Annotated in this window: 50 protein-coding genes, 1 pseudogene and 1 other annotated feature (1 of these 52 running past the window's edge); of the genes and pseudogenes, 42 read left to right on the top strand and 9 right to left on the bottom strand. The window is 49.9% G+C overall.

All coding sequences use genetic code 11. The annotated features are described in order from the left end of the window. Positions 1-215 precede the first annotated feature (215 nt). Both ACTJKB_RS19235 and ACTJKB_RS19240 read left to right on the top strand, forming a co-directional pair. The gene (locus ACTJKB_RS19235) at positions 216-965 is read left to right on the top strand and encodes an ABC transporter ATP-binding protein (protein WP_440836012.1); all 750 of its coding nucleotides are present in this window, start codon (positions 216-218) and stop codon (positions 963-965) included. Positions 966-990: 25 nt separating this feature from the next. After that, the gene (locus ACTJKB_RS19240; RefSeq protein ID WP_440836013.1) at positions 991-2,967 is read left to right on the top strand and encodes an ABC transporter permease; all 1,977 of its coding nucleotides are present in this window, start codon (positions 991-993) and stop codon (positions 2,965-2,967) included. Between the two features lie 153 nt (positions 2,968-3,120). On the opposite strand, the gene ACTJKB_RS19245 is transcribed toward ACTJKB_RS19240, so the two are convergent. Next, on the bottom strand, positions 3,121-3,324 hold the full coding sequence (locus tag ACTJKB_RS19245; protein WP_440836014.1) for a hypothetical protein: 204 nt from the start codon (positions 3,322-3,324) through the stop codon (positions 3,121-3,123). A gap of 34 nt (positions 3,325-3,358) precedes the next feature. On the opposite strand from ACTJKB_RS19245, the gene ACTJKB_RS19250 reads away from it, so the two are divergent. The 9 genes and pseudogenes from ACTJKB_RS19250 (at position 3,359) to ACTJKB_RS19290 (ending at position 12,450) form a co-directional block, all read left to right on the top strand. Further along, positions 3,359-4,630: a sensor histidine kinase gene (locus tag ACTJKB_RS19250; protein ID WP_440836015.1), complete on the top strand. Its 1,272-nt coding sequence runs from the start codon at positions 3,359-3,361 to the stop codon at positions 4,628-4,630. Further along, positions 4,608-5,216 (top strand): response regulator, encoded by a 609-nt coding sequence (locus ACTJKB_RS19255; RefSeq protein WP_440836016.1) that lies wholly within the window; start codon positions 4,608-4,610, stop codon positions 5,214-5,216. The genes ACTJKB_RS19250 and ACTJKB_RS19255 overlap by 23 nt, the downstream gene beginning before the upstream one ends. A gap of 178 nt (positions 5,217-5,394) precedes the next feature. Next, positions 5,395-5,829 (top strand): CoA-binding protein, encoded by a 435-nt coding sequence (locus tag ACTJKB_RS19260; RefSeq protein ID WP_440836017.1) that lies wholly within the window; start codon positions 5,395-5,397, stop codon positions 5,827-5,829. 98 nt (positions 5,830-5,927) lie between these two features. Then, a pseudogene (locus ACTJKB_RS19265) lies at positions 5,928-6,326 on the top strand (hypothetical protein); the annotation flags it as partial. Between the two features lie 315 nt (positions 6,327-6,641). Beyond that, positions 6,642-8,528: a glucose PTS transporter subunit IIA gene (locus ACTJKB_RS19270; RefSeq protein ID WP_440836018.1), complete on the top strand. Its 1,887-nt coding sequence runs from the start codon at positions 6,642-6,644 to the stop codon at positions 8,526-8,528. Next, positions 8,525-10,291, top strand: coding sequence for a phosphoenolpyruvate--protein phosphotransferase (gene ptsP, locus ACTJKB_RS19275; RefSeq protein ID WP_440836019.1), 1,767 nt, complete (start codon positions 8,525-8,527; stop codon positions 10,289-10,291). The genes ACTJKB_RS19270 and ptsP overlap by 4 nt, the downstream gene beginning before the upstream one ends. A 194-nt stretch (positions 10,292-10,485) precedes the next feature. Beyond that, positions 10,486-10,719, top strand: coding sequence for a hypothetical protein (locus ACTJKB_RS19280; protein WP_440836020.1), 234 nt, complete (start codon positions 10,486-10,488; stop codon positions 10,717-10,719). After that, positions 10,671-11,039 carry a sigma-70 family RNA polymerase sigma factor gene (locus ACTJKB_RS19285; RefSeq protein WP_440836338.1) on the top strand — a complete coding sequence of 123 codons (369 nt, stop codon included), beginning with the start codon at positions 10,671-10,673 and terminating at the stop codon, positions 11,037-11,039. The genes ACTJKB_RS19280 and ACTJKB_RS19285 overlap by 49 nt, the downstream gene beginning before the upstream one ends. Further along, the gene (locus ACTJKB_RS19290) at positions 11,026-12,450 is read left to right on the top strand and encodes a hypothetical protein (RefSeq protein ID WP_440836021.1); all 1,425 of its coding nucleotides are present in this window, start codon (positions 11,026-11,028) and stop codon (positions 12,448-12,450) included. The genes ACTJKB_RS19285 and ACTJKB_RS19290 overlap by 14 nt, the downstream gene beginning before the upstream one ends. 58 nt (positions 12,451-12,508) lie before the next feature. Here the strand turns inward: ACTJKB_RS19290 and ACTJKB_RS19295 are convergent, their stop codons facing one another. Next, positions 12,509-13,033, bottom strand: a complete 525-nt coding sequence (locus tag ACTJKB_RS19295; RefSeq protein WP_074112913.1) for a type 1 glutamine amidotransferase domain-containing protein — start codon at positions 13,031-13,033, stop codon at positions 12,509-12,511. 281 nt (positions 13,034-13,314) lie between these two features. On the opposite strand from ACTJKB_RS19295, the gene ACTJKB_RS19300 reads away from it, so the two are divergent. The 3 genes from ACTJKB_RS19300 to ACTJKB_RS19310 all read left to right on the top strand — a co-directional run bounded on the left by ACTJKB_RS19300 (position 13,315) and on the right by ACTJKB_RS19310 (position 15,838). Further along, a complete protein-coding gene (locus ACTJKB_RS19300) occupies positions 13,315-13,719 on the top strand; it encodes a hypothetical protein (RefSeq protein WP_440836022.1) in 405 nt (134 codons plus the stop codon). Positions 13,720-14,038: 319 nt separating this feature from the next. Further along, on the top strand, positions 14,039-15,049 hold the full coding sequence (ccpA, locus tag ACTJKB_RS19305; RefSeq protein ID WP_036695017.1) for a catabolite control protein A: 1,011 nt from the start codon (positions 14,039-14,041) through the stop codon (positions 15,047-15,049). A 93-nt stretch (positions 15,050-15,142) separates the two neighbouring features. Further along, positions 15,143-15,838 carry a 5'-methylthioadenosine/adenosylhomocysteine nucleosidase gene (locus ACTJKB_RS19310; protein WP_440836023.1) on the top strand — a complete coding sequence of 232 codons (696 nt, stop codon included), beginning with the start codon at positions 15,143-15,145 and terminating at the stop codon, positions 15,836-15,838. A gap of 30 nt (positions 15,839-15,868) precedes the next feature. Here the strand turns inward: ACTJKB_RS19310 and ACTJKB_RS19315 are convergent, their stop codons facing one another. After that, positions 15,869-16,501, bottom strand: coding sequence for a GNAT family N-acetyltransferase (locus ACTJKB_RS19315; protein WP_440836339.1), 633 nt, complete (start codon positions 16,499-16,501; stop codon positions 15,869-15,871). A 160-nt stretch (positions 16,502-16,661) separates the two neighbouring features. Here ACTJKB_RS19315 and acsA point away from each other — a divergent pair, with 160 nt between their 5' ends. Next, positions 16,662-18,386 carry an acetate--CoA ligase gene (gene acsA, locus ACTJKB_RS19320; protein ID WP_440836024.1) on the top strand — a complete coding sequence of 575 codons (1,725 nt, stop codon included), beginning with the start codon at positions 16,662-16,664 and terminating at the stop codon, positions 18,384-18,386. A gap of 99 nt (positions 18,387-18,485) precedes the next feature. Here the strand turns inward: acsA and ACTJKB_RS19325 are convergent, their stop codons facing one another. Then, positions 18,486-21,431, bottom strand: coding sequence for a transglycosylase domain-containing protein (locus ACTJKB_RS19325; protein WP_440836025.1), 2,946 nt, complete (start codon positions 21,429-21,431; stop codon positions 18,486-18,488). 137 nt (positions 21,432-21,568) lie between these two features. Continuing rightward, positions 21,569-21,826: a binding site (T-box leader), on the top strand. Positions 21,827-21,906: 80 nt separating this feature from the next. On the opposite strand from ACTJKB_RS19325, the gene tyrS reads away from it, so the two are divergent. Continuing rightward, complete coding sequence (gene tyrS / locus ACTJKB_RS19330; RefSeq protein ID WP_440836026.1) at positions 21,907-23,160, top strand: tyrosine--tRNA ligase; 1,254 nt, start codon at positions 21,907-21,909, stop codon at positions 23,158-23,160. A gap of 117 nt (positions 23,161-23,277) precedes the next feature. On the opposite strand, the gene rpsD is transcribed toward tyrS, so the two are convergent. Then, complete coding sequence (rpsD, locus tag ACTJKB_RS19335) at positions 23,278-23,877, bottom strand: 30S ribosomal protein S4 (RefSeq protein ID WP_025704015.1); 600 nt, start codon at positions 23,875-23,877, stop codon at positions 23,278-23,280. A gap of 462 nt (positions 23,878-24,339) precedes the next feature. Here rpsD and ACTJKB_RS19340 point away from each other — a divergent pair, with 462 nt between their 5' ends. From ACTJKB_RS19340 to ACTJKB_RS19360, 5 genes are all read left to right on the top strand, one after another. Further along, entirely contained in the window at positions 24,340-26,346 is a 2,007-nt protein-coding gene (locus tag ACTJKB_RS19340) for a sensor domain-containing diguanylate cyclase (protein ID WP_440836027.1), read from the top strand. Between the two features lie 112 nt (positions 26,347-26,458). Then, positions 26,459-27,322, top strand: coding sequence for a hypothetical protein (locus ACTJKB_RS19345; RefSeq protein WP_440836028.1), 864 nt, complete (start codon positions 26,459-26,461; stop codon positions 27,320-27,322). Between the two features lie 95 nt (positions 27,323-27,417). Further along, positions 27,418-28,533: an aminopeptidase gene (locus ACTJKB_RS19350; RefSeq protein WP_440836029.1), complete on the top strand. Its 1,116-nt coding sequence runs from the start codon at positions 27,418-27,420 to the stop codon at positions 28,531-28,533. A gap of 136 nt (positions 28,534-28,669) precedes the next feature. Beyond that, positions 28,670-28,915 carry an HPr family phosphocarrier protein gene (locus ACTJKB_RS19355; protein ID WP_074088570.1) on the top strand — a complete coding sequence of 82 codons (246 nt, stop codon included), beginning with the start codon at positions 28,670-28,672 and terminating at the stop codon, positions 28,913-28,915. A gap of 180 nt (positions 28,916-29,095) precedes the next feature. Next, positions 29,096-29,401, top strand: coding sequence for a YlaN family protein (locus ACTJKB_RS19360; protein WP_440836030.1), 306 nt, complete (start codon positions 29,096-29,098; stop codon positions 29,399-29,401). Between the two features lie 93 nt (positions 29,402-29,494). On the opposite strand, the gene cax is transcribed toward ACTJKB_RS19360, so the two are convergent. Then, entirely contained in the window at positions 29,495-30,565 is a 1,071-nt protein-coding gene (gene cax, locus ACTJKB_RS19365) for a calcium/proton exchanger (protein WP_440836031.1), read from the bottom strand. Positions 30,566-30,718: 153 nt separating this feature from the next. On the opposite strand from cax, the gene ACTJKB_RS19370 reads away from it, so the two are divergent. Continuing rightward, on the top strand, positions 30,719-31,084 hold the full coding sequence (locus ACTJKB_RS19370) for an Asp23/Gls24 family envelope stress response protein (protein ID WP_019911482.1): 366 nt from the start codon (positions 30,719-30,721) through the stop codon (positions 31,082-31,084). Positions 31,085-31,222: 138 nt separating this feature from the next. Here ACTJKB_RS19370 and ftsW read toward each other — a convergent pair whose 3' ends face one another. Both ftsW and ACTJKB_RS19380 read right to left on the bottom strand, forming a co-directional pair. Continuing rightward, entirely contained in the window at positions 31,223-32,467 is a 1,245-nt protein-coding gene (gene ftsW, locus ACTJKB_RS19375) for a putative lipid II flippase FtsW (protein WP_440836032.1), read from the bottom strand. Further along, entirely contained in the window at positions 32,464-32,811 is a 348-nt protein-coding gene (locus ACTJKB_RS19380; RefSeq protein ID WP_440836033.1) for a YugN family protein, read from the bottom strand. The genes ftsW and ACTJKB_RS19380 overlap by 4 nt, the downstream gene beginning before the upstream one ends. A 238-nt stretch (positions 32,812-33,049) precedes the next feature. Between ACTJKB_RS19380 and ACTJKB_RS19385 the strand changes: the two genes are divergently transcribed. From ACTJKB_RS19385 to ACTJKB_RS19460, 16 genes are all read left to right on the top strand, one after another. Beyond that, positions 33,050-34,219, top strand: a complete 1,170-nt coding sequence (locus ACTJKB_RS19385; RefSeq protein ID WP_440836034.1) for a M20 family metallopeptidase — start codon at positions 33,050-33,052, stop codon at positions 34,217-34,219. Positions 34,220-34,296: 77 nt separating this feature from the next. Then, complete coding sequence (locus ACTJKB_RS19390; protein WP_440836035.1) at positions 34,297-34,728, top strand: CBS domain-containing protein; 432 nt, start codon at positions 34,297-34,299, stop codon at positions 34,726-34,728. 124 nt (positions 34,729-34,852) lie between these two features. Continuing rightward, on the top strand, positions 34,853-36,553 hold the full coding sequence (locus ACTJKB_RS19395) for a DNA repair helicase XPB (RefSeq protein ID WP_440836036.1): 1,701 nt from the start codon (positions 34,853-34,855) through the stop codon (positions 36,551-36,553). Next, positions 36,550-38,508 carry a helicase-associated domain-containing protein gene (locus ACTJKB_RS19400; RefSeq protein ID WP_440836037.1) on the top strand — a complete coding sequence of 653 codons (1,959 nt, stop codon included), beginning with the start codon at positions 36,550-36,552 and terminating at the stop codon, positions 38,506-38,508. Before ACTJKB_RS19395 ends, ACTJKB_RS19400 begins: the two co-directional genes overlap by 4 nt. Positions 38,509-38,581: 73 nt before the next feature. Further along, positions 38,582-39,022 carry a YlbF family regulator gene (locus tag ACTJKB_RS19405; protein WP_440836038.1) on the top strand — a complete coding sequence of 147 codons (441 nt, stop codon included), beginning with the start codon at positions 38,582-38,584 and terminating at the stop codon, positions 39,020-39,022. Positions 39,023-39,061: 39 nt separating this feature from the next. Further along, entirely contained in the window at positions 39,062-39,325 is a 264-nt protein-coding gene (locus ACTJKB_RS19410; RefSeq protein WP_074088579.1) for a YlbG family protein, read from the top strand. 120 nt (positions 39,326-39,445) lie between these two features. Then, entirely contained in the window at positions 39,446-40,912 is a 1,467-nt protein-coding gene (locus ACTJKB_RS19415) for an ethanolamine ammonia-lyase reactivating factor EutA (protein ID WP_440836039.1), read from the top strand. Between the two features lie 30 nt (positions 40,913-40,942). Next, positions 40,943-42,298, top strand: coding sequence for an ethanolamine ammonia-lyase subunit EutB (gene eutB, locus ACTJKB_RS19420; protein WP_440836040.1), 1,356 nt, complete (start codon positions 40,943-40,945; stop codon positions 42,296-42,298). Positions 42,299-42,352: 54 nt separating this feature from the next. Further along, the gene (eutC, locus tag ACTJKB_RS19425; RefSeq protein ID WP_440836041.1) at positions 42,353-43,063 is read left to right on the top strand and encodes an ethanolamine ammonia-lyase subunit EutC; all 711 of its coding nucleotides are present in this window, start codon (positions 42,353-42,355) and stop codon (positions 43,061-43,063) included. Between the two features lie 195 nt (positions 43,064-43,258). After that, positions 43,259-44,155 (top strand): EAL domain-containing protein, encoded by an 897-nt coding sequence (locus ACTJKB_RS19430; protein WP_440836042.1) that lies wholly within the window; start codon positions 43,259-43,261, stop codon positions 44,153-44,155. Then, a complete protein-coding gene (locus ACTJKB_RS19435; RefSeq protein WP_440836043.1) occupies positions 44,136-45,101 on the top strand; it encodes a GGDEF domain-containing protein in 966 nt (321 codons plus the stop codon). The genes ACTJKB_RS19430 and ACTJKB_RS19435 overlap by 20 nt, the downstream gene beginning before the upstream one ends. An 80-nt stretch (positions 45,102-45,181) precedes the next feature. Then, positions 45,182-45,652, top strand: a complete 471-nt coding sequence (locus ACTJKB_RS19440) for a hypothetical protein (protein ID WP_440836044.1) — start codon at positions 45,182-45,184, stop codon at positions 45,650-45,652. A 183-nt stretch (positions 45,653-45,835) separates the two neighbouring features. After that, complete coding sequence (locus ACTJKB_RS19445) at positions 45,836-46,735, top strand: LysR family transcriptional regulator (protein ID WP_440836045.1); 900 nt, start codon at positions 45,836-45,838, stop codon at positions 46,733-46,735. 89 nt (positions 46,736-46,824) lie between these two features. Beyond that, positions 46,825-47,394, top strand: a complete 570-nt coding sequence (locus ACTJKB_RS19450; RefSeq protein WP_440836046.1) for a GNAT family N-acetyltransferase — start codon at positions 46,825-46,827, stop codon at positions 47,392-47,394. A 21-nt stretch (positions 47,395-47,415) separates the two neighbouring features. After that, the gene (locus tag ACTJKB_RS19455) at positions 47,416-48,318 is read left to right on the top strand and encodes a PHP domain-containing protein (protein ID WP_440836047.1); all 903 of its coding nucleotides are present in this window, start codon (positions 47,416-47,418) and stop codon (positions 48,316-48,318) included. Between the two features lie 49 nt (positions 48,319-48,367). After that, the gene (locus ACTJKB_RS19460; protein ID WP_440836048.1) at positions 48,368-48,697 is read left to right on the top strand and encodes a hypothetical protein; all 330 of its coding nucleotides are present in this window, start codon (positions 48,368-48,370) and stop codon (positions 48,695-48,697) included. Here ACTJKB_RS19460 and ACTJKB_RS19465 read toward each other — a convergent pair. Continuing rightward, on the bottom strand, positions 48,694-50,619 hold the full coding sequence (locus ACTJKB_RS19465) for an Rqc2 family fibronectin-binding protein (RefSeq protein WP_440836049.1): 1,926 nt from the start codon (positions 50,617-50,619) through the stop codon (positions 48,694-48,696). The genes ACTJKB_RS19460 and ACTJKB_RS19465 overlap by 4 nt on opposite strands. 192 nt (positions 50,620-50,811) lie before the next feature. Here ACTJKB_RS19465 and ACTJKB_RS19470 point away from each other — a divergent pair, with 192 nt between their 5' ends. The 4 genes from ACTJKB_RS19470 to ACTJKB_RS19485 all read left to right on the top strand — a co-directional run. Next, positions 50,812-53,643 (top strand): calcium-translocating P-type ATPase, SERCA-type, encoded by a 2,832-nt coding sequence (locus ACTJKB_RS19470; protein ID WP_440836050.1) that lies wholly within the window; start codon positions 50,812-50,814, stop codon positions 53,641-53,643. A 72-nt stretch (positions 53,644-53,715) separates the two neighbouring features. Further along, positions 53,716-54,552 (top strand): diaminopimelate epimerase, encoded by an 837-nt coding sequence (dapF, locus tag ACTJKB_RS19475; protein ID WP_440836051.1) that lies wholly within the window; start codon positions 53,716-53,718, stop codon positions 54,550-54,552. A gap of 252 nt (positions 54,553-54,804) precedes the next feature. Beyond that, positions 54,805-56,112 (top strand): ABC transporter substrate-binding protein, encoded by a 1,308-nt coding sequence (locus ACTJKB_RS19480; RefSeq protein WP_440836052.1) that lies wholly within the window; start codon positions 54,805-54,807, stop codon positions 56,110-56,112. Between the two features lie 5 nt (positions 56,113-56,117). Further along, positions 56,118-57,671, top strand: partial view of a methyl-accepting chemotaxis protein gene (locus ACTJKB_RS19485; protein WP_440836340.1) — the 5' portion only. 153 nt of this gene lie beyond the right edge of the window; only the first 1,554 of its 1,707 coding nucleotides appear in the window; the start codon lies at positions 56,118-56,120; its stop codon lies beyond the right edge, outside the window.

Below are 57,671 nucleotides of genomic sequence, written 5' to 3' on the forward strand. Positions count from 1 at the left end.
TTTTCCGATTGTACTTCTGCCTGAACGTAAAAAGAAACCCAAGGTCGTAAAAATGACCTGGGTTTCTCGACAATCTGGACACTAACAACATGGTTAGTGTTTTTTTTGTCTTAAAGATCCCTTCCAGCAAAAGCTGCGTGTTTTACTCATGCTGAATTCCCTTATAAACGTTAAATTGAGATTAAATCAGATTTAAGAGTTGGAGGGAGATTATTGTGCAAGTACTTTTAAGCGCTCAAGAAGTGAGCAAAACCTATGCGTCGAATCCCAAAAAGGCGTTGGATAATGTATCTATGGAAGTAAGAGCAGGTGAATTTATCGGAATTATGGGGGCTTCCGGCTCCGGTAAAACGACATTGCTGAATGTTCTCTCCACTATTGATACGTCAAGCTCCGGAGAGATTATGATCAATGGCGTGCATCTGAATCAATTGGACGATACCCGCGCCGCAGACTTCCGGCGGGATAATCTCGGCTTTATTTTTCAGGATTATTTTCTGCTCGACAGCCTGACCGTTCACCAGAATATCGCTGTACCCCTCGCGCTCCAAGGGGTGCCCTCCGAGACAGTAGATCAAACTGTTCAGGCGCTGGCCGAACGGTTTCTAATCTCTTCGCAATTATCCAAATATCCCGGCGAATTGTCAGGCGGACAACGGCAGAGGGTTGCGGCAGCCAGGGCCATTGTCAAGCGGCCTGCGATCCTCTTTGCGGACGAACCCACGGGTGCGCTGGATTCCAGCTCGGCAACGGAGCTGCTTCATACGCTCAGCGAAGCGAACAGGGAGCTGGGGACAACCATTCTGATGGTGACACATGATGCCTATGCCGCCAGTTTCGCCGAGCGGATTCTGATTTTTAAAGACGGAAGGATTCTAAGTGAACTTCGTCAAGCGGGAAGAACGCGCCAGAACTTTTATACGGCGATCATGGATCAAATTTCAGTGCTGGATGATAACCGGTAATTCTATTAGCCAAAGGAGAAGCAACATGAAGTTATACACGATTGCCTTTAATAATGTGAAGCGAAATCTTTCATTTTACGCTCTTTATCTGTTTTCCGTCGCCTTTATTCTTACGGTGTTCTTCAGCTTCGTTTCTTTCTCTCTAAATGAAGTGATGATGGCAAAAATATCCGAGGATGGCCGAGTGGGAACAATGACCCGGACGATTGCCGTTTTCCTGATGGCCTTTGTAATGTTTTATATGGCTTATTCCAATAAATTTTTTATGAACAGAAGGATGCGGGAATTAGGGATTTATGCCTTGCTGGGATACCGCAAATCTGCGATGCTGAAGCTATTGGCCATCGAAAATATAGTCATATGCTCATGGGCGCTTGGCATGGGAATTGTGCTTGGAGCCGTGGTTCATAAAGGGATTATCGCGGGCATCGTTCGGCTGTTGGATTTGAGCGTGGACACCTCGCTTATTCCACTGTTTAACGGAAGGGCGATCGCATACAGCGCGGTGTTCGTTCTGGCGGTAGTTCTGTCCTTGGGTTTTTCCAATTGGCGGCTGCTTCGCAGAACTTCATTGCTGAATCTGGTGCGGCTTGAAAAGTCTGTAGAGAAAATGATGACAATCCGCCTGCTTCCGGCAGCTTTTGGGCTTACTCTAATGGGTTCGGGCGATCTGCTCCTATTGAATGGGGGACGCCGCAGAGATTCGATTTGGGTCAAGGTTGGAGCTGCACCCATGGGCTTGTTGATGATCGGTCTGATTACCTTGGGAACCGTACTCTTCATTTATTCATTCCTGCCGTATATCATTCAGAAGCTGGAACAAAGAAAAGAGCTGCTATACCGCGACACCGAGATTGTTACTATTCCTAAGTTCATCCACCGCATTCGAACAAATGCCAAAACATTAATTGTGCTGTCGCTGCTGTCCGCAGGAACGCTTGGCGTGTTCGGTGCTACGACACTATCGATCTATTATCCACTTGTGGCCGTCGAACGGATCATTCCATCAGCAGTAGAATTTCGGGTGGAGAATGCCGATCAGGCTGCAGCGGCCTTGAAGGTACTGGATGCAGCAGTAGGTACAGGCCATTTCAAGGCCCATGAAACAGCGGTTATCAAGGCGTCTTCACTCTCCAGGGATCTGCCCATGGAATACTCCATCTCTGAGGATAAAGGTAGAGAGCCCGGGTTCGAATTGATCGCGCTTGCGGATTATACCGCGCTGCTTGAGCAGCAGGGAAAGAAGAGCGGGCTCAAGGCTCTTAACGGTAACGAAGCCATTCTTGTAAAGTACCGGCCCGATTCCGCCAATAGGGAGCTTGGCAAGACGTATCAGCTCAGTCTTGGTGCTGATCAAACATTGGACCTTAAAGTAACGGACACTACACTTATGAACCCGATTGGCTTCGCGAACAGCGTTGGAACCTTAATTGTATCCGATCAGGTTTATCATCAATTGGGGGCTGTGAAGCTGCCCGTTACCCGTGTAATGAGTATCGATGGACCGGGAATGCGGGACAGCAAAAAAGTCTATGATGCGCTGCTGCCGCTTTTGAAGGATAATGATTATTTTGCAAGCGCCTATGCCCGCAGTTATGATATCACGTATTCCAACAGTTCAACGTTTTTACTGCTGGGGTTCCTGACGGTACTTTTTTTCATAGCTTCCGGCAGTATACTCTATTTCCACAACATCTCATCGGTGGCGTACGATCGGAGTGAATACGAAATCCTTAGCAAGCTGGGATACAGCCGTAAGAAGATCAAGCGTATTATTCACAGACAAATATTAATTCTATATACGATCCCGTTTGCCTTGGGATTAATTCACAGCGTATGCGGCCTGGTCTGCTATCAATCGCTGCTGATAGACGATGTAATGGGGCAAAGCAGCCTGCTGCTGCTCCCTGTACTGCTGGCACTTGCCGTTTCAGGTCTGGTGTATGGGGTCTATTACTTCATTACAAGAAGATCCTGCGACCGGATTGCACTGCAATTTTAATGAGCCCATAATAAGAGGGCGGATATTCTGAAACAGTCACAGCAACCGCCCTGAAAGGAGGCCGCAACCGATAGAGAGCCAGTATCAACGAAACCAGTTCTTGCTGATGCTTAATCAACTGCTGATTATTACTTATTTGGGATATGAGATTTTTTATGGAGCACTGCTGAGTACGGCCGATATCTTTTCGCTGTCACTCATTTCGGTCATTGCTTTGGAAGCCTTGTATATCGGATGCATGAACTTGAAGAACAGCAGACTGCTGTCCAGATTTTGCCGCCTGCTTCTGTTGATATCCTGGTACTTATTATGGATGCTGGACGGAACCGGCTTTTTTGTGATCTTGATTTCGTTCATGGGACCGATGGTTTTGTACTTGACCCTTTCGTTTGTGCTGAGCTTCTTTTTTCAGGATTCTGCCTATACCTATCAAAGACAAACAGACCTTTTGTTAAAAGGCTCCTGTCTGGTTACGCTGCTTGCAAAGTGTGTAAATGACAGAGGGTTTGCCTTGTTCTACCTGATTCAACTGGTAATTGGAGCAGCTGTTTGCCTGTATCTTCTGATCATTCACCATAAGCGTATCCTCTTTGTTATTAAAAGTGAATGGAAGCATATGCTGGGTGCAGCTTCGGTGGCAGGCGCCGTGTTCATCTGCTATGTTGTGTATTTTGGAAGAAATTCTGAATATGTTGAGGGATTAGGTATATTTCCTTTACTGATTTTGCCTCTTTTCAGCATTCACAGCGTCGCCTTCAAGAACCAAACTGAATTATGGCCCGTGCGGTTATTTAGCGGAAAGCAGATGTGGGTACTGCTGATTACTTTTTTAGGCCAGCTTCTTGTTACCTCGTTCCTATTTAAATATGACGTAGGCGAATTCTTTTTTATGATACATATGATGTTGGGGTACCTGCTGCTGTATTATATACTGCGATACCACCGGGCCAAGCGGCATGTTCTTTCGAGTGCAATAAATGCTTCGGAGAGCGGAGACAGCTTTTATGATTATTCCCTTATGCGCATCAAAAGAGAGGAAGAATTAAGAAGAGATTTCTCCGACTATCTGCATGATGAAGTTCTGCAGGACTTGCTGTCTGTTAAAAATATGATAAACAAATCGGATCGCCCGGAGGTTAGGAAAATGATCACCGATGCGTTGGAACGATTAAATTTCTCGATCCGGGAACAAATGCAGGAAAACCATCCGACGCTTTTAAAAACCTTGACATTGAAGGAAAATCTTCAAAACCTGCTGACTCTGGTCGAGCAGACCTTTCCAGCTAAGCATTTCAGTATTTCTTTCGAATGCGATGACCAACTATTTTTGGTGCAGCCCTATAATGTTATAGTGTATCGAATGTTAAAAGAGCTTATAACCAATGCGATGAAGCATTCCGGCGGCTCACGAGTGGAAGTAATGCTGCGGCACACAAGCGGGGAGGTTCAACTGACCGTGCAGGACAACGGGGCAGGAATAACAAATGCAAATGCCTCGTACCGAGGCCAGGATGGGCATGAAGGCTTACGTTCCATTCAAAAACGACTGGTTCTTATTCACGGAACGATGGAGATGGAAGAGGCTGTTCCGAGCGGTCTGCGTGTGCTCATTCGCTTTCCCATGAGAGGAGAAGGTTCATATGCGCATTTTATTGATCGATGACCATGCACTTTTCGCCAAAAGTCTGGAAATCGCGTTGGAAGGCTTACCAGAGATTGAGCGATTCCAGACTCTTTCAGATGTTTCGGAGGCCGTAGATAGGATCGAAGCGGATATTCCGGATATTTTGTTGATTGATATCAACCTTAACAATATCAGCAGTGAAGACGGTCTTGTTCTTGCAAAAAAGATTTTATGGAGGCTCCCTGATGCGGTAATCGTAATCTTGACAGGCTATGACTTGCCGGTATATCGCTATGAGGCGCGAAAAATAGGGGCAAAAGGTTTTATCAACAAAAATACGGAGCCTCAAAAACTGGTCGAGATCCTGCTGCGGATTCATGGCGGGGAGCTCTATTTCCCTTCCACGGCCTCGTTTATCGAAGAACTGACGGACAGTGAAAAGCAGATTCTGCAAATGCTGAGTACCGGCTGCAAGCGTAAGGATATTGCTGATACCTTGTATATTAGTGAGCGAACGGTGTCAAACCATCTCCAGCACATTTTTGATAAACTGGGTGTGTCCTCTTCATTGGAGGCTGTCACAAGAGGGATTCAGCTCGGGTACATTCAACCTGTTTTTGGGTGAACCTGTCATTGGTAAGATGTTTGCGTAAAAGTTAATTAAAGAACCCGAACGCCTTCCCTGGCTCAGGCTAGCCTCATGAATTTGTGCGTCCCTTAACGTTGGTGCTGTACGGAAATTTGGAACTTCTTACGCTGCACTGTATGATGTAATAGTAAATAAACGGAAAGGGGGAATATACATGAGTTTTGAGAATCCAAGTCGGGAGCAGATTGGAGACATCCTTGCTGCCGCGGGCAATATAGCTGTGGTAGGACTCTCTGACAAAACGGACCGCACCTCTTATATGGTTGCAGGTGCCATGCAGAGCCGGGGCTACCGCATTATTCCGGTTAACCCTTCGGTGGACGGTGAGATTCTGGGCGAGAAATGCTACCACACACTCGCTGAAATTCCTGAGCCGGTGGATATTGTTAATGTGTTCCGCCGCAGTGAATACTGCGCTGCCGTTGCCCAGGAAGCCGCCGATATCGGTGCACGCGTCCTCTGGCTCCAGCAGGGAATCATCAGCCAGGAGGCTGCTGATATCGCCGCCGAGCACGGCATGATCCCAATTATGGACCGCTGCATCAAGGTCGAAGAAGCGATCACAATGAAGGGCCGCAGCCGGGTGTAAAGGGGCATTGTTACACGTAACACATACGAAGAACGTCCTGTACTCCATTTCACTCTGGAGCAGGGCGTTCTTTTTTATTTACCGGGGAGGGAACAAACATGGAATTTGAGGAAGTGCACAGTGTATTCGTTGATCAGCATTTGAATGAGAGGGGGGAAACGGCTGGGAAGACTGCTGAGGGGGCATAATTATGCCGAGAAGCTGTTTTTGCAGAATGTGTGGTGGCCGCTGCTTGAATCGCTGGAACAATTGCATCTGGAGTACGAAATATTCGATTGGAACCGGAGGTCACAATTCATGGATTTTGCGTTCCTGCCCGCAAGCGGCGGCCGTTTTGGATCGAATGTGATGGCTTCCAGAGCCATATTAAGGACATGGACCGTGAGAAATTCAGCTATGCCCTGAACCGTGATACCTTTCTCACCGGAATGGGGTGGAAGATGCTCCACTTTTCCTTTGATGATATTCAGCAGCGGCCTAAGGTATGCCGGATACTTTGGTACAGTTAAAAACTGCCACATTCCACAATATCACTAAATACGTTATTTATAGATGTACGAAGTGCAGTTAAACTAATATTATTGTCTTTAAGGCCAGTTTTAGTTGTACGAAGTACACTTAGGCGCAAGTGAGCTAGATGAAGAGGGACTTGAGAGCGAATGAACGCACACGGAGCCACATCATATGAATGAGTAGTGCTCCAGAATTCTAAGTAACCTGAGCCGTGATGCCCAAAATTATTGCCGTAATCCTTTTGACAAAAGCTGCTGTAGCGCTTACCATTCAATATAGAATGAAAGGAGAGGGTCACCTTGAATTGGCTCGGATCTTTGCAGCAGTTGGGCAGAGCCATTATGCTTCCTACCATGGTGCTTCCGGCGGCGGCTATTCTGCTGAGTCTGGGCAGCTTGCCATGGTCTGCATGGGGACTTTCTTCGGTATCCGAAGTGACTACTTACGCGGGGCAGGGGATATTTTATTTCATGCCTTATTTGTTTGCTGTCGGTGTGGCGTGGGGGTTGTCCAATCAGGCCGGACCGGCAGGGATGGCGGCACTCGCGGGGATGTTCACTTATGACCGGATTGTTTCCAACATGGGGGACGGGGCTGTACAGCCTGCAACACTAATCGGAATTATCCTCGGAATTGTCGCCGGTGTGGCGCATAACCGGTTCAAAAATATCAAGCTGCCGGAGGCGATCCAGTTTTTTGGAGGATCGCGTTTTGTTTTGCTGTTCATGGGACTGTTCTCCGCGCTGTTCGCCTGGGTGATGCTTGGACTGTCACCGGTGCTGCAGCATGGCCTGGATATTATGTTCCGGGATATTCAGATGACCGGCGGATACGGAGTCTTCGTCTACGGGGTTCTTTACAGGGTGCTTACGGCGTTTGGACTGCATCATATTTTGAATAATCTGTTCTGGTTTCAGCTGGGAACCTTTGCTACACCTGACGGCAGCGCGGTCGTGCAGGGGGATTTGCCGCGTTTTTTTGCCGGAGATCCTACAGCGGGTATTTTTATGGCCGGTCTGTTTCCAATCATGATGTTCGCGCTGCCGGCAATTGCGTTTGCGATTATTCAGGAAGCGCGTGAGGATTTGAAGCCCAAGATCAAGAAAACGTTTTTGCGCGCCGCTTTGGTCTGCTTTTTGACCGGAGTTTCGGAGCAGATCGAGTTTGCCTTCTTGTTTGCTTCTCCCTATTTGTTCGCACTTCATGTGGTCATGTCCGGCTTGGCGATGGCGTTGACCTATGCGCTCGGCATTCATCACGGCTTCTCCTATTCTGCAGGGGCTATAGATTTCTTCCTTAATCTGCATTTATCACAGCGAGCCTGGCTGCTCATTCCGATTGGGATCGGTTACGGCATTGTTTATTATAATGTGTTCCGCTGGGCAATCCGGCGCTTCCAGATTCCGACTCCGGGACGCGAGGAAGGCTCGGAGCTTGGCGACTGGGCAGGCAACATCCCTTATCAGGCACCATTGATCCTTGAAGCGCTGGGCGGGAAGGAAAACATCGTACAGGTGCAAGCCTGTATCACAAGGCTAAGATTAACGGTGCACAATGACAGAAATGTAGATACGGGGGCGCTGAAGGGCCTGGGTTCGGCAGGGATTATCAAGCTGGGCGGCGGAAATGTTCAGGTCGTATTCGGGACCTATTCGGAGCTGATCCGTGAAGAGATCAACAAGCTTCTGCTCCGCGATCTGCCTCAGGTGCTGTTCAGTTCGCCGATTCAGGGCCGGATGATGCCGATTGAAGAAGTTCCGGACCATATTTTTGCCGCGAAGCTGGTTGGCGACGGAGTGGCCTTTTTCCCGGAAAAGGGAGAGCTCGTTTCGCCGGTCTTCGGCAAGGTCATGCACGTATACCCAACCATGCACGCAGTAGGCATTTCTACGCCTGAGGGGCTGGAGGTGCTTATGCATATAGGAATTGATACTTCACAGTTAAAAGGGCCGTTTGAGGCGCTCGTGAAGGAAGGGGACAGTGTGGAGCCTGGGCAGCTGCTGGTCAAATTTGATCTGGCCTTTTTGCGTGACCATGCAGCCTCATTAGCTACCCCGATGGTCATCACTAACCCGGACCGTGTAAAATCCTGGAGCTATGCTCCATTTAAAAATGTTAAAAAAGGACAGTCTTCCGTGATGTCCGTAGTTTTACATGAAAGTAATGTTGGAGGGATTGAAGCATGATACAAGGCATAGGCGCCGCAGCAGGTGTAGCCATCGGGAAGGCCTTTGTCTTGCCGAACTGGGAATGGAGCCTGCCTGACACACAGGTGAACCCTGTAGATCTGGCGAAGGAATTTGAACGTCTGTACGAAGGCATCCGTACCTCTAAGGATGAGATTGAGTTTATCAAAAAAGAATTCCGGGAGGTTGTCGGGCCTGAGGAATCGAGCATTTTTGACGCCCATCTGGCCATTCTGGATGATCCGGTATTCATGAGCGAAATCCGCGGTATTATCGAGCGCCAGTACAAGGCGGCCGAGGTGGCGGTCAAGGAAGCAATTGACCACTTTGTCGCCATGTTTGATCTGCTGGACGATGAATATATGAAGGAACGGGCCGTCGACATCAAGGATGTCGGCAACCGTCTGCTGAAGCATCTCCTGGGAGCGCCGGAGGTCACACTGCCGTCCGATACGCAGCCTTATATTCTGGTTGCCAAGGAGCTCTCACCTTCGCAGCTAGCCCATTTGAATCCTACCTATGTGCTTGGCATCGTAACCATGATGGGGGGCAAAACCTCACACTCGTCCATTATGGCGCGGGCACTCGGTATTCCGCTGGTAGCAGGGCTGGAGAACAAGATCCTGACTCCGATTCAGACCGGCGATATGCTGGTCATGGACGGTGAAGCCGGAGTCGTTCAGCTCTACCCGGATGAACAGACCGTGGAGGATTATGCATCCAGACGTGCGAAGCAGCAGCGCAAAAAAGAACAGCTGGAACTGCTCGCCACCGTGGAGGCCGTGACCAAAGATGGCGTTCCGCTGCGCCTGGCCGGCAATATCAGCTCCGTGAAGGAGCTGGATATGGCGCTCAAATACGGGGCGCAGGGTGTCGGACTGTTCCGGACCGAATTTTTGTATATGGACCGTACTTCGTTCCCTACGGAAGAGGAGCAGTTCGAAGTCTATAAGCTGGTTGCGGAAAAAGTAGGAAGCGAAACGGTGGTCATCCGGACACTGGATATTGGGGGAGACAAGCATCTGGATTATTTCCAGCTTCCCGAGGAGCAGAATCCATTTCTGGGCTACCGGGCAATCCGCATCAGTCTGGACCGTAAGGACATGTTCAAAACCCAGATTACCGCTATATTGCGGGCCAGTCATTACGGGAATATGAAAATGATGTTCCCGATGATTTCTTCCATTGAAGAAGTACAGGCTGCCAAAGCGGTCTTGAACGAGGTCAAGGAAGAGCTCGATCAACTTGGCGTTCCGTATAACCGCAATATGCCTGTAGGGATTATGATTGAGGTTCCGGCAGCGGTGATGATTGCAGATCTTCTGGCAGAAGAGGTTGACTTCTTCAGTATAGGTACGAACGATCTGGTGCAGTATGTACTGGCGGTGGATCGGATGAATGAACAGATTGCCCATATGTATCATCCATACCATCCCGCAGTACTGCGGATGATCCGGATGACCGTTGAAGCAGCGCAGAGAGTGGGCATCGAAATTAGTGTGTGCGGCGAAATGGCTGCGGATGAGCGGTCTTTGCCACTCTGGCTGGAGCTGGGAATCAGTAACCTCAGCATGTCGCCTCAAGCTCTGCTGAAGGTGAAGCACCGTGCCTTGAATACCTTGGCTTCCGAAGCCAGAGAAACGGCCAAGTTCTGTTTCAAGCACCGGACCAGTACACAGACAGAAGAGCTGTTGACAACCTTTGCTGGGCGGAGTGGGGTTCCGCTTGGGTCAGGTGCCGATTCGAAAGAAAAAACCTCTTGAGTGTTCAAGGGAATCCATAGTGACAGTGAGCAGAATCCGGCGGACCCGCCGGATTTTTTGCAAGTATTAGCCCCGGTATTGAAGCCAGCGCCCCACTTTGTGGGGTTATTTTTGCTGTGCTTTCAAAAAAAGTAAAACCGTTTCCCTGCTAATGTAGTCAGTATATATAGAAATTCCAATAAAGAGCAGAGAGGGTGAGAAGTCAGAGCATGGAGAATCTTTTGGAGGGGGAGCGGGTGCTTGCTGTGGAAGAGGAGGAACAACAGTTTATCCGCCAAGTCGCGGAGCAGAGAAAAATCCTCTACGGGATCGCCTACAGTTATTTGAGAATGAACCCGATGCACTTGAAGTACTGCAGGAAAGTACATACCGGGCCTGGATCAGACGCAACAGCCTTAAGGACCCCGGGCGGTTTGCCCCCTGGTTGACCCGCATCCTGATCAATTGCTGCAAGGATGAGCTGAAGCGCAGGAAACGGCTTACCCCGGTTGAACCTGTAAACCCCGGCGGCAAGGTTATGGAAATGACCAGTGACCGCAAGCTGGATATGGAGCAGGCGCTGGACGGCGTGAAGCTAAAATACCGCCAGGTGCTGGTGCTGAAGTATTACCAGGATATGACTGTATCCGAAATCGCCGAGGTGCTGAACCGGCCGGAAGGAACCATCAAGACCTGGCTGAACAAAGGATTGCAGCAACTGCGCGATAAGTTGAAACGGAAGGGGGCATGGGAGCATGATTCAGAATGAGGAAAAGCTGCTGAAGGATTATTTTGACGAGCTGTCTCTGGAGGCAGCGGAGGTACCCGAGGTTAAGCTACTTACGGCTATCCGCAGCGGGGTCCATGGTTCAAGAGGCGGGCGGATTCCGGGCAGAAGGAGTTACTTCCTGGGTGGATTAGCTGTGCTGGCCATTGTACTGATGTTTGCGGTTCCGTGGATTGGCGGGCGTGAGGGGCTGCCTAACAGGACTATTCAAAGTCAGCTTGGTTCCGTGCACGACTGGGGGGAGTTTGAGGTATTCCGCACGGCTGTCGGGAGTGATCTTACGGTGTCATCAGCCCTTGATGCAGGCTTGGTGCAGCGGGTTAACGGCACTTCAGCGGAACGGAGCGGATACAGACTGACTGTAGACGGCATCGCAGCCGATCAGAAGGGGATTATTATTCTATACTCTCTGCAGAACTATACACTGGAGAAGACACGAAAGTTTAGAATATCCATGGTCAACGAAGAGGATGCAATGGTAGACCGGTATGGGCCCAGGAGTGCGCAAAATGCGAAGCCGGGTATCACGCGCGGATATCAGCACATTTTGTGGGATGAAGAATATACGGAATTGCCGGATCAATTGTTCGTAAAAGCAGGGCTCTATGACGAGAACGAACAGGATGTAGCGCGTTTCACATCAGAAGACTATGCAGCAGAACTGTCCGTGCCGATAGCTCTGAATCAAGAAGCTTTAGCCAAAGCCGGACAAACACTCCAAATAGATCGAAATATGACTCTCTCAGGCCAGAACATTAACATAAACAGCGTGTATATTGCGGCATCCGGCATTTATGTGGAAGCAGAATATGATGAGCGGAACTCCAAAGAAATCTTCGGATTGATCTCGCCCCAGCTAATGCTGGGCAGGAGCAGTGACCTTACGGAGTTACATACAAAACGCTCGATTTCCCAAGGCAGGATTCGAACGCTCGTTTTTGACAACGTTAATACCTCCAAGGAGCCGCTGGAGATGAGAATCAATGGAATCCAGGCTCTGGACAAAAATGCAATGGAGCTTGTGATTGATACGGACAAGAAGCAGGTAATCAAAGGGCCGGATGAACGAATAAAGGTTTCTGTTAAAACCGATGCTTCGGGTAAACGGACCATGCTGCTGGAAGTCTATCCGTCTATGCAAAAAGTCAGGGCAATTGACGATGTAAACATGATTTTGGATGAGGACTTTACAGATGGCTCGGGGGCTCAGCATACTACAAGGTTTGAAGACGTCAGTGTGCCTATGCGCAAGGAGAGCACTCTTCAGGAAGCCATTCCTGTTTTGTATTATTACAATATAGGCAATGAAGCACTGCCAGAGCCCCTAACGTTCAAGATTAACAGCTACCCCAATCCGATAAAAGAACAAGTTTCCCTCTCTATCCGCAAATAGCCGCATATTCGCAATAAAAGCCCTGACCTTCTAGCTGAAGGTGCAGGGCTTCCTAATTTTATTCTCCCGCCAGCGCATCGCAAAAGGCTTTGCCATAAGGCGGCAGATCCGGTGGGCGGCGGGCTGAGATGATATGCCCGTCAGTGACGACAGCTTCATCTTTCCAGATCGCTCCGGCATTTTCCATGTCATCACGGATGCCGGGGGTGGATGTAACAGTCACACCGTCCAGTATTTTGGCAGAGATCAGCACCCAGCCGGCATGGCAGATTTGGCCGATTGGTTTCTTGGCTGCGTTGAAATCCTGCACCAGCTTCAGCACTGCGCTATATCGGCGGATTTTATCGGGAGCCCAGCCTCCCGGTACCAGAATGCCGTCATAATCAGAGGCGTTCAGTTCATCCCAGGAATATTCGGCTTTGGCGGGTACGCCATATTTCCCAACGTAAGTTTTGTCTTTTTCCAGTCCGGCCAGATGCACTTCTGCACCTTCCTCCCTGACACGGTACACCGGGTACCACAGCTCTAAATCTTCGAACTCATCGTCAACGAGCGCTATGACCTTTTTTCCGGTTAGTCTCATGCTTTGCAGCTCCCTTCATCAATCTTGGCTTCAGTACATTCTAGCAAATTTGAAATATGAAGTCATCCCGGACATAGGAATACTTTGCTTAATTGCCAAATAAATCATTTTATGCAAATCAGAAGGGATTGAGGGGGAGCAGGTCGAATATAGCAAATAAACAGGAGGGTCTTCGCGTTTTTTCTTAAGGATAGCCTTCCAGGGAATTTATTAATAAATCTGAGGTGTGGGAGATGTATAAAGAACAATTAATGAAGAAGCCGTGTAGCTGCGGCGGTATCATGACCATACATATGCATACGTTGATCTATAGTGCAAAGATAAAAATTTCACATGTTCCAGTCTACACCTGTACAGAATGCGGCCGTTACGAGCCTCTGCCATTTATCAGAAGCGACCTGGGCAAGCTGATCCACGAACTCGGGGAATCACCGCCTAAGCGGCATATTTCGTTTGCGGACAAGAATGAATGGGCAAGTGTACTTAAAGAAACTTTTGCTGCGGGATTGTTCGCGGGTGGAATCTCCGAGGTAGAGGAAGCAATTCGGAGTGGCATACAGGGGCGTATAGACTTACTGCTGGATGTTTACCGGGTGGCAGCGGATCTTTTTGATCGTGAGTGGATGGATGAAACTGGAAATAGAATATCTCAATTGACAACTCAGTCGGCAGAAAGAGCGAAATAAATGCAGAATAAAGCGGATTCTGAAATTTTTTCTGCAAAATCAATGAAAATATTTCACGAATGTTGGATTTTTCACGCGCTTTTTGATACGATAGAATTATATCAGACAAACCTATGAATGCGACAAGTTCATTAGAAGCAATCATTCGGAGAAAATGATGCAACAGTAGGCCTTTATTCCGTATAACGATAGCGTTCTCGGCCTTTTGAAAGAAATTTTGAAAGGAAAATGAAGCGTTATCATTGCACAATTGTACAAAGTGTCGTATCATAATTTTAATTAGTCGAACGATAAAATTTATCGCAATGGAGAGAGTAATTTGACGGTAACCATTTACGATGTAGCTCGAGAAGCAGGCGTATCTATGGCTACGGTATCACGGGTTGTGAACAATAACCCGAACGTGAAACCGCAGACCCGGAAGAAAGTTTTTGAAGCGATTGAGCGTTTGGGCTATCGTCCAAATGCCGTGGCGAGAGGTCTCGCCAGTAAGAAAACGACAACCGTTGGGGTTGTTATCCCCGATATCTCGAACTCGATTTTTGCAGAAATTGCGCGTGGGATCGAAGATATTGCCAACATGTATCATTACAACATTATTTTGTGTAACGCGGATAAACGCAAAGAGAAGGAAATTCGTGTAATCAATACGCTTTTGGAGAAGCAAGTGGACGGTCTGCTCTTCATGGGTGGGACTGTTACCGAAGAGCACATTCAAGCGTTCCAAACGTCTGCTGTGCCAATCGTACTTTGCGCTACGCGTGATGAAAAGGGTACCTATCCTTCAGTTGACATCGACCATGAGACCGCGGCATTTGATGCTGTGAACACACTGATCCGTCATGGTCACCGCGAAATTGCGATGATCAGCGGTACACTGCAGGACCCTGCCAACGGCTATGCCCGTTTCCATGGCTATAAGAAAGCGCTGGAAGCGGCAGGCATCGAGTACCAGGAGGACCTGGTGCGCATCGGGAACTATCGTTACGAATCCGGTGTCGAAGCCATGAAGTATTTCCTGGGGCTTAAGAAGAAGCCGACGGCTATATTTGCTGCAACCGATGAAATGGCGATCGGAGCAATCCACAGTATTCAAGATGAAGGTCTTAAGGTTCCAGATGACTTCTCAATCATTAGTGTCGATAACATCCGTATGGCTTCAATGGTTCGTCCATTGCTGACCACAGTAGCACAGCCAATGTACGATCTGGGCGCTGTAGCAATGAGACTGCTGACGAAGCTGATGAAGAAGGAGACCGTTGAGAACCCGCGGGTTATTTTACCGCATGAGACGATTCTCCGTTTGTCTGTCAATCATGTGAACAAGTAAGCATTCGAATTGGTTTGAATATCAGTGCGTAGAAAGCTCCTTTTGGGGCTTTTTATGTTTTATATCGTTGATTTTGACCGTAGGAGGATACATATGAATAAAGTCATTGGATTAATTGGAGCGATGGACGAGGAGATCAAGCTGCTGCTCGACAGCATGGATGACAAAGTGAGCACTCTTAAGGCGGGTATTGTTTATTATACTGGTACGATCTCCGGCAAACAGATCGTTCTCTGTAAATCGGGAGTCGGCAAGGTAAATGCTGCGGTAACGACACAAATTCTGATCGATACCTTTGGCGTGGCACAAGTGTTGTTCACAGGCGTTGCGGGAGCGGTACATCCGGATCTGGGCATTGGGGATATTGTGATCTCGGCGGACTGCATTCAGCATGATATGGACGTTACCGCTCTTGGCTACCCGCGGGGGGTGATCCCCTATCAGGCGGTATCCTCTTTCCCCGCAGATCCTGCTCTTGTTCAGTTGGCAGAAGAGGCCTGTATGAGTCTGAAGCAAAAGTCGATTACGGGAATAGTGTTGTCAGGGGATCAATTTATTGCCAGCGCAGCCGTTGTGGCTGGGCTCCGTGAGCAATTCAACGGGGCATGCGCGGAAATGGAAGGGGCCGCCGTTGCACAGGTTTGCTTCATGAACGATATTCCCTTTGTGATTATCCGCTCCATGTCTGATAAAGCAGATGGTTCGGCACATGCGAATTATCATGAATTTACGGTAACAGCCGCCGAATGCTCCCATGCTATCCTTGAATATATGCTGAAGGCGATGTAAAACGTTCCTTCCGGAGATGGATCTGCCGCGTTAATACATGAAACGCTGTCTGAAGCGCACCCGGTCAAAGGTTTCCTGCGAAGACATCGGCACTTCACGGCCGATACGGACCATGAGGCAATTGGCAGGGTGGGAGCAGATCTCCGGATCATCTGTGGCATACCACACCATGTCCACGGTTTGCATAAGCTTCTCCATCATCTGGCGGTAAGCCCATACATCAAGTCCACTGCCTTTAAGATCCCAATGCCAGTAATATTCGGTTGTAAATACGATGCAATTCTCCAGCTGTTCCTGCTCAAAAGCGCTGGTAATCAGCAACTTTGCAAGCCCCATCCCCCGATATCCATCCGCTACTTCAATAGCACCCAGCTCTATAAGATCTACCATACCGCCCTGAGACCACAGCTCCAGTTCATCAGGATAGTGAAAAGTAACATATCCCGCGATCATATTGTCTGCAACAGCGGCTACTACACGGCCCTCAGGCAATCCAGCAATCTCTATAAGCGCTTCCAACTGTTCCCGCGGTTTACGGAAGGCATCCAGATCAGGATGCATCTGCAGGCCTTTCAGCGTGTCTGGTGACAGAGGTCCACTAACGGTAAGTACACTTTCTTGTTGATGAAGGATATGGGATACAGGGATTTTGCGGTGCTCCATGGCCAGGCTCCCTTCAGTCACTATAATCTAGAATGTAACCGCTTCCTGTGATATACTAAGTCCGACATAAAATATTCACAATTAATCCATTGACAGCATTGCTTAAGAGAAGAGTCTCGCCCTTAAAGCTTAAATCAAACGAGTGAGGGAGGCAAGAGTAATGGGGCAAGTCCACAGCGAAATTTTACCGGGCCGCGTGAAGCAAGCCAATATGGCGGATTATTCCCGGGCAGTAAGCGAATTCCGGTGGGAGGATGTGGAGAAAAACTTTTCCTGGCATGAGAGCGGCAAGGTGAATATGGCCCATGAAGCGATTGACCGGCATGTGCTCGAAGGCCGCGGAGCGGCAACGGCTTTGATCTACAGTGATGCCACAAGGGAAGAGATGTACACGTTCTCAGATCTGCGGGAAAGATCCAATCGCTTCGGAAACGTGTTGCGTGCGCACGGTATTGGCCGGGGAGACAGAGTATTTATTTTTATGCCCCGCAAGCCGGAGCTGTATTTCAGTCTGTTGGGTATTCTCAAGGTAGGTGCTGTAGCGGGACCGTTGTTTGAGGCGTTTATGGAAACGGCTGTTAAAGACCGTCTGGAGGATAGCGGCGCCATAGCTCTCGTAACCACACCGGAGTTACTGCATCGGGTCAAACGTGAAGAGCTACCAGCGCTGAAGCATATTTTTGTGGTAGGAGGCACTGCAGATATTGAACAAGGGCTAATAAGTTATGAAAAAGAAACCGCTGCAGCGTCAGTGGAGCTTGATCCCGAATGGCTTAGTCTGGAGGATGGGCTGATTATGCATTATACCTCCGGCTCAACCGGCAAGCCCAAAGGTGTATACCATGTGCAAAGAGCAATGATTCAGCATTATTATACAGGGAAGGTTGTACTTGACTTGCGTCCTGACGATATCTATTGGTGCACAGCCGATCCAGGATGGGTCACGGGAACCTCTTATGGGATTTTTGCCCCTTGGCTGAACGGTGTGACCAATGTTGTGCGTGGTGGCCGTTTCAGTCCGCAGGATTGGTATAAGACCATTGAACGTTTTGCGGTTACTGTATGGTACAGTGCACCTACTGCATTCCGCATGCTCATGGGGGCAGGAGAGGCGAGCCTGCAGGGAATTGATCTTAGCAGTCTGCGTCATGTCCTGTCTGTAGGGGAACCGTTGAATCCCGAAGTGGTGCGCTGGGGTGACAAATTCTATCAGCAGCGCATTCATGATACGTGGTGGATGACGGAAACCGGAGCACAGCTGATCTGTAATTACCCGGGAATGGATATCAAGCCCGGCTCCATGGGGCGGCCACTGCCCGGTATCGAAGCTGCTATACTGGATGACCGGGGTAATCTGTTGCCGCCTTATTCCATGGGAAACCTAGCCATTCGGACCCCTTGGCCCTCCATGATGGGTAAGATCTGGAATAACCAAGCGAAATTCGAGGAGTACTTCCGCATTCCCGGCTGGTACATCTCCGGAGATTCTGCTTACATGGACGAGGAAGGCTATTTCTGGTTTCAGGGCCGTATCGATGATGTCATCAATTCCTCTGGTGAGCGGATTGGACCTTTTGAGGTGGAGAGCAAGCTGGTAGAGCATCCAGCGGTAGCTGAAGCTGGGGTTATCGGTAAACCGGATGTTATGCGGGGAGAGATTATTAAGGCGTTCATTTCTTTACGGGATGGTTATTTCCCCACGGCCGAGCTGAAGGAGGAAATTGCGGCTTTCGTCAAAACGGGATTATCCGCTCATGCAGCGCCGCGTGAAATCGAATTCAGGGAAAAGCTGCCCAAGACCCGATCCGGCAAAATTATGCGCCGCGTTCTGAAAGCCTGGGAGCTGCATCTCCCCGCAGGTGATCTGTCCACCATTGAGGATTAAAGAACGATATAGATAAGCCAAAAAACACCACTGCCGGCAATGATCCGGTAGCGGTGTTTTTTGGCTTTCCAGAGTCTGAGGGTTTCTGCAGACCCAATATTAAGGTGTTGTAGCTCCGGCATTCCCACCAGCAGCATTGCCTCCACCGGTGGCATTGCCTTCACCAGCGGCATTGGTGCCCGATCCGGCAGGAACGTCAGAGCCACCCGCTGGCGGGATAATAATCATTCCGGGATCCTCCGTGGTTACAGGATCAACTCCCGGGTCCGGGGTCGCTTCTGCATCCGGGTTATCAGCCGGTGGTGGAGTCGATTCCGGGGTAGGTGTAGCTCCTCCAGCTACGCTGCCTGAAGCCGACTCATGACCGGCAACATCTACGGCAGCCACATAGAAGGAGGCATTCACACTGGCCGGAGTACCCGGTGTGAAAGTAGTTCCTTCGCCAACAGACAGGATGGCCTGCTCCTTGAACGAACCGCCATTCAGCGAGCGGTACAAGCGGTAGCCGACTACATCCGGCGAACCGCTCGGATTAAAGGTGACGACGGCCTTACCCGTACTGTAGGATACATTGACTCCGCTAGGAGCCGTTGGTGCACTGCCGTCATCCACACGGGGGTCAACCTCGGTAGGAAAATCGGATTTGGCATCTTCGGGCATATAATATTCCAGCGGTTCATGCTCTTTCATCGACGGGAAGGCGGCAAGCAGTTCCTTTACCAGATCCTGAATCGGTTTTTCACGCTTGACGACAATTTTTTCTTTGAGGAAGTCCTCAGGTGTACCATCCAGAGGGATATAATTCACTCCATTATAACTAATATACTTGGCTTTGGAGATTCCGTCATCACTTGCGGTCGGTACATATTTTGCATTGAACACATCTGTCGTGAACCTGTCGGTCAAGTCAGTAGGGAGCTTACCGCTGTATGCAGACACTGTCTTTTTGACGATTCCTTCAGGTTTTGGGAATTCCTTCGTGACAAAAAGCTCAGGCTGCTTATCAATAACGGCGTTCATCACTTTCGTCCACAGGGTCTGTGCCTGACGTTTCTGGGTATCACCCTGGAGCGTATTGATTTGTTCCTTGTAGCCCACCCACATGCCAAGGGTCACATCCGGTGTATAGCCCATAAACCACACATCCCCATAGTTTTGGGTAGAACCGGTTTTGCCGACAATGGGTACATTTTTGAAGTGCTTATAGTTTTTCTTAACCGTACTTGCTGTTCCTTCAGTAATAACCGTGCGCAGCATATCCGTCATCAGATAAGCAGTTTGCTTAGAGTAGACCTGCTCCGGATTTACTTTATGCTGGTAGATAATTTTACCCTGGGAATCTACAATCTTCTCGATCATATAGGCGTCATTGAAAGCCCCTTGATTCCCAATGGATGAGTATGCATTTGTTAATTCCTCAACAGTAACCCCATAGCGTAACCCGCCGATAACCCCAGTCTGCGCGTTGTAATCATTATCCTGTATGGTGGTAATGCCCAGTTTCTTGGAAAAAGCCCATGCTTTCTCGATCCCAACCTTATCATTGAACAGCTTGAGGGCTGGCAAATTCAAGGATTTGTTAAGCGCATAACGGGCTGTAACCAGACCCTGATACCGGTTGTTGGCATTTTTCGGAATGTGGAACCCTTTGCCGCCGTCTTTGAGAATAATCGGCGCATCATCCAGAATACCTGCAGGCTGAATGAAGCCGGCGTCCAGTGCAGGGAGGTAGGCAGCTATCGGTTTCATGGTCGAACCCGGCTGGCGAACCATTTGCGTGGCATAGTTCATTTGCTCAATATTGAAGTCTCTGCCTTCAATCATGCCCAGGATAGCCCCGGTTTTGTTGTTGATCATCATGCCTGCCGTCTGTTCCTTGCCCCTGGACTTGCTGTCCTTTGTGAAGTTTTTGCTGTCCTCGGAGATGCTGTGCATAGCGCTGTATACCTTTTTATCAATCGTTGTATATACGCGGTAGCCTCCGGTCATAAGCTGCTGGCGTGCTTCCTCCAGCTGCACACTGTTATCTTCAGCGGAAGAGGTGTTCGGATCGACCACGCCGTTATTGCCTTCATTGATGGACAATAGGATTTGGGCCGCTTTGCGCTCCGTCTCTAGCATCAAATAAGGATATGTAGCGTAAGCCTTCTTCGTATGCGGCGCTAAAGAGCTCTTGATATCAAACTGGAGTGCTTCATTATACTGGGAGGTAGTGATTTTGTTCTCCTCCAGCATCCGGCGCAGTACAAGCTTTTGGCGCTCCATGGCACGTTTAAATGCGGTTTCATTAAATGCACCAACTCCATTAAACGCGGAATACTTGGAGGGGAGCTGGGGGAGTCCGGCTAAATAAGCAGCTTGGGCAGTATTCAGCTTTTCCAGATCATCCAATCCGAAAATTCCTTTAGCTGCTGCTTTGATACCGTACACATTGTAGCCGTTGGATCCGTTTCCGAAAGGAACCTTATTCAAATAGGCCGTCAAAATTTCCTGCTTGGATAAATAGCGTTCCAACCTTAGAGACAGCAGGATCTCCTTGATCTTGCGGTCCTCTGTCCGGTCCAGATTTAGGAACACGCGCCGTGCCAATTGCTGGGTCAGGGTGCTCCCGCCGGTCTGGACAGATTCGTTCAGCAGCTTTTGCTTTACGGCACGCAAGGTGCCGCTGAAATCGACCCCTTTATGATTGTAGAAATTATTGTCCTCTATAGCGAGGACGGCATCAATCACGAGCTGCGGAATATTGTTGAATTCTACAAGTCTACGGTCCTCATCAGTCCGGAGCTGGCCGATCGGTTGGCCATCGCGGAAATACACAAAGCCGGTAATGGCATTCTGGCTGACTTGCTGTTGGATCAATTCTTCGGAGCGGACAGGATCGCTCTTCACTATGGAAGTGACATAGCCTGCCACAGCACCACCGGCAAACAGTATGCCAAGTATGCCGAGTATAAACATCCACTTCACGACGGAGCCGAACCTGCGGAGCCAGGATCTACGGGGTGGACGCTGCTTTGCGTTTTTCTTTTTGTTCTCCTCAACCATCGACGTTAATCCTCCTTTTAACGGAACTATTATAGCACAATTTGGCGATTTTGAATGCGCCCATGCTTTAGGCGGTTTTCAGTCTTGTATTGACTTTTGAAAAGCGGCTATGATACAAATAGATTCAATTAGATATCATAAAGGCGTGGAAGGACATCAGTAGAAGGCAAGCCATGTGTTTCAGAGAGCCGGTGGGTGGTGCGAACCGGCAGCAGGCCCCTTTGAATTACAGTCTGGAGCTGACCGGAGGAAAGACAATCTGAATTCTGACTTGTCCAGTAGTCCGGTACCGGGTGTGATCCCGTTATCGAAATGAAGTGAAGGATTATGGCTGCGTCCCGGTGCAGCGGATCTTTAATTAGGGTGGTACCGCGAGTCTTTTGCTCGTCCCTTGTGGGATGAGTGAAAGGCTCTTTTTGCGTTATTTGAACATGAAAGGAAGTATGCACCGTCAGACTTTTTAGGAGGCGTAATTATGAAATGGGAAGAGTTAACCTGTGCGCAGCAGCAGGAGGTCGAGCGGCAGCTGGAAGTGGTCTCACGCGGAGCTGCAGAAATTGTGCCGGAGGAGGAATTGAGAGGCAAACTGATGAAGTCTGTGGTGACGGGGGTTCCACTTAACGTTAAGCTGGGGCTGGACCCGTCGGCTCCGGACATCCATATCGGGCATACTGTTGTGCTTCATAAGCTGCGTCAGTTTCAGGAGTTTGGGCATGTAGTTCAGCTGATTATCGGGGACTTCACTGGACGGATAGGTGACCCCACAGGTAAATCCGAGACACGCAAGCAGCTTAGTGAAGAAGATGTGCAGCGCAACGCGGCGACTTACAAACGGCAAATTTTCAAGATTCTTGATCCTGAGCAGACACAGTTACTTTGCAACTCAGACTGGCTGAGTCTGATGACTTTTGAGGAAGTAGTAAATCTGTCGTCAAAAGTAACCGTAGCGAGGATGATGGAGCGTGACGATTTCACAAAACGCTTCCAGGGCGGTCAGGCCATCAGTATTCATGAATTTTTCTACCCGCTGATGCAGGGAATGGATTCGGTTGAGAACAAGACTGATATCGAGCTGGGCGGTACGGATCAGAAGTTCAATATATTGATGGGCCGTACTCTGCAGAAGGAATACGGTGAAGAGCCACAGGTTGTCATGCTGATGCCTTTGCTCGAAGGACTCGACGGAGTTAAGAAAATGAGCAAGAGTCTCGGCAACTACATTGGTATCGATGAAGAGCCAAATGAGATGTACGGGAAGACCATGTCAGTTCCGGATGAGCTGATGCTGAGATACTATGAAATGGTTACGGACCTCAGCAATGAGGAGCTGGCTGCGCTGAGGGAAGCTCTGTCTTCAGGGAAGGCACATCCGAGAGATGTCAAAATGCAGCTGGCCTATACCTTTGTACGCATATACCACGGTTCAGCAGCAGCGGAGTCTGCACAGCAGCATTTCATCACTGTTTTTCAGCAGCGGTCGCTGCCAGAAAATATCGAGATCTATAATCTCGCAGCTGCTGAGCTTGAGAATGGCAAGATCCAATTGGCCGAGCTTCTGACTCTGATTGGTTTTGCAGGCTCAAAAGGTGAAGCTAAACGAAGCATAAAGCAAGGCTCAGTTAAATTGAACGAAGTGAAACAGGAAGACATAATCGGTGAACTCATCCCGAAAGACGGAGATATTATCCAGGTGGGCAAGCGGAAGTTCGTTAAGTTGAATTTGGTCTAGCAATGCTGAATAACCAGCAAAGGAATTTCTCTCAGCTGTACTCTTATTCAATAGAAATGAAAAAAGCCCCCAGATTGCTCTGGAGGCTTTGCTCGTTTTTTCGCAGTAGGCGAAATCTTAACGGTTGTAGAATTCGACGATTTGCTTTTCATCGATATCTTGGGACAGCTCGGCACGTTCTGGCAAACGAATGTATTTGCCTTCGAAAGAGCCATCAGCATATTCCAGATAGCCTGGAAGGTGGGAACGGTTTTCCAGAGCTTCTTTGATGGAAGCCATAGCGCGGCTTCTTTCACGAAGTCCGATAACGTCGCCCACGCTTACACGGTAAGAAGCGATGTCGACTTTTTTGCCGTTAACGGTAACATGTCCGTGGGATACCAGCTGACGCGCACCAGCGCGGGAGTTAGCAAAACCAAGACGGTATACCAGGTTGTCCAAGCGGCTTTCGAGCAGGAACATGAAGTTTTCGCCCGCAATACCCTGGAGCTTTTGTGCTTTAGTGAATAGAGTTTTAAACTGCTTTTCACCCAAACCGTACATGTGGCGCAGTTTTTGCTTTTCCAAAAGCTGCATTCCGTAGTTACTTACTTTTCTGCGTTGGTTAGCGCCGTGCTGTCCTGGTGGGAAAGGGCGTTTCAGGTCTTTGCCTGTACCGCTAAGGGAAATGCCCAGACGGCGGCTGAGTTTGAATTTAGGTCCGGTGTAACGTGCCATGTTATAGTAGACTCCTTTATAATTGAAATTTCATGTTAGGGCCTATTTGCGCCGCAAATCGTATCCGTGAAAGCGTTAGATGGTTTCACACTGCCGAGGAAGTTCAGCCGCTGCCCTGGCAGTAACGAGATGCGTGAGGGTGACACAACGTTACGCCCAATTAAGACTTGTTACAGTCTTGTTCAACAATAAATATTATATGAAAACGACAGCTAAAGTCAAGAGCAACTTTAAAGAGATTTTGTCTATCTTTGTCGTTAGTTCTTAGGTCCTAAAAAAAATCCCGGTTTTGAGGAAAATATAATGCAATACCTAAAGAAAGGGAGTAAAATATAACTAATTAGATGTTATCGGAAAGCTATTTTAAAATTATCCTTCTCACTCTTGTTGAAACGGTACAGGCCTATTGGAGGGCGACAAAGTCGTTTCTGCTTGTTTTGAGATGCAAAGGGGATCCTCTTTATGTCAGAGCGGGAAGCATACGAACGCAAGGATAATCGTGTGCTGTTACAGGATACCATGCAATCAAGCGGAGATAATCAAGATCCCGCCGCATGGCTCAGGGAAATGGATATTGTATCCTATGATTTCCCTTATGCAGCCAATTTGATTGTGGAAAGTTTCAGGGAATGGCGAAGTCTGGCTGGACCGGCATTCGCGAAGTCCTGGAATTGGGGTGTGCTTAATTTTGAAGGGAAATATATTGATAATATAGATCTTATAGGCCATTGGGAGCAAAGCTGGAAGGATGACTGGGAGGCTGCGGCAGCTTTTGCCCTAGATTCGAGAGAGCTATATACGGCACATCAAGAGGTTAATGGACATAAAATGTCCATTTTAATACTGCCGGTATTCTCGCGTGGTAATAGGGAAATCTTTGCTCTGCTCGGCTGTGCCATGCCGCAAGATCAATATGAACAAGGCGGACTGCATATTGCGGAAGCCATGGCCGCACATTATCAGACCTGCTTCTACCGCAGATTTGAGCATGTATTCGTGTCTGACTTGGCTGGGGTACATCTTCATGCGGAGCGTGAGAGCAGCAGGCGCTCACTGCTCTTTCAAATTGTGCAGCGGATGCATGACAATATAGATGTGAACGCTGTGCTTACCGAAGTTATTGACAGTATTTCGGCCATGTATCCTGGAGCCAGACTGGAGCTCTTCATGTCACAGGACCACCGGAGCACACATCCGCAGGTCAAGCCGCTCCCGCTGCGCTGGGGCAATGATGATGTGTGCGCAAAGGCATTTAAGGATGGGCGAGTTGCCTTGTATGCCGGACGCGATGACAGCCATTGTGTTGAGATTGGCCTTCCGCTCGGCGGGAAGCAGGGGGTATATGGCGTATTTCATATGGTGATGGACAAACCTTCTTTTCCGGAGGTCGATTTGCGGTTTCTAACCATGGTAGCCGATACTGCAGGGACTGCTTTTGAAAATGCTAAACTGTATGAGCGTTCCAATCAACTGATTCGTGAACTGCGCATGAGCAATGAGCTCACTCAGCGTCTGAATCAAAGCTTGCGGCTCGGGGAGATCTTTCAATATGCTTTTGAAGAGCTGCTTGAAATGTTTGATGCGGACTATTGCTGTATTTTGCATATGAATGAAGAAAAGGGCGGGCTGGAGGCGATCGCCTGCAACTATAATCCAATGCTGGGTGAAATTATTGAGAAGAGTGCAGGTCTTGGAGGCAAGGTATATGCCACAGGCGAGGCGCTTATTCTATCCGAATATCAGAATTCGGCGGGAACCTATTCGCGTCTGATGGATGCTACCGGGTCGAATTCTATCATCGCTACTCCACTTAGTGTCGGTGGAGAGGTTCGCGGCGCAATTATGCTTACGCATCGTGATCCGCATTTCTTCTCTTATGACAGCTACAGGCTGCTTCAGGCGATGGCTGGCCATATCGGACTTGCGGTAGGCAATGCACGTCTGCATGCCGAGGTTCGGCGTTTGGCAAACCGTGATACTCTGACTGGATTGTATGCGAGGCATTATCTGGACGAAGTGATTAAGGACAAGCAGGTTACTGATTTTTGCGGTTCCTTAATTGTTGTTGACATCGATCAGTTCAAGATGGTCAATGATACATACGGACACCAGCAGGGTGATAAAATTCTGAAGCAGGTAAGCGAAATCGTCAAGTCATCCATCCGTCAGGGAGATATTGCCGCGAGATGGGGCGGAGAGGAGCTTGCGGTCTATTTGCCACAGCTTGGCGTTCAACAGGCTGTGTTTGTAGCGGAACGCATCCGCAAGCGGGTAATGGGTGAGACCAAACCGCGTGTGACCGTCTCCTGCGGTATTGCGGAGTGGAGCTGGACCGATGATAAGGTCAGCGTGGAATCACTCTTCTATCGGGCGGACATGGCGCTGTATGAAGCAAAGAATAACGGCAGAAACCTAGTCGTGATTGATAATAAAAAAGCCGAAATCAGTGCGAAGAATCCTTGGGTGTAAACCTGAGGATTCTTTTTTGTGTCTAGCTGCGAATTCATTGTACGTATAAGCCTCAGTGCGTGGGAGACCCTAAAGAAATATTAACACCCTTAACCTGAAAGGCTTGAATGCCATGAGAAAAACAAATGTTAAGAGAAGGGTCCTGAATACTCTTCTGCTGGGCTCCGCGATACTTTGCACGAGCTGTGGCCCCATAAAGGACAAATCTGCGGCCGAGAATCTGAATCTGGTACTGGCCGGGGTGGATGGGAGCGACGGGGTATCCTTTGAGGGGGCTTCTTCACTGCTGCTTAACGGCAAACCTGCCCCGGAAGCTGCGCTCTACTATGGAGGAAATGTAGCAGAACATAACAAGGTAAGTCTTTATACACTTTTGCCGGATCGTGGCACAACTCGTACGGCGGAAAGTGGAGAAGGAGATACGCTGAAATCAAGCTCGGCAGGGACTCCAGCCTACTATTCCAAGCTTGAGAAGAAAAATGGCGAGTGGACCCTGCTGTCGGAGAAGGGTTCTGCCCAGGGGGATAATCCGCTGCCTGCGCTGAATCCGATCCGCCAGCTCGATGAGCTGGAGAATCTTGAGAAAAAGGTGAACGAAGAAGTGGGCACAGCAAGAGGAACCAGGGTGTTGCGCATTGAACTCAGTGAAGCGGAGGCTAAAAAGCAACTAGCCGCCGAGCTCCAACATCAGATGGATGCCATCCGTCCAGAAGGGTCCATGCTAAACCTTAAGACGGCAGACAAGGGTTTGGAGTCTTTGCAGGTGGTATGGGAGCAGAAGAACAATGAACTTCAGCAGAAGCTTCAGCAGGCATCCGTAAAGACTGTGTACTATCTCAAGGTAGATAAGAAACGCAACCTGCCGAAGAGCCTGACCAGCAGCCGGAAAGTAAGCTATCCGGGAGTTGGGGGGGGGAATGGCAGTACTGTGGAGGAAATTTATCTAACACAGGTCAATTTTTACGGCTACCGCTGAGTTTCGGTGCTCCAAATGCCTTGCGCTCCAGTACAGGCGTGCTACAATGAAACGGTATGTCTACTATTTAGCATAAGGAAGGAAGAGAGAAAAGAATGAAGGATCCAAGGATTCAAAAGCTTGCAAAAAACCTTGTAAACTACTCTGTAAACGTGCAGCCGGGGGAAAACGTGCTTGTCGAAATGATCGGCAGCGAGAGAGATTTGATCAAAGCTGTGGTGGAGGAAGTGGGCAAAGCCGGAGGCCGTGCATTTGTCCAGCTTACCGACCGTACAGTCCTGCGAAGCATGCTTAAATATGCAACACGCGAAGGTCTTGAAGCTTGGGCGGAAATCGACCTGAACCGGATGAAGCAAATGGATTGCTATATCGGGATCCGTGCCGGAGAGAACGTCAATGATCTCTCGGACGTCCCTGAAGAAAATATGAAGTTGTATAATTCCCTGTATTCCCACCCGGTACATAGCGAACAGCGCGTCAAACACACGAAATGGGTTGTTCTGAGGTATCCCAATGCCAGTATGGCCCAGTTAGCCAATACTACCACTGAAACCTTTGAGGACTTCTACTTTGAAGTCTGCAATCTGGATTATGCCAAAATGGATAAGGCTCAGGACGCGCTTGCTGACCTCATGCGGAGAACGGACAAGGTCCGCATTGCCGGACCAGGTACAGAGCTTACCTTCTCCATTCTGGGAATTGGTGCAGAGAAATGCTCCGGCCAGAAAAACATTCCGGACGGCGAGGTCTACAGCGCTCCAGTGCGTGATTCCGTGAATGGAACGATCAGCTATAACGCTGCCACACTTTATAACGGAGTGACTTTCGAAAATGTCAAATTCAAATTCGAAAACGGGAAAATTGTTGAAGCCACAAGTAATGATACCGCGCGGTTGAACGAGATTCTGGATTCTGATGATGGTGCCCGCCATATTGGCGAATTTGCAATCGGCTTCAATCCATACATCCTGCACCCTATGAAAGACATTCTGTTCGATGAGAAAATCGCCGGCAGCCTGCATTTCACCCCGGGCCAAGCCTATGATGTAACGGATAACGGGAACCGGTCCTCGATTCACTGGGACCTTGTCCTCATCCAGCGTCCGGAATACGGCGGCGGCGAAATCTATTTTGACGATGTGCTGATCCGCAAGGATGGAATTTTTGTTCTTCCTGAATTGGAAGGTCTGAACCCCGAAAACCTGAAATAAAATGGGTTTACAAGCGAAATTAGCGGCTTACATTCTATTTTCAGGAAAATTCCTTGCACGAGTAAGCGGATTCAATGTATCATGGAATTGGTTACAAAAGACTTAAGTTTCATAATCAAGTTGCGGAGGGATTCCTATGTCCAGTAACAATGCGGCAATCGTGGATATTGCCCAAACGGCAAGCCAGTTCAACTCATCTATCGTTCTTCAAGCAGAGAACAAGTACATTGATGTTAAGAGTATTCTTGGTTTGTTTACAACTCTTGTATCCAGCCAAAGCTACGAGCTGCATGTTCATGGCGCAGATGCCGAAGAAGCGAAGAAGGCAATGAGCGAAGTGTTTGCCAAACACGGATTGAAATTTACAGTGGTAGCGGAATAATTTAATTATTCCCGTAGGACGTCCTGCCTGTGCGGCAGGGCGTTTTTTCTATGTATAACTAAAATATGCTGCATTTCTGCTTGATTATTAACTGCATTCTTGTATTGGATTCCGATTTCGACTAATATTAAACTAAATAGCAATTGCAGCTGTAACTTTTGGACATGGGGGGGATAATGCATGACTTCATCGGATTTACAGGAACAGATTAATCTAAGAGCAGTCACTCTTCTACAAGAAGATGCAGATAAAATTCAGAAGCTCATTGAAGTGCAAATGGAGAATCTGGCGACACGCTACTGTCCTCTCTATGAGGAAGTGCTGGACACCCAGATGTACGGTTTCTCCAGAGAGGTGGATTTTGCGGTCAGAGCAGGCCTGGTGCCGGAAATTGCGGGCAAGCTGATCCTGAGCGAGCTGGAGCGTAATCTGGCTGTACTGTACGATGCGCTGAATAAGAAGGCTGAAGAGCGCGAGATGCTGTAATCCTAAGCAGGATAATGTATGGTGTCCAACAAATAATCCTTATATTATAAAAAAGCACATGGGGACCTATGGTCCGCCATGTGCTTTTTTGTCTTAGACGAGATAAAAAGATACGCCGAGAATCATGTACACGGCAAGCAGGAGCAATCCCTCATACCAGTTGGTTGCCCCATCCTGAATGATGGATTTGGCGATGAAGACCGAGACGGCGATCGCGACAATCTCTATTGTGGTGAAGACAATGTCCATCGTGTTGCCCATGAAATAGCTGGCAAAGATCAGGACCGGGGCAACGAATAAGGCGATCTGCAGACTGCTGCCGACAGCAATTTCTACCGCTGCGCCAATCTTGTTCTTCATGGCCAGCATGATTGCAGCGCTGTGCTCCGCGGCATTACCAATGATGGCTACAAGGAAGGCGCCGACAAAGAGCTCGCTGAAGCCGAAACGTTCGGTCAGAGTTTCCAGTGTACCCACCAGCCATTCACTGACGAAAGCAACCATTACTGTTGCCAGCACCAGATAAATAATGGATCTCTTCATGGACCAGGCTGGCTTATGCTCATTCGGCAGTTCTTCATCATTGTCTTCGGTAACGTCTGCCAGATATTTTTTGTGCGTAATCATGGAGAAGACCAGCCAGGCCATGTAGGCGGCGATCAGCAGTCCGGCGACCACGAGACTGAGTACATCCGTATCTTTTTCCGTGATGGAATGGGTATTGAAGAACATGGCGGGTACAAAGAGGGCAATGACCGCCACGATCATCAGTGAGCCATTCAGTCCGGCCAGTGTGACATTGAAGTTCTGAACTTTGAATTTCATGCCGCCGGCGAAGATACTAAGGCCCAGTACCAGCAGAAGATTACCGATGATGGAGCCGGTGAGGCTGGCTTTGACCATATCGAACAGACCTTCCTTCACCAGGAAAAAGGCGATTATCAGCTCTGCCGCGTTGCCGAAGGTGGCATTTAGAAAGCCCCCCAGCCGCTGTCCGGCATAGTGGGCTACACTCTCGGTAGCCCGCCCCAGAAAGCCGGCTACAAAAACGACCGAAATGGCGGAGAGTATGAACTGCAGCGTGTGGTCCCAGTCCGCATAGTGTCCGATGGCGCTAAGCAGAAAGGTAACTGCTAACAGCGCGGGAGATATCCATTTTTTCAAGTAAGGCACACTCCAGTCTCAATATGTAGGTTGAATTCATAATCAATATACCCAAATTGTTCCTGTGTGTAAACGGGAATGCGAGAAAGTCATTTGCTTTTTAGCCTGTTTTCGAATTACAATAATTGATAATGAGTGTAGGGGGGTTATGGCATGGCGGAACAACTTCAACTGGAAATGGGAAACATACGGATATCAAATGACGTCGTCTCGAAGATTGCCGGACTGGCTGCTCTGGAGACCCCGGGAATCGCGGCCATGTCTGGCGGCTTGTCCGAAGGTTGGGCCAAGCGTCTCAGTGGTAAGAACGTACAAAAGGGTGTAACCGTTGAAGTGGGGCAGCTTGAAGCCGCAGTGGACTTACGCATTATCGTTCTGTATGAAACTCCGATTCACGAGGTGTGCCGGATGCTTCAACAGAATGTACGCGAGGCTGTGGAGAGCATGACGGGACTTCATATCGTTGAAGTCAACGTTAAGGTAGAAGGCGTGGCTTTCAAGAACGACGAAATTTCGTAAGCGGTATACCGCTGAAGAGGGCAGCTTGCTGACCTGAATACCAAAAGGCAGTCCGGGAGGTTATCCTGGGCTGCCTTTTGTGTATTGGGTGGAAAAATATAAGGATTAATTTCTCGCTGAACTAGCCCTTATGTAGTGTCAGCGGGCACGTACCTGTCTAACGGTAGTAACCGATTTGGTTACTTCCTCTTTGGCCGGCCGGTTGGTCTCTCTTGAAATACTCAGCATAATCCCCATGGAGAGCATCGTAACCAGCAAGGAGGAACCGCCATAGCTGATGAATGGTAGGGTTACCCCGGTAAGCGGGATCGTGTTGGTGACACCACCGATGTTGACAAAGGCCTGGATGGCAATCAGACCCATGACCCCGATGCCGACAAGGGTTCCGAAGGGATCAGTGCATCTGAGCGCAATCAGAATGCCCCGCCAAATGAAGTAGAGGTAGACTAACAGGAAAATAGATGTCCCCACAAATCCCAGTTCTTCACCGATAACAGCAAAGATAAAGTCTGTGTACGGATAGGGCAGGTAATGCAGCTTCTGGATACTCTGCCCAAAGCCGGAACCATGGGTTCCACCCTCCCCAAGAGCGATCAAGGACTGAACGATATTAAATCCGCTGTCTTCAGCGTTTGCCAGAGGGTTGATGAAGGCGCTGATCCGGTCCTGTTTGTAGTCTTGGTTGACTGCCACGGTCTCTGATGACGGTGACAGGGAGTCAATGGCCGTTTTTGCTCCCATAACAATCCCCACACCCAGCACAAGCAGAGCAATGGAGGCCATAATGTGCTTCATGCTGGCCCCCCCTGCGTAGATGACAAGCCCGCTGGTGGCGACAAGGATAAGACATGAACCTAAATCCGGCTGCATCATAATGAGTCCGGCAACAATCCCGACAATAACCATCACGGGAATATATCCAGTGCGCAAATCTCTAAGCCGCTCGCCTTTTTTGGTAATCAGGGCAGCCAGATAGAGAATGATGGATATTTTGGCCAGCTCCGTGGGCTGGATGCCGAGGCCGCCGATGCTGAACCAGCTTTTGGCACCGTTGATTTTCTCAGTGGACGCTACGAACAATAGCAGAACTAGTGTAATCATGAAGATCGGTGCATACCATTTCTTGAATTTAGTGTAGTGGATATTCATCGTCATAAACATAACGATGCTTCCAAGCACCACCCAGATGATCTGGCGTTTAACAAAAAATAAGGGATCATTTCCGAACTTTTCACTGGCTAAGGTAAGACTTGAACTGGAGCTGAAAACCATCACGAGTCCAAAGCCGACGAGCAGAAGAGTCAGAATAAGCAACTGGAAATCAGGCGTTCCTCTTTTGGGCAGGCTGACATTTTTTGTCGTCGTTCCCTTTACACTGCTCAAGCCTCCAGCAGCGCTTTCAGTTCATGAATATGCTTCGCCGCATCATCCAGAACAGGTTTAGGAACCGGAGATTCATACTCCAGACCATGAGGAAAGGTGGCTTTGCCCAAGTAAACGGCTTCAATGGCGAGCACAGCATCAGACTTTTCCAGCTTGCCCTCGACAGCACGTGTATTGATCCGTAAAAAATATTCTCCGCCGTTCTGCTTGTCTTCGATTTTGCAGTCGTAAGTGGCACGGTAGTATTCCCACTGCCAGCGGATAAACCCGGCTTTGGCGGCACTTTCGTCCAGATAGAGAAGGTCGCTCTTCAATCCAACGAGGCCCGTGTTCTCAAATATCATAGCGCACATATCCCCCTTATGAAGTATAATCATAATTTCATGTTCATTATTATAGATGTACTTTTTCATGATAGTATGTTTCCCGGTGTTCTGCAAGGCATGACAGACCTATCGGTACCCTCTTTTTTGTGTTTCTGCTACAATAATAGCAATATAGCCTTAAGGGCTGAATGGAAGTTGAACGGAAGGTTCGAAAGCCTGTCCAAAGCGGGAATCAGGAGAAGGGAATGGATCAGATATGGAGAGGTTAGTGCTTGAACAGCTGCTGCCGGATATGGTGGAATGGCGCCGGCATTTGCACCGTCATCCGGAGCTGTCTTACCAGGAGAAAGAGACATCGGCATTTGTTGCTGCCAAGCTTGAAGAGTTCGGGATTGAGATCATTAGAAGCAAGGCGGGTTATGGATTGACCGGGATATTAAAGGGGCGGCAGCCTGGGAAAACAGTTGTCCTGCGTGCAGACATGGATGCTCTTGCTATCACGGAAGAGAATGGCCGGGAGTATGCCTCGCAGGAACCTGGAGTCATGCATGCCTGCGGTCATGACGGACATACGTCCATGCTGCTTGCGGCTGCATCCTATTACAGCAGCCGCAAGGAAGAGCTGCAAGGAGAGCTGCGATTCCTGTTTCAGCCGGCGGAGGAGATTTGCCCCGGTGGAGCGCTGGGAATGATTGCAGAAGGGGTACTGGAGGGGGCGGATGCGGTCTATGGGCTGCATCTGTGGACACCGCTGCCCTTTGGAACGGTAGCCAGCGCACCCGGGCCGCTGATGGCATCAGCGGATGAGTTCTTCATCGACATCATCGGCAAAGGTGGACATGCCGGTACTCCACATCGCACGGTCGATAGTATTGTGGCCGGAGCTGCTCTTGTGACACAGCTGCAGAGCATTGTCAGCCGGTCCGTGGACCCGCTTCGGCCCGCTGTAGTCAGTGTGGGTACGATTCAGGGAGGGTCCGCCCAGAATATCGTTTCGGAGCGCTGCAGGCTTACCGGGACGGTGCGCGCGTTCGATGAGGAGACGCGTTATCTCATCCGTCAGAGAATGGAAGAGATCGTGGCTTCCGTGGCGGCGGCCTATGGTGCAGAAGCCAAGATGGATTATTTGATGGGTTATCCCCCGCTGGTAAATGATGAAGCGGAATTTCAACGCTTTTTCCGTGTGGCTCCCGCTGCACTTGGAGATGCGGTCAGTGTTGTTCAGATGGAGAAGATCATGCCGGCAGAGGATTTTGCATATTATGTCAAGGAAGTTCCCGGCTGCTTCATCTTTGTTGGAGCGGGCAACCCGGATAAAGATGCGGTGTACCCGCATCACCACAGCAAATTCGATTTTGACGAGGATGCCTTACTGTATGGTGCGAAACTGCTTGTAGCGATGGCTGATTCCTGCCTGAATGAGTAAATAATTACGCATAATTTAACAATTTAAGGGGACCCTACTTCCGAAGAACATGGACAACATGACAGGAGGGTTCAATCTTGAAGACAGTCAAAGAAGTGATGACGGCGCATCCTGTGTGTGTGACACTGCAGGACAATATCTATGAGGTTGCCGTGAAAATGAGAGATGCTGATACAGGTGTAATCCCCGTTGTTGATTCAACGGATCGAGAAACCTTGATTGGTATCATTACGGACCGGGACTTGGTCATCCGTGGTTATGCACAGAAGCATTCCGGTTCAACTTCCGTGGAAACGGTAATGACCAAAGGGATCACAGCTGTTTCCGAATCCACCTCTGTAGATGAAGCGGCCGATCTGATGGCTTCCAAGCAGATCCGACGTATACCGGTAGTGAACGGGAAAAAGCTGATCGGGATTGTATCGCTGGGCGATTTGGCAGTGAAGAATATTTTCGCTGATGAAGCAGCTGATGCCTTGACTGACATTTCACAGCAGCATCTGCATTAGATAAGCATTGGGGGAAGCTCATGTCCGTTGTTTACGGGGGTGGGCTTTTTCCTGCTACCTTCTTTTTTTCAAAAGATACATAGTCCCGGGAGATCATAGCCAGATTCGTATTGGAGGGTTTTGGATGAAAGAAAGCGGTATAGGAGCGTGCATCGTCCGTAAGGACCGGTCCCTGTTACTGGAATGCGGACATCCCGGTTTTGAGGCGGCGAGAACGGTCTTGGCCGATTTTTGCGAACTTGTGAAGAGTCTGCCTGCCTATCACACTTACCGGATTACCCATTTGTCAATCTGGAATGCGGCGGCAGCAGGTAGAACAGCTGAAGAAATATTACAGAGTCTGAGCCTGTTATCGCGCTCCGGGATTCCCGCAGGCCTGGAGGAAGAAGTCAAACTTCTGGTTTCTCGTTACGGAAGACTGCAGCTCCATGCCGATACAGCCGATCCTTCGCTCATGATCCTGCGCGCCGATAACCCTGGGCTGCTAGACGAATTGGCAGAACAAACAAGCTTGGGTGAGGTCGGTTTGGTAAGATCGGCTCCTATGGAATTCCATTGTCCGTCAGAACAACGCGGTTTGCTGAAGCAGGAATTGACCAGGATGGGCTTCCCGGTTCTGGATTATGCAGGATATCGGGACGGTCAAGCATTACATGTGTCATGGAAGGAGCCTGCCGGGAGTGGAACGGCTGCCGTTTGGGCTGCTTTTGGTCTCCGTGACTATCAGGACGCAGCGGTCCGCAGGTTCGAGGGAATGGGCGGGAGCGGTGTTGTTGTTCTTCCCTGCGGTGCGGGTAAGACGATTGTGGGTCTGGCGGTGCTGGAGAGTCTCCAATGCGAGACGCTGATCCTCACTTCAAGCGCTACATCAGTGGCACAGTGGCGGGAAGAGCTGCTGACGAGAACCGGTCTGGATGAAGAATCTGTAGGAGAATATAGCGGCGTGAAAAGAGAGGTCCGGCCGGTTACGGTGACGACATATCAAATGATGACACACCGGCGATCCAAGGGAGGATCTTTTGTTCATATGAATCTGTTTACGCAGCGGAATTGGGGACTGATTATTTACGACGAGGTGCACCTGCTTCCGGCTCCGGTGTTCAGAGCTACAGCAGATATCCAGGCCACCAGGCGGCTTGGACTGACCGCTACATTAATAAGGGAAGATGGTCGGGAAACGGATGTGTTTTCTCTTATCGGCCCTAAATGCTATGAATTGCCCTGGAAGGTGCTGGAGAAGCAGGGATGGATAGCGGCTGTAGATTGCATAGAAGTCGTTGTGCCCATGCCTGAAGAGTTAAGGCTCAAGTATCTGTATGCCGGAGAAAAAGAAAAGTTCCGGATCGCTGCAGGCAATCCGGCGAAGATTGCGGCTGTGGCGAGGATTGTTAGTACACATCCTGATGAACCCGTGCTGGTCATCGGGCAATACCTGGACCAGCTTAAGAACTTGGCGGAAAGCCTGGGAGCGCCGCTGATTACCGGAAAAACGCCTCAGCGCGAGCGGGACGAGTTGTATTCTGCTTTTAGAGAAGGAAGACTACGGCTTCTGGTTGTATCCAAGGTAGCGAACTTTGCCGTGAATCTTCCGGATGCTTCGGTGGGCATTGAGGTGTCCGGTGCCTACGGTTCCCGGCAGGAGGAGGCCCAGCGGCTGGGGCGTATTTTGCGGCCGAAGCCGGGTGAGAACAAGGCCTACTTTTATACACTTGTGTCGGGAGACAGCAGGGAACAGGATTTTGCTTTGCGCCGCCGTCTGTTTCTGACCGAGCAGGGCTATGAGTATGCTGTCCAGACGGAGCAGCAGGAGGAGATCATCCTATGATGGGATTATCAAGGGAAGCATTGCTGGTGCTCCACCAAATCATCAAAAACTACGCCGCGCGACAGTTTACAGAAGCACAGGCAGAGCAACTATCTCCAGTGTTGCTGTGCCGGGCAGAACTGCATCTGGCTCTTCTGGAACTTCGTGAGGCCGGCGTGCTAGAGCTCCGGCAGAAATTATGGGGGGAGCGACTGTATCAAATTCCCGGGCAGTACCTGCCTGTTGTTCTACAGAAGCTGTTCCCCGGTTCACCTGTCCGGGCAGCAGGAAGGGTGGCTGAAATTGATGCGGAGGCCGGACCGGAGCTTGCGGGAGAATTGTTTCGAACACTGGTGTTCATCGCCAGCGAAGGGCTTCCGGTTACTGCCAAAGGAGCCGTCCATAAAAAAAACATCAGCCGTCTGGCCGCCACGCTTACTCTGCCGGAGGAACAGTTGAAGGGTCTATTCCCGCCGGATCAGCTAGCATTGTATCCGTTCCCGCTTCCCGTCATGGTTATGCTCGATCTATTGCTATGCCTGGGGCTTGTCCGCCGCACTGATTCGGCGTATCTTCTGGACACAGGCATGCTGGAAAACTGGCTGCAGCTTTCCGGCAAACAGATGTCAAATCTGCTGTACAGATTGATAATGAACCGTTACGGCATTTCTGGGCCTGCAGAGCAGCATTTCCGCCACATCATTTCCTCATCCGGGTATTATTCAGGCCAGTGGTTTATGATCCGGGATATTCTAGCCTGGATGTCTGAAACGGGGCTGGCCCAAGGCCTATCCTTGGAAACGCTGGAGGCTTCTGCACGGATTTGGCTCAGAGCACTGGCCGGATTCGGCTGGTGTGAGCTGGGAAAACTGGACGACGGATCAGCTTGTTTCCGCTGGACGGCGGTCAAACCGGAGGTTCATCCGGGCGAGCCAGCTTCATTCTCCAGCCCCAGCAGCGGCATTCCAGCACAGGAGATCGGAGCTGAGAAGAAAAGGGATCAGGAGGCCTTGTTGCCGCAAGCTGAAAAACGGCCGGTTTCGGCATCTCCCGGATTCATCATTCAACCAGATTTTGAGGTGCTGGTTCCTCCAGAGTGTCCTTACAGTCAGCGCTGGATGCTGGCAGCTTGTGCAGAGCTTCTGCATAGTGATGATCTATGGAGCTACCGGCTGACCCGGAACAAGCTGGAATCTGCAGCAGAGCAGGGGCTGTCACCGCAAAATGTGATTAGCTGGCTGGCAAAGAATGCAAAGGGCGGACTGCCAGACCAAGTAGAGCAGTCTTTGGTGCAGTGGGGCAAAGGAATCGGCAGAACAGAGCTCTCAGAGGTAATCCTGCTTTCTTGCCGTTCTGAGGCAGATGGTAATGATATCGCTACCCATCCCCGTTTGGCTGCAATTCTGTCCCGCATAGGTCCATTGCATTTTATCGCCTGTGCGGAAGATATCGAGCTAGTACGGAAGGAACTGGGAGCAGCAGGAATGGCTCCAGCCAAGAGGATAGCAGGACAGGAAGAAAATCCCGGGAAGGATTGGCCGTTAGTCAGCGGGAGTAGGGAGAACCTGTCTTCTGCAGCTTTCTTTTCTGTCGATGGTACAGAACGCGGTCTGTTTGTAAGCGCCCCGGAACTGCCAAGAGTGCCTTTCAATCCGCATGCGGCAGAGGAGGCGATACTTACTGGTCTGGAGTCTGTTCCGCAAATGTGGATGAAGCAATGGCGCAAGTATCATGTTACGACTGCCCAAAAAGTAATGGAGCAGGCTTTGGAATGGGGGATTAAGGTCCGTTTGACCCATAAGGGACAAGACTGTGAATTCATCCCTGTACGGATCAGCCGCAATCCTTGGGAAGTAAAAGGTGTGCTGCTTTCCGTAGATTCGGATAGTGTGGAGGAGATGCGGCTGGGCGCGGACGATTGGCAGGAAATGCAGCTCATCATTCCCAAATTGCGGAGAAATTCCTCTTCTGCTTAGGCTAGCGGGTATGGTATGATAGGAGAGTCTACGGTATGCAGTAGAACATTAACGCAGAAACGAGTTGAAGTTCATGAGCGTAGCGGAATTGAATATGGTCGATATGGCCGAAGTGCTGACATACGCCTATGAATTAGGTGATATGATTAATCAATCCGCCGAAGTGTCGGATTACTTATACTGGAAAGGACGGGTGGGTGCCAGCCCGGAAATCCAGGCCATGGTCAAGCGGCTGCAGGGGAAGAAAGAGCTGTTTGAGGAGACACAGCGGTTTGGACATTTTCATCCTAACTATCATTCAGCCAAGGATGAGGTTACAGCGGTAGAGCAGGAGCTTGAGCAGTTCGAAGAGGTTGCCCGCTTCAAGCAGGCAGAGAAAAACCTTGATGATATGCTTCATTCCATGTCGGAAACCATTGCGTTCTCGGTATCGGAGAGTATTAAGGTTCCAAGCAATGACCCGTCTCCCAAAGGCGGAGGATGCGGCAGCGGCGGCAGCTGCTCCTGCGGATAGGCTTCTGATCAGGGCAACAGAAAGTGAGGCGAATAGCTGATGTTTGCGGAACGAACAGGATATATTGTATGGGTTAGTGACGTTAAGGCGGCACGGAATCTGGAGAAATACGGGACTTTGCATTATGTATCCAGGAAGATGCACTACGCCGTGATGTATGTGAATGCGGAACGAGCCGAGGAAGTAATGAAGAACGTCCGCAGACTCTCCTACGTGCGCAAGATTGAAAGATCCTACCGAAATGAACTGAAGACAGAGTATACCAGCAACGGACCGGACAAGACCCGGTATTATGGATTGTAGGTTCTGATCTTTGAGAATGAGCAGGTGCCAGGGCGGCATCTGCTTTTTTGCTTAATCTACATAGGAACAGATAGATTTAAAGTTACAGAGGGATAAGAAGCGGGAGGGAACCCAAGGAACATGCAGAATGGAGAATGGCTCACAAGCGCAGGTATTGACATTGGAACCAGTACGACAAAATGTGTGTTCAGCCGTTTAAAAATAGAGCGGCAATCCGGCTTGTCCAGCCTTCCGCAGTTTCATATTACCGAACGAAATGTGTTCTATGAAAGCCGGATGCATCGAACACCGCTGATTGGGGATTCGCTGATAGATCTTGGACAATTAGAGCGGATTCTGGCCAGCGAGTACAGCCGTGCAGGTCTTATGCCTGATGATATTCATACAGGAGCTGTTATCATTACCGGGGAAACAGCCTTTAAGCAGCAGGCGGATGTGGTATTGCATAGTCTTGCTGCAAGTGCAGGAGAATTCGTCGTTGCACAGGCGGGCGGGGATTTGGAAGCTGTGCTGGCAGGCAGAGGATCTGGTGCAGAAGCCCGTTCCCTGCACGTAAAGGGACAGGTGGTCAACGTGGATATCGGTGGCGGGACAGCCAATGCTGCTTTTTTCGAAGGCGGGAGCTGCATTCGAACGCTCAATTTCCATATCGGGGGCCGTTTGATCATGCTGGAAAGGGACGGGAGCATCACACGGATTTCGCCTTCAGTCCTGCAATGGCTGAAGGCTGCGGGTTTCATGATGCTACGGGAGGGAGAGGTGGCTGAGATTGGCCGGCTCCGGCAACTTGCTGAGCGATGGAGTGAAATGCTGCTGGAGGGGATTCATGAGACTGTGGACTGGAGCAAATATCCGCTCATCTACGGAAATCCTGACAGTAGTAAGGTACGCGCTGAAACAGAGATCGCTGAGATTTGGATATCCGGTGGTGTAGGTGCGCTTATGGAGCTCGAATCACCATCAGACCTCGCTGAAGCTGCCAGATTCGGAGATATCGGACCGCTGCTGGCCTCGGCCTTGCGTATCGCCGGAACCCGTTATCCCGTAAGACTGCAGGCTGCACCAGATGCACAACGGGCCACCGTAATAGGGGCTGGAGTCCACACGGCAATGCTAAGCGGCTCAACCGTGTTCGCCGACCGGATGCTGCTCCCGCTGAGGAATGTACCTCTGGTGCGTGTAACATGGCATGACCAGCCCGGTGAAGAGCTAACCGGGATAGAGCTCGGAGTAAAAGAAGCTTTTGCGGAAGGGAAACAAAAGTATGGGGGTGCAGGAACAGAGGCGTGCAAATTCGCAGTAATTGTTCCGCATCTCTCTGTCTGCACCTATCCCCTGATCCGCCGGATTGCCGCAGCTGCAGCTGCCTCGGCTCTTCATTATCAGCTGGAGATGGCCGTTATCATTTGTGAAAATGATATCGCAAAAGCGCTAGGCAATTGTATCCATCTGATCACGGGCGGGACCCTGCCATGTGTATGCCTGGATCAGGTTGCGGTTCGGCATGGGGATTATGTGGACATCGGTGAGCCAGTAGGAGAAGGATATATTCCGCTAGCTGTAAAAACCCTTGTTTTTCATTCATGAGGGAAAAAACAAAGGAAGGGATTGAAGCCGATGAAATTGACGATCTCACTACAAGGGGAGAGCTATGGCTTCCGCGATTTGAAGCAGCTGTTCGCTGCAGCCAATGAGGAGAGGTCAGGGGATATCCTGGTTGGACTTGGAGCGGAGCATGCCAAAGAAAGGATGGCGGCCAAGCTGCTGCTTGCGGATCTGACACTAGCCGATATCCGCAGCCATCCTATGCTCCCTCCAGAAGAGGATGAAATCTCAAGAGTGATTGAAGAAGGCGTGGAGGAACAGGCATATCAGCGCATTCGCCACTGGACAGTGGGGGATCTTCGGGATCAGCTGCTGTCCCAAGAGGCGGCCGGGGTTCAGGACATCAGCAAAGGATTGAACAGTGAGATGGTAGCAGCGGCTGCAAAGCTCATGTCCAACCTGGATCTGATTCAAGCCGCCGCCAAATGCGAGGTTATTACCCGCTGCAATACGGTTCTTGGGGGCAGAGGAAGACTGGGGAGCCGGGCACAGCCCAATCATCCGACAGATGATCCTAAAGGCATGAAGGCTTCAATCTATGAAGCGCTGAGCTACGCCGTTGGGGATACAGTTATTGGGATTAATCCGGTCATCGATACAACCGACAACATCCTCCGGCTGTTCCATGAGACGATGGAGGTCATCCATCGCTGGAACATTCCGACTCAAAACAGTGTGCTTGCCCATGTCACCACCCAGATGAGAGCCATTGAAAAGGGCGCGCCAGCGGATCTGATCTTCCAGAGTCTTGCGGGTACACAGAGCGGAAATGATTCATTTGGCATTAACCTGCGGCTGCTGGAGGAAGCAGATCAGCTGATTCAGGAGTCGGGAACGGCGAAGGGTGAGAACCGCTGGTATTTTGAAACCGGCCAGGGCTCCGAGCTGTCTGCAGGGGCCCATCATGGTATTGACCAGGTTACGCTGGAGTCCCGCTGCTACGGGCTGGCGAAGCGCTTCAAGCCCTTCATGCTGAATACCGTAGTTGGGTTCATAGGCCCGGAATATTTATATGACAGCAAGCAGGTGATAAGAGCAGGCCTGGAGGATCATTTCATGGGTAAAATCCAGGGGCTGCCGATGGGAGTGGATGTCTGTTACACCAACCATATGCGGGCAGACCAGAACGATATGGATAATCTGGCTGTGCTGCTGGCTGTCGCAGGGGTGAATTTCATTATCGGGGTGCCCATGGCGGATGACTGTATGTTGAATTACCAGTCAACCAGCTTTCATGATATAGCTACGCTGCGGGAACTGCTGCGCTTGCAGCCTGGCGCTGAATTTGCGGCGTGGGCAGAAAGCATGGGCATCCTGCAGGACGGGCGGCTGACCGCGCTTGCCGGTGACCCGACGAGATTTATGTAGGTGGAATGTTCTCAAAATAAGCATAGCCAACCAAACGTTCAGGAGGAAAATAACATGCCCTTTCGAGATGAAGACGGGATGAAGGAGCTGAAGCAGGCGACGCCCGCCAGAATTGGCACGGGCAGGGCGGGTACGCGGCCGACCACCCGTGAACTGTTGAAGCTGCGATTCGATCATGCGGCAGCTGTTGATTCAGTGTACGGCAGCGTTAGTACCGACCTGCTTGCAGAGCTGGGACTCTTCATGGTGGATTCCGGAGCGGTCGATCAGGAACTATATTTACGGAGACCGGATCTGGGCAGGCTCCTGCCGGATCACAGCATACAGCAGCTGCTCCAGCGTTGTGTTCCTTCCCCGCAAGTGCAGCTTGTGGTCTCGGACGGGCTCAGTGCCGGTGCCATTGAGCATAATGCGGGTGATTTGGTTCCGGCGCTGCTGGATTCGCTGCAGGTGCAGGGTCTGAAGGCGGGAACTCCTTTTTTTGTAAGGAATGGGCGGGTGGGAATTATGAATGCCATTGGGGACATTCTCCATCCTGAGACCATCGTGCTCCTGATCGGTGAACGGCCGGGGCTGATTACTTCCCATTCGATGAGTGCCTATCTCTGTTATAGACCACGTGCCGGAATGACTGATTCGGATCGGATGGTCATCTCCAATATTCATCAAGGCGGGACACCTCCAGTGGAAGCGGGTGCTCATATAGGCAGTCTGATCTCCAGCATGCTGAAACAAAAAAAGAGCGGGGTTGGTCTGGTTCAGTAAACAGAATGAACGGGTCTAATTCTAGAACTGCCCAAATCAGGGCAGTTTTTTTGTGGGTGAAGCCGTGGAAATTGTCGAAATGCCTCTGTTTTGCCTTGTACTTTTTATCGCTGCTTAATACTTCCGCTATATGCTGGGAAGAGAGTGACAAAATTCACGAGAAAAAAACAAACAGGTGACCTAATGACGAAACGAATGGCAATAACCCAAAAACTATCGGCAATTCCCCAGTATCTTCGGCACATCAATGGCAGGCTGCATAACGAGGTGAAGGAGCTGGGAAGGCTGTCGGCCCTGCTGGATATTATGAATCATGGACGGCTGGATACCTTTTTTCAACCGATTCTGCAACTGAGAAGCGGGCTGACGATGGGTCATGAGGTACTGAACAGGCCTCCCAACTCTACGCAATTTCCGACCACGGAGCATTTCTATGAATTTGCCGGCCGTACGGATCAGATGTTCAGATTCGAGCATTACTGCCGGCGGATTTCGCTCTCTCGCTATATGGAACGGCTGCCGGAAGGCGAAGCATGGACAGACAGACTTGTATTTATCAACGTACACCCGGGAGTCCTGAACGATGCCCGGCATAAAAGCGGTGAAACGCTCAGTCTCCTGCAGGAGCTGAATCTCTCCCCGGAGCGAGTTGTATTTGAATTGACCGAGCGGCAGGCAGTCCAGGATTATGTAGGATTCGAGAAAGTGCTCTCACATTACCGTGAGCAGGGCTTCCGTATTGCTGTGGACGATGCCGGCTCCGGCTATAACAGCCTCAAGACACTGGTCTATCTGAAGCCGGAGTTCATCAAGCTGGACAAATCCCTGATCCGTGGCATTCACGGCAACCGGGAGCAGCAGGAGCTATTGGAGCTAATCAGTGAATATGCCTATCGATCCGCTACCCGGGTCATTGCCGAAGGTATCGAAACGGAAGAAGAATTGATGTATTTGCAAATGGCTGGCATTGAATTTGGACAAGGCTATGCGCTTGGCAGACCCGGCCACTGGCCAGTGCGAGGCGCTTTTCCAGCGGATTCACCACAAGTTCCAGTTAGAGGAGGTTATAAGCATGTTTCTTCAGATCGGTGAAATTGCTGAACAAATTCCGGAGATCTCCCCTCACCAGAAATGCGCGTATGTGGACCATATCTTTAAGAGCAATCCTCAGCTTCAGGGTGTGGCAGTGACGGAGGGCGGGCAAGCGGTCGCATTGATCATGAGGATTCGCTTTTACCAGCAGATCGGTACGCTCTATGGCTTCACTCTGTATATGGGCCGATCCGTCGGACTGATCATGGACGGTTCACCGCTGGTTGTAGATTACAAAACGCCGATTACCGAGGTCAGCCGGCTGGCGATGGACAGAAGTGAAGAGCATCTCTATGATTACGTGCTGGTCACCCATGAAGGGGCACTATTTGGAGCGGTGAGCGTAAGGGATTTGCTGCTTAATTTTGCCGAGATCCAGGCGGTAGCCGCGAGCTTTTTGAACCCGCTGACCGGTCTGCCGGGTAATCTGAGCATAAATGAGTGGATGGTGAAATCGCTGCTGCAGGAGCAGTTCAGTGTACTGTACATAGATCTGGATCATTTCAAGGCATATAACGATACATACGGGTTTAAGGAAGGCGACCGGATGATTCAAGCCACGGCGGAGATTCTTAAACATTGCACCTTGCGGCTGGAAGGGTTTTTGGGTCATATCGGCGGGGATGACTTTATTATTTTCATTGATGATTATCGTTATGAGGAATATTGCCGGACCATTATGGCAGAGTTTGATAAGGTGATGCAAGGATTCTATCATCCAGGTCATTTGGCACAGCATTACGTGCTGACCGAGGGCCGCTCAGGCGTGGTGGAAGAAATTCCGCTGGTTTCGATCTCTATAGCCGTTGTTACTAACCGTTACCGTCGATTCGACTCCATTGAAGACCTCTCTTCGGAGGCAGCAAGACTCAAGAAAAAATGCAAAATGATCAAAGGCAGCAGCTATGTCGATGATAGGGATCGCTTCGTAAGTAAAACCTGCTGAACCTTGGGCACTATAGAACTGTAAGGGTGATATGCTTGAACAACTAACGTCAATGCGGTAATATTGACAACAATAAGAGCATGCCAAGACCCTTTCAGTGGAGTGTGATGATTATGCATGTCAAGGGGATGGAAACGTGGGGGGTGTACGAGCCCTTTCACATCATGCTGAATGAATACAGTGTGGCCGATATTGTTATAACACCGCATGCGAAAAGCCGTTATACAGACCGGATCAGTAAGGAAGACGGCAAGGACGTGGATATTGGCGCGTGGATATGGCAATGCGTGAAGCAGAACCGGGTAAGGCCGTATTCACAGAGAGAATATCATGCTTATTTGATCGACAATGACACATCAATGGTGGTCCAGTTCAAGGAACTGGAAGGAGCCACCACGATCTCCGGAGATCCGCTGTATGTGATGGTTGTGGTTACTTTTCTCGGCAATATTTCATCGACTCCCCAGCTGCGGGATCTGAGAGCCTACTTTTCGTGGCTGCGCCATTCCCGCCGCATAAAGCTGGTGAAGAAACGCCGCAGACGCAGATAACGAGCGCACAGTTACAGAAGAAGGCATGCGGCGGAAGGCTGCATGTTTTTTTTGAAAATATAAGAATTTATATGTTTCACGCTATAAATCATCCTTATATTTCTCGCTGAAACGGATTCTGTCCCTTAAAAGGACGGCGAAGCCGTTTCCACTTGAGTTTTTTATATAGAAGGAGTCTTAAGCATGAATTTTCATCAGCTGCATATTTTTTATACCGTTTCCGAGAGAGGAAGTTTCTCTGCCGCGGCACAGACACTTCACATGACACAGCCCGCAGTGACCATGCAGGTTCAGGCGCTGGAGGATTATTTCGGAGCCAAGCTCTTCGACCGTTCCAGTAAAAAAATAATCCTCTCGGAGGCCGGCCGCACACTGCTGCCGTTTGCGCTGCGCAGCATTCAGCTGATGCGGGAGACGGATCAGGCGATGTCGGCGTTTACCCATATGCTGGAGGGACGCCTGCTGCTGGGAGCAAGTCTGACCATTGGGGAGTACGTGCTGCCGCGCCTTTTGGGTCCGTTTGGCAAAACCTATCCCCATATCTCCATTATGATGAAGGTAATGAATACCTCTCAGCTGCTGGAGGAGATTCACAAGCATCAGCTGAATTTCGGCCTGATCGAGGCACCGGTCACCCATCCGGATATGGTCATTGAACCGGTTATGGGAGATGAACTGAAGCTAATCGTACCCCGGGAGCACCCGCTGGCGGAGAAAGATGAAGTCACGCTTGCGGAAGCGCTGCAGCATCCGTTTGTACTTCGTGAACAGGGCTCAGGGACCCGCCGGGTCATGGAAGAACAATTGCTGGCCAAGGGACTGGATCCGGGGGCGATGCGAGTGGTGATGGAGCTAGGAAGTACAGGAGCCGTGAAGTCGGCGGTGGAAGCAGGGCTCGGACTCACCATTATTTCTACCTCCTCGGTTAAACATGAAGTGGCGCTGGGATTGCTGAAGATTGTCAACATTACGGATGCCTCTTTCAAAAGACAGTTTTATGCGATCCATCTCAAATCGACGCTGCTGCCTATTTCTGCGGTGACGTTTCTGACGTTTTTGCGTGACCATGCAGGAGATCAGTAAAGAGTATAATCAATTTGTACATACGCTCATCCGCATATTTGGGGTATTATGGGAATCAATATGCTGAAATTATCGAGCGGAGGATACTTATGACCATTGTACTGCAGGGAGAAAAAGTTACGCTGAGGGATCTGACGGAAGAGGACATCCGCACCATTTATTATTATGAATATGAAGCGGAGGACAGGGAGCATCTGCTCTGGAATGGTCCTTACGGGACGCAGGAATGGGAAAGCTATGAAACGTTCGCGTCAAAATTTACCGAGACCTTGGCTCTGGTATATACCGACGAACCCCGCAGCCGTCTGGTGATTGATATTGACGGCGAACTCAAAGGAACGGTAGGCAGATATTGGGTGTCGAAGGAGACGAACTGGTTTGAAATCGGAATTGTTCTGTTTGATTCGCGGTTTTGGTCAGGCGGATATGGGACCGAGGCATTCCGGATGTGGATGCAATATCTTTTTGAGGCCATGGATACGGTCCGGCTCGGAATAGGCACGTGGTCGGGGAATATCCGGATGATGGGGTTGGCCGCGAAATGCGGCATGATCGAAGAGGCGCGGGTACGCAAGGCGCGGATTGTGCGAGGTGAGTACTACGATGCCATTAAGATGGGGATTCTTCGTGAGGAATGGGAAGCAGCAAGGAGCCAATAGACTTGAAGGGCAGGTAGGATAATGGGGCAGGAGCATAAGAACAGCCAATTAAAAGATCAGACGGGCAGCGGTTTCTCAGGCAGAGCTGATTTGCATACCCATACATTATCTTCGGACGGAATGCAGCCTCCGGCTGAGAATGTAAGATTGGCCTATGAAAAAGGGCTGGCGGCAGTAGCAATCACGGATCACGATACGGTGGCCGGAGTCGCTGAAGCCCTTGAGGCCGGGCAGAAATACGGCATTACTGTTGTTCCCGGAGTCGAAATCAGTACGCGAGCCGGCGGGAAAGAGATTCATGTGCTGGGCTATTACATGGATACACAACAGGAACTGTTTCTGTCCAGGCTTGCAGAGCAAAGAGATACCCGCGCACAGCGGAACGAGGCGATCATTGCGAAGCTGCAGGGACTGGGCATCGACATTACGCTGGACCAAGTTACCGCAGGCATTGGACGGGAGCTGAAGCCCGACGAGAGCGTGGGCCGTCCGCATATTGCCGACGCATTGGTGCGTCTAGGGGCGGCTTCGGATATGCGTGATGCGTTCGACAAATATCTGGCTGAAGGTGCTTCGGCTTATGTGTCACCGCCGCGCATCACGCCGGAGCTGGCATGCGACTGGATTGTTGAAGCAGGCGGAGCAGCGGTACTTGCCCATCCTGGAATCTACGGGGACGATGAGCTGGTCCGCGGTATTATTGAACGCAGTGCGCTGCGCGGCATCGAGGTTTACCATTCGGACCACGGCGCTGCCGATGAAGAACGTTACCTCGCGCTCGCTGAAGAATATGGACTGCTGGTCACCGGCGGTTCGGATTTCCACGGTGCGCGCCAAGGGGTTGTGTTTCATGGAGAGATTGGCAGCGTTTCGGTGCCGGTCGCGGTGCTGGAGCGGCTGAAGGGTGTGTCAGCCGGATCTTAGGTAAAGTGAAGCTGAATTGCTGCATGGGAAGTGGTTCGTGGTCCCGAATATGCAGACTGAGCAAAGCAACGGTAAAAATGCTGTTGTTGAAGCACAATCGGCGAGAAGAGCGGGTAATAACGGCAGAAATGCCGTTGTTGAAGCACTATTGGCTAGAAGAGTGGGTAATAACGGCAGAAATTCCGTTATCAGGGCTCTAAAGGTGAAAATAGGTAGGAAAAACGGCAGAAATGCCGTTGTTAGCGGCTCCCGTCGTGCCATACCTGCTTTCATAATACATAAAGAACCACCAGCCATGGACATCTGTCTTTTGGCTGGTGGTTCTTTATGTTTAAGAATGCAGCCCAGAGTTACAGCAGCAATCCGTAGTATGCCTTAATTCTTGAGCGTATTCGGCAGACTTTTAATCCGTTCCTCGTCAGGAGTGACGAAAAGGGTCTTTTGATGATCGTAGATGACGAAGCCGGGCTTGGCCCCGCTGGGCTTGCGGACATGACGGATGAGTGTACAGTCCACAGGGACGCTGCTCGATTGCTTGGCTTGGCTGAAATAAGCAGCCAGTTGTGCAGCTTCCTCAAGCGTAGCATCTCCAAACGACTCGCTGCGGATCACCACATGAGAGCCGGGAATGTCCTTGGTGTGCAACCAGGTATCATTGGCCGAAGCCAGACGGTTCGTGACATACTCGTTTTGAAGATTGTTTTTACCAACATAGATTTCCACGCCTTCCGAAGAAGTGAACACCTGCAGAGTAGGGCGGGTGGCTTTTTTCTTCTTTTTGCCCTTCTTACTGCGGTCGCGCAGGTAACCCTGACCCACTAGCTCATCGCGGATTTCCTCGATGTCATTCAATGAAGCATGGGCCAGTTGCTGCAGCAGTGTTTCCATGTAAGCAATTTCCTCATGGGTTTTGAGCAGCTGTTCGTTGATTACCAGCAGGCTGTTCTTGTATTTGTTGTATTTCTTGAAATACCGCTGTGCATTGTCTGAAGGAGTGAGCAGCGGATCTAGCGGGATAGTGATTTCTGCCTGGTCCACATCGTAATAATTCACAAGTGTAGCTTGCTTGTCGCCTTTGGAGACGGCATGTAATGAAGCGAACAGCAGCTCACCCCAGATCCGGAATTGATCGGCATCATGGGCTTCGTCCAGGTCTTTTTTCAGATTGGCGAGCTTCTTGACGTTTTTGCTCCGTTCATTACTCAGGAAACGGATCAGGTCACTAACCCGTTGCTTCACTGTATCACGCTCGGCTTTATCTCCGTAATAATCCTCCAGGCAAGCACTGATGGAGCTGTAATGCTTCACATGCTCATCCTGAAGTGTAAGCGCAATGGCCGAGAAGACGGGTTTGCCTTTGGCGTTTGCTCCTGACATTGGGGAAAAGCTGAATGTCCGCACTGGCGCAAGCACTTTGTCAAAAGCTCTCCATAATGACATCATCTCGTCTGTCCAATGTTCATCCGACTTGGGTGAAACAACAGATGTACCACCTGCGGAGTCGGCTGATGAAGTTGGCCCGGTTACGCCGCTCTGCCGTACAATCTCTCCGGCAATCAGCGGACTCATGCCGCTGAAGGCATGCACGATCCATTGGATAGGGTCGGCTGAGGGTGCGGGACCACCGGAGCCGTCCGCCTTGGGCTCCTCCAGCGACTTCAAGAGGTCGGCGAGCTCGCCCTCAATCATCTCTTCTGGCTCCTGTTCTTCACCGGAGCCAACTGTCAGCGCTTCCTGCTCGGCAGCTGCGGCGAGACTTATAAATGCCTCTTGGCCGATCTCCAAAGGATTCAGCTTATGCTGCTGCGGCGGGTCGATATAGGCGATGCCGGGCATAACATTCCGGTAGCTGCTGATCGTAGGAGTCACATGATGAATGCCGTCGATAATGGTGCCTGTTGCAAGATCGGTAAGAATGATATTGCTGTGCCGGCCCATAAGCTCGATGATGATTTTTTTGGCCGATACATCTCCGAGCTCATCCCGGGTTCTTACCTGGATATGAATGATGCGCTCCAACCCAACTTGACTGATGCTCTCGATGGTTCCGCCTTCACAGTGCTTGCGCATCAGCATGCAGAACATCGGCGCTTCTGCCGGATTAATGCTGTTTCTGTCGGTCAGATGAACCCGCGGGTAAGTGGGATTGGCAGAGAGCAGCAGCTTGCCGCCACCCCCGGAGCCACGGAGGATGAAGATTAGATCGTGTGTACTGGGTTGATATATTTTGCCGATACGTGCACCAATAAAGGATTGAAGCTCGTGCACGATCGCTCTGGTTACTATGCCGTCTAATGCCATGATCATGTTCTCCTGTCGGCTGATAATAAAGTACTCTCTCTATGATGCCATACTTTGACACATTTGCGCAAAAGGGGAAGCCATGGCAGAAGTGATATTTTGGGACGACTATGAATACACTTGGACATGAACAGGTGGAAAAGCTGTGCGCCGCCGGAAGTCAAGAAACGACCGGGAGGGGAAAGAAGGAATATGGAACAAAAAAGTTGGCACCGGCTCGGTGCAGAGGAACTGCAGAAGATGTTCGGCGTTCATCCGGGATCGGGCCTAAGCGGAGAGGATGCCGCGCAGAGGCTGATGGAGAACGGACACAATGAGCTGTCGGAAGGGAAGGCGATATCTCCGCTTACCCTGATGCTTAACCAGTTCAAGGATTTCATGGTGCTGGTGCTGATGGGAGCGACGCTGGTGTCCGGTCTGCTGGGCGAATACCTGGACGCCATAACGATTGTCGCTATTATTATGCTGAACGGGGTTCTGGGTTTTGTCCAGGAATTCCGCGCCGAACGTTCGCTGCGTGCGCTCAAGCAGCTCTCGGCACCTTCTGCAAAGGTGCTGCGCGATGGAAAGATTGAGCACATTCCCGCCAAAATGCTGGTGCCTGGCGACATTGTGCAGCTGGAGAGCGGTGACCGGATTCCGGCCGATGTCCGCTGGCTGCAGTGCAGCGCTTTGTATGCTGAGGAGTCTGCGTTAACCGGTGAATCACTACCCGTCTCCAAGCATTCGGAAGCCATTCATGCCGAGGAAATTCCGCTTGGTGACCAGAAAAATATCGGATTCATGGGCACAATGGTCACAAGGGGAACGGGCCGGGCCATCGTTATTCGCACCGGCATGGATACCGAGATGGGCAAAATAGCCGATCTGATCCTGAATACCGAATCTCAGGAAACCCCACTCCAGCATCGGCTGGAGCAGCTGGGGAAGATTCTGATCTACGTTTCACTCGGCCTGACTATTGTAGTTGTCGCAGCAGGTATTCTGCATGGGCAACCTGTAGCTGCTATGTTTCTTGCTGGTGTAAGCCTTGCTGTAGCGGCGATTCCGGAAGGGCTGCCGGCCATTGTCACCATTGCGCTTGCACTCGGCGTTCAGCGGATGATCAAACGCAAGGCCATTGTCCGCAAGCTGCCATCGGTCGAAACACTCGGGTGTGCCTCGGTGATCTGTTCCGATAAGACGGGAACGTTAACCCAGAACAAAATGACGGTCACGCGGCTATGGAGTGCCGGGCGGAATCTGGAGGTAACGGGTGAAGGCTATACCCCAATCGGACATGTGCTGCAAAAGGGCAAGCCCATCGACCTTAAAAATGATCAAAACCTGCGGCGCATGCTCCAGATCGGCGCACTGTGCAGCAATGCAGAGATTATTGAAACCTTTCCCGGAGAAATCCGGAGCAAACGCAAAGGCAAGGATAAAGAGAAAGAGAAAAGCGGTGAAGCCGGCAAGAATGTGGCCAATCCGTCTGTATGGGAGCTGAAAGGTGACCCAACGGAAGGGGCACTGGTTACTTTATCCGCAAAAATGGGGCTGACTGCGCAGTCGCTTGCTGTAACGTATACAAGGGAAACGGAGTTCCCGTTCGACTCGGAACGCAAGCTGATGTCAGTGGTTGTGAATCATCCGGGCGGTAAAATGATCTGTACCAAAGGTGCGCCGGATGTCCTGCTGAACTGCTGCTCCTATATGCTGTGGGAAGGTGCAGTCGTACCTTGCACACCTACCTTGCGCCAGAAGGTGCTGGAGGCCAATGAAGAAATGGCATCGGGTGCGCTGCGTGTTCTGGGAATGGCTTACAGGGAAATGCGTTCCGGTGAAGTTGCAGGCAGTGAAAAAGAAGCTGAATGCCAATTGGTCTTCGCCGGACTGGCCGGGATGATCGATCCGCCGCGCCGTGAGGTGCGCGATGCTATCAGCATCACCCGCAGAGCAGGAATCAAGACAGTGATGATTACCGGAGACCACGGAACCACAGCAGAAGCGATTGCCCATCAGCTGGGTATTTTGCAGCGTGGCGGAACCGTATTAACCGGCAGCCAGCTCACCCGGATGGATGACGATGCCCTCGATAAGGTATCGGATAACGTATACGTGTATGCCAGGGTCTCCCCTGAGCATAAGCTGCGCATCGTCAAGTCCCTGCAGCGCCATGGGCATGTCGTGGCGATGACAGGGGATGGGGTTAATGACGCCCCAGCGATTAAAGCGGCGGATATCGGGATCTCCATGGGGGTCACAGGAACAGACGTAACCAAAGAAGCTTCTTCGCTCATTCTGGGCGACGACAACTTCTCTACTATAGTAGCGGCTATTGAGGAAGGACGGAACATTTACGAGAATATCCGCAAATTTATCCGTTATCTGCTCGCCTCGAACGTAGGGGAAATTCTGACGATGTTCTTTGCCATGATGCTGGGCCTCCCCCTGCCTCTGGTTCCCATCCAGATTCTCTGGGTCAATCTGGTAACCGACGGCCTGCCAGCGATGGCACTTGGGGTGGATCAGGCTGAGAAAGATTTGATGGAGCACAAACCGCGCGGATCGAAGGAGAACATCTTTGCCCGCCGCCTCGGCTGGAAAATCATCAGCCGCGGGCTGCTAATCGGCCTCTGCACTTTAGCCGCCTTCTGGCTGACGCTGCGAATTGACCCCGGCAGTCCGCAGCAGCTGATCCGGGCGCAATCCGTTGCTTTTGCCACCCTGGTTATGGCCCAGCTGATTCACGTCTTTGACTGCCGCAGCTCCCGCTCAGTGTTCCACCGCAATCCGTTTCAGAACAAATATCTGGTGCTCGCTGTGCTCTCGTCAGTTCTGCTGATGCTGGTAGTTATGTATCTGCCTGTGCTCCAGCCAGTCTTCAAGACCGTGCCGCTTACCTTCCGTGAATGGTGTCTGGTGCTTGTCACCGCCGGTATTCCTACCTTCCTGATGGGAGCTGGCAGCGTGTGGGGCGGCAAGAAGAACCGCAGCCGCAGCGGAGGACGTGCAATGATAAAAAGTACAAAAATTTCGGCATAAAATCAATAGCTTAAACCCACTCCTTAAGGTATGCTTGGTTCACTGTTACTAACCTTTAGGAGTGGAATCTCAATGGAATTTACCAAAATGCATGGCCTTGGCAATGACTTTATTATCGTTTTCGGCGAGCAGGAGCTTCCTGCTAATGCCTCTGAGCTTGCAGTTACCCTGTGCAACCGGTTCTTCGGCATAGGTGCGGACGGGCTGGTCTATATACTGCCGTCGGAACGCGGTGACTATATGATGCGCATTATGAATTCGGACGGATCGGAAGCAGAGCAATGCGGGAACGCGATCCGCTGTGTGTCCAAATATGTCTATGAGCACGGACTGGTTGGCTCTGAACAGATTGTTATCGAAACCATTGGTGCCGGTGAGCAGAAGGTATCCCTGAAGGTGAAAGACGGCGTGGTGGAGACGGTAACGGTTGATATGGGAGAGCCTGTGTTGTCAGGAACACAGATACCTGTGGCTATCGATGCCGAGCCTGTGCTGGACCAGCCGATTGAAGCGGATGGCAGAGAGTTCAAATTCACCGCTGTATCTATGGGCAATCCGCATTGTGTAATCTACGTGGATGATGCAGTAGGCTTTGACCTGACCACTTGGGGGCCAAAGCTGGAGGTACACCCGCTGTTTCCGAGAAAAGTCAACGTTGAATTCGCCACCGTGCTGGACCGTGGACATGTCGATATGCGTGTCTGGGAACGTGGGGCGGGACCTACCTTGGCCTGCGGAACCGGTGCTTGCGCCACATTGGTCTCCTCTGTACTGAATGGTCTAACCGACCGCTCCGCGACGATCAGCCTGAAGGGCGGCGATCTCTATATTGAATGGAACGAGGAAGACAACCATGTCTACATGACTGGCCCGGCCCAGGTGGTATACACAGGTTCAGTGGACATTTAATCTGCCTCACCATATTTAGGAATCAACAATAAAAAGAGCTATTTTCAAGCGGAATCTTTCACTTGAAGATAGCTCTTTTTCGTATTTGCGCATGATTGTGAATCAATGCACAACCAGAAAAGATGCTTTTGCTGAAAAAAGTCGAAAAAATACACAAGAAATTAGAGCGATCATCCGATATAGATTATAAGTTTTTACAGTTTTAGAAAATTGTTTTTCAGAGTTTGATCAGCATTAGAAAGGTGGACATTCATGAAACACAAATCAACCAGGATTTCGGCAATTTTTTTGACCTCTGTGATGTTGATATCACTTGTGGGGTGTACAGGGAAAGGTAACGAAGAAGTTAAAAAGTCGGATGAACAAATCACATTGAATTTTATGTGGTGGGGTAAACCGAGCCGTAAGGAGATCACGTTAAAGGTTATTGATTTGTTTGAGAAAGAGAATCCCAATATTAAAATTAATACCGAGGATTACTCTTCAACTGCTGAGGTAGCCCAGAAGCTGGCGATGGAAACCGCTGAGCAAAAAACACCGGATATCATGCAGACAGACTATAATTTTGCTTTTAACTATGTCACCCATCACTTGATTGAGCCACTCGAACCGTATATGAAGTCCAACGTCCTTGATCTGTCCGATGTGGATAAATCCTATCTGGCCTCAGGACAGTATGAAGGGAAACAGTATGGTATTCCAATGGGATCGAATGCTCTGGGAATCGCATATGACCCTGAAATGTTTAAACAGTATGGTATAGAGCCACTTCAGGATTCGTATTCCATTCAGGATATGCAACAAACTATGCAGCAATTTAAAGACAAGGTTCAAACCCCGGGTTTTTATCCTTTATATGCGATGTTTGATTTACCCTATTGGTTCAGAATGAAGGGTGAATCTTTTTACAATAAGGAGAAAACAGGTCTTGGTTTCAAAGATGCTACCCTGGTTGAATATCTGACACTGACGAAAACATGGCTGGATCAGGGGCTTCTGAACCCCGGTACAGATTCATCCAAGGATGAGAAAAACCCGCTGGCAACAGGGAAAACTGCATTTTTGCAACTTGTAAGCAACCAAATGGTTTCAAATGGTGACGAAGCGGGCAGAACACTGAAAATCATGAACCTTCCTACGGTTGAAGGAGCCACTGCGGAAGGGAACTTTGTGAAACCTTCTATGTTTATCATGGTCTCTTCTTATTCTAAACATAAGGAAGCGGCGGTTAAATTCGTTGATTTTCTCACTAATAACAAGGAAGCAAATAACATTCTTAAGGGTGACCGCGGAGTTCCGATTGCAACTAAAATCGCAGAACAATTATCCATTCAATCCACCGAACAGGGGAAAGAACAATACTCATACATGAGTTATATTGCCAAACACTCCACCCCAATTGATCCGCCAGCACCGCTGTCTGATGCGGTCGTTCAAAACGCTCTGAAAATTATACTGAAAAACCTGTATGCCGGCAGTATTACACCAGAGCAGGCTGCAAGCACGTTCAGAGCACAGGCTGAAGAGATTTTGGGACCAAGGGAGGAGGGAAGCAAGTGAACAGGATGAAGGGTGTCTTTCAAGCGAAAAGTATAAAACAGCGTCTATACATAGGGTTTGGTATCATTTTGATTTTCCTGGTGTTTCTCGGAGTTACCGGATACATGTATCTCTCGCAAATTAACGGAACCTATACCAGCCTCCTGAAAAAACAAGTGGCTACGATTGGCTTAATAAAAGATTTGAATACTACAATCGAATCCGAACATGCGAATGTATCCGATTTTATCATTTCTGCAGATCCGAAAAAAATGGATGCTTATGCAGCCGCACGCCTCAAATTCACGGAACATCATGCGAAGCTGGAATCACTGATCACGGACCCTGGTAAACAGCAGATTTTGGCCGGGTTAGATTTGCTGCAACTTCAATTCATAGTAATATCCGATCAGATGATTGACGCTAAAAATAAAGGTGAAACAGAGAGCATTGTCTCTATTGCAGTCAATCAAAGCGCCGTATTGGATAAATTTGTTGAAGTAGCCCGTAACCTGGTTACCTCGGAACAGACGGAATCTGATAATAGAACTGCAATGGCGCAACAACGTGCAAAAGATGTGGAATCCACAATTATTGGAATCAGCATCATATCTCTAATTGCAGCAGCGGCATCATCTGTGCTGATCAGCAGTCAGATAACGAAGCCCATTAAGCTGTTGCAGACAGCGGCTGTCCGGATTGCAAACGGAGATTTGACAGTTAACGAGATTCAGATCAAGAACAAGGATGAGCTTGGCGATTTGGCGGTTTCCTTTAATCACATGTCGGGCAATCTGCGGCATCTGATTCAGGGAATCGGGTCTCATGCAGAGCAGGTTGCAGCCTCCGCCGAAGAACTGACAGCCGGTGCTGAACAAACAAGCCAGGCCACTGAACATATTGCTCACGTTACTGAGGATCTGGCCCAAGGAACGGAAAAACAAGTTGAAAGTATAGCCGGAAGCATGAAGATGGTAAACAGGATGAATGAGCAGGCAGACTTTATTGAAGAAAGTGCCTCCAGTGTGAATGAGTCCGCCATTAATGCTTCGCAAATTGTGGTTCAGGGATCTGACGCCGTTAAATCAGCTATACAGCAAATGGCCTCGATCCAGAACAACTCTACTGAGATTGCCGTATCCGTTAAATCCCTAGGTGAAAAATCAAAGGAAATCGGTACGATTATTAATTTTATTAATGAGATTGCAGGACAGACGAATCTGTTGTCTTTGAATGCCTCCATCGAAGCGGCGCGTGCAGGAGAAGCCGGCAGAGGATTTGCGGTTGTAGCTTCCGAGGTGAAAAAGCTTGCTGACCAAACCGCCATGTCAGGAAAGCAGATCTCTGAAGTCATCAAGAGCATCCAGCTGGAGAGCGAAATCAGTGTATCCAAGGTATTGAAAGGCGAAGAAGAGGTGCTTGAGGGAATACGTTCCGTCACTGAGGCTGGAGAAGCCTTTGAACAGATAGAATTGGCCATGCATGGTGTGACAGCTGAGATCAGTGAAGTTTCCGAGGCCTCTAAAGAAATGTCCAGTGATACCAAAAAATTGGTTGCAGCTTTTGAAGGGATATCTGTA

Source organism: Paenibacillus sp. 22594 (genome assembly GCF_052044425.1).
Lineage (GTDB): Bacteria > Bacillota > Bacilli > Paenibacillales > Paenibacillaceae > Paenibacillus_AQ.

Excerpts from the sequence above, each read along its gene's own strand:
- ACTJKB_RS19240 (WP_440836013.1), top strand. The coding sequence starts at position 991 with ATGAAGTTATACACGATTGCCTTTAATAATGTGAAGCGAAATCTTTCA.
- ACTJKB_RS19245 (WP_440836014.1), bottom strand. The coding sequence starts at position 3,324 with ATGAACGAAATCAAGATCACAAAAAAGCCGGTTCCGTCCAGCATCCAT.
- ACTJKB_RS19255 (WP_440836016.1), top strand. The coding sequence starts at position 4,608 with ATGCGCATTTTATTGATCGATGACCATGCACTTTTCGCCAAAAGTCTG.
- ACTJKB_RS19260 (WP_440836017.1), top strand. The coding sequence starts at position 5,395 with ATGAGTTTTGAGAATCCAAGTCGGGAGCAGATTGGAGACATCCTTGCT.
- ptsP (WP_440836019.1), top strand. The coding sequence starts at position 8,525 with ATGATACAAGGCATAGGCGCCGCAGCAGGTGTAGCCATCGGGAAGGCC.
- ACTJKB_RS19290 (WP_440836021.1), top strand. The coding sequence starts at position 11,026 with ATGATTCAGAATGAGGAAAAGCTGCTGAAGGATTATTTTGACGAGCTG.
- ACTJKB_RS19295 (WP_074112913.1), bottom strand. The coding sequence starts at position 13,033 with ATGAGACTAACCGGAAAAAAGGTCATAGCGCTCGTTGACGATGAGTTC.
- ACTJKB_RS19300 (WP_440836022.1), top strand. The coding sequence starts at position 13,315 with ATGACCATACATATGCATACGTTGATCTATAGTGCAAAGATAAAAATT.
- ACTJKB_RS19310 (WP_440836023.1), top strand. The coding sequence starts at position 15,143 with ATGAATAAAGTCATTGGATTAATTGGAGCGATGGACGAGGAGATCAAG.
- ACTJKB_RS19315 (WP_440836339.1), bottom strand. The coding sequence starts at position 16,501 with ATGGAGCACCGCAAAATCCCTGTATCCCATATCCTTCATCAACAAGAA.
- acsA (WP_440836024.1), top strand. The coding sequence starts at position 16,662 with ATGGGGCAAGTCCACAGCGAAATTTTACCGGGCCGCGTGAAGCAAGCC.
- ACTJKB_RS19325 (WP_440836025.1), bottom strand. The coding sequence starts at position 21,431 with ATGGTTGAGGAGAACAAAAAGAAAAACGCAAAGCAGCGTCCACCCCGT.
- tyrS (WP_440836026.1), top strand. The coding sequence starts at position 21,907 with ATGAAATGGGAAGAGTTAACCTGTGCGCAGCAGCAGGAGGTCGAGCGG.
- rpsD (WP_025704015.1), bottom strand. The coding sequence starts at position 23,877 with ATGGCACGTTACACCGGACCTAAATTCAAACTCAGCCGCCGTCTGGGC.
- ACTJKB_RS19340 (WP_440836027.1), top strand. The coding sequence starts at position 24,340 with ATGTCAGAGCGGGAAGCATACGAACGCAAGGATAATCGTGTGCTGTTA.
- ACTJKB_RS19345 (WP_440836028.1), top strand. The coding sequence starts at position 26,459 with ATGAGAAAAACAAATGTTAAGAGAAGGGTCCTGAATACTCTTCTGCTG.
- ACTJKB_RS19350 (WP_440836029.1), top strand. The coding sequence starts at position 27,418 with ATGAAGGATCCAAGGATTCAAAAGCTTGCAAAAAACCTTGTAAACTAC.
- ACTJKB_RS19355 (WP_074088570.1), top strand. The coding sequence starts at position 28,670 with ATGTCCAGTAACAATGCGGCAATCGTGGATATTGCCCAAACGGCAAGC.
- ACTJKB_RS19360 (WP_440836030.1), top strand. The coding sequence starts at position 29,096 with ATGACTTCATCGGATTTACAGGAACAGATTAATCTAAGAGCAGTCACT.
- ACTJKB_RS19370 (WP_019911482.1), top strand. The coding sequence starts at position 30,719 with ATGGCGGAACAACTTCAACTGGAAATGGGAAACATACGGATATCAAAT.
- ACTJKB_RS19380 (WP_440836033.1), bottom strand. The coding sequence starts at position 32,811 with ATGATATTTGAGAACACGGGCCTCGTTGGATTGAAGAGCGACCTTCTC.
- ACTJKB_RS19385 (WP_440836034.1), top strand. The coding sequence starts at position 33,050 with ATGGAGAGGTTAGTGCTTGAACAGCTGCTGCCGGATATGGTGGAATGG.
- ACTJKB_RS19395 (WP_440836036.1), top strand. The coding sequence starts at position 34,853 with ATGAAAGAAAGCGGTATAGGAGCGTGCATCGTCCGTAAGGACCGGTCC.
- ACTJKB_RS19400 (WP_440836037.1), top strand. The coding sequence starts at position 36,550 with ATGATGGGATTATCAAGGGAAGCATTGCTGGTGCTCCACCAAATCATC.
- ACTJKB_RS19405 (WP_440836038.1), top strand. The coding sequence starts at position 38,582 with ATGAGCGTAGCGGAATTGAATATGGTCGATATGGCCGAAGTGCTGACA.
- ACTJKB_RS19410 (WP_074088579.1), top strand. The coding sequence starts at position 39,062 with ATGTTTGCGGAACGAACAGGATATATTGTATGGGTTAGTGACGTTAAG.
- ACTJKB_RS19415 (WP_440836039.1), top strand. The coding sequence starts at position 39,446 with ATGCAGAATGGAGAATGGCTCACAAGCGCAGGTATTGACATTGGAACC.
- eutB (WP_440836040.1), top strand. The coding sequence starts at position 40,943 with ATGAAATTGACGATCTCACTACAAGGGGAGAGCTATGGCTTCCGCGAT.
- eutC (WP_440836041.1), top strand. The coding sequence starts at position 42,353 with ATGCCCTTTCGAGATGAAGACGGGATGAAGGAGCTGAAGCAGGCGACG.
- ACTJKB_RS19430 (WP_440836042.1), top strand. The coding sequence starts at position 43,259 with ATGGCAATAACCCAAAAACTATCGGCAATTCCCCAGTATCTTCGGCAC.
- ACTJKB_RS19435 (WP_440836043.1), top strand. The coding sequence starts at position 44,136 with ATGTTTCTTCAGATCGGTGAAATTGCTGAACAAATTCCGGAGATCTCC.
- ACTJKB_RS19440 (WP_440836044.1), top strand. The coding sequence starts at position 45,182 with ATGCCAAGACCCTTTCAGTGGAGTGTGATGATTATGCATGTCAAGGGG.
- ACTJKB_RS19445 (WP_440836045.1), top strand. The coding sequence starts at position 45,836 with ATGAATTTTCATCAGCTGCATATTTTTTATACCGTTTCCGAGAGAGGA.
- ACTJKB_RS19450 (WP_440836046.1), top strand. The coding sequence starts at position 46,825 with ATGACCATTGTACTGCAGGGAGAAAAAGTTACGCTGAGGGATCTGACG.
- ACTJKB_RS19455 (WP_440836047.1), top strand. The coding sequence starts at position 47,416 with ATGGGGCAGGAGCATAAGAACAGCCAATTAAAAGATCAGACGGGCAGC.
- ACTJKB_RS19460 (WP_440836048.1), top strand. The coding sequence starts at position 48,368 with ATGCAGACTGAGCAAAGCAACGGTAAAAATGCTGTTGTTGAAGCACAA.
- ACTJKB_RS19465 (WP_440836049.1), bottom strand. The coding sequence starts at position 50,619 with ATGGCATTAGACGGCATAGTAACCAGAGCGATCGTGCACGAGCTTCAA.
- ACTJKB_RS19470 (WP_440836050.1), top strand. The coding sequence starts at position 50,812 with ATGGAACAAAAAAGTTGGCACCGGCTCGGTGCAGAGGAACTGCAGAAG.
- dapF (WP_440836051.1), top strand. The coding sequence starts at position 53,716 with ATGGAATTTACCAAAATGCATGGCCTTGGCAATGACTTTATTATCGTT.
- ACTJKB_RS19480 (WP_440836052.1), top strand. The coding sequence starts at position 54,805 with ATGAAACACAAATCAACCAGGATTTCGGCAATTTTTTTGACCTCTGTG.